The organism is Inquilinus ginsengisoli (genome assembly GCF_050434925.1).
Classification (GTDB): Bacteria; Pseudomonadota; Alphaproteobacteria; order DSM-16000; family Inquilinaceae; genus Inquilinus; species Inquilinus ginsengisoli_B.
This window is the reverse complement of record NZ_JBNDJK010000001.1, coordinates 664,493-719,096: the sequence shown is the minus strand read 5'-3', so window position 1 is coordinate 719,096 and position 54,604 is coordinate 664,493. Positions and strand designations below refer to the sequence as shown.

General features: G+C 68.8%; 56 protein-coding genes (2 of these 56 cut by a window edge). 30 read left to right on the top strand and 26 right to left on the bottom strand.

Features of this window, described 5'->3' with window-relative positions; all coding sequences use genetic code 11:
- The 3 genes from QFZ27_RS03540 to QFZ27_RS03530 all read right to left on the bottom strand — a co-directional run.
- Window positions 1–252 carry the 5' end (the start) of an aromatic amino acid lyase gene (locus QFZ27_RS03540; RefSeq protein WP_429224705.1) on the bottom strand. It extends 1,221 nt beyond the left edge of the window, so the window shows 252 of its 1,473 coding nt (coding positions 1–252); it begins with the start codon at window positions 250–252; the stop codon falls past the left edge of the window.
- Window positions 253–353: 101 nt separating this feature from the next.
- Window positions 354–3,077 (bottom strand): preprotein translocase subunit SecA, encoded by a 2,724-nt coding sequence (secA, locus tag QFZ27_RS03535; protein WP_429224704.1) that lies wholly within the window; start codon window positions 3,075–3,077, stop codon window positions 354–356.
- A gap of 197 nt (window positions 3,078–3,274) precedes the next feature.
- The gene (locus QFZ27_RS03530; protein ID WP_429224703.1) at window positions 3,275–4,585 is read right to left on the bottom strand and encodes an esterase-like activity of phytase family protein; all 1,311 of its coding nucleotides are present in this window, start codon (window positions 4,583–4,585) and stop codon (window positions 3,275–3,277) included.
- 275 nt (window positions 4,586–4,860) lie between these two features.
- Between QFZ27_RS03530 and QFZ27_RS03525 the strand changes: the two genes are divergently transcribed.
- The 8 genes from QFZ27_RS03525 (at window position 4,861) to QFZ27_RS03490 (ending at window position 12,766) form a co-directional block, all read left to right on the top strand.
- Window positions 4,861–5,853, top strand: a complete 993-nt coding sequence (locus tag QFZ27_RS03525; RefSeq protein ID WP_429224702.1) for a peptidylprolyl isomerase — start codon at window positions 4,861–4,863, stop codon at window positions 5,851–5,853.
- A gap of 28 nt (window positions 5,854–5,881) precedes the next feature.
- Window positions 5,882–7,111 (top strand): bifunctional glutamate N-acetyltransferase/amino-acid acetyltransferase ArgJ, encoded by a 1,230-nt coding sequence (argJ, locus tag QFZ27_RS03520; protein ID WP_429224701.1) that lies wholly within the window; start codon window positions 5,882–5,884, stop codon window positions 7,109–7,111.
- A gap of 382 nt (window positions 7,112–7,493) precedes the next feature.
- On the top strand, window positions 7,494–8,054 hold the full coding sequence (locus tag QFZ27_RS03515) for a GNAT family N-acetyltransferase (protein WP_429224700.1): 561 nt from the start codon (window positions 7,494–7,496) through the stop codon (window positions 8,052–8,054).
- The gene (gene mutT / locus QFZ27_RS03510) at window positions 8,044–8,466 is read left to right on the top strand and encodes an 8-oxo-dGTP diphosphatase MutT (RefSeq protein ID WP_429224699.1); all 423 of its coding nucleotides are present in this window, start codon (window positions 8,044–8,046) and stop codon (window positions 8,464–8,466) included. Before QFZ27_RS03515 ends, mutT begins: the two co-directional genes overlap by 11 nt.
- A gap of 230 nt (window positions 8,467–8,696) precedes the next feature.
- Window positions 8,697–9,857 (top strand): epoxide hydrolase family protein, encoded by a 1,161-nt coding sequence (locus QFZ27_RS03505; RefSeq protein ID WP_429224698.1) that lies wholly within the window; start codon window positions 8,697–8,699, stop codon window positions 9,855–9,857.
- 26 nt (window positions 9,858–9,883) lie between these two features.
- Complete coding sequence (locus tag QFZ27_RS03500) at window positions 9,884–10,087, top strand: antitoxin PaaA2 family protein (RefSeq protein ID WP_429224697.1); 204 nt, start codon at window positions 9,884–9,886, stop codon at window positions 10,085–10,087.
- 453 nt (window positions 10,088–10,540) lie between these two features.
- Window positions 10,541–11,338: an MBL fold metallo-hydrolase gene (locus QFZ27_RS03495; protein WP_429224696.1), complete on the top strand. Its 798-nt coding sequence runs from the start codon at window positions 10,541–10,543 to the stop codon at window positions 11,336–11,338.
- Between the two features lie 153 nt (window positions 11,339–11,491).
- Window positions 11,492–12,766, top strand: coding sequence for an adenylate/guanylate cyclase domain-containing protein (locus QFZ27_RS03490; protein WP_429224695.1), 1,275 nt, complete (start codon window positions 11,492–11,494; stop codon window positions 12,764–12,766).
- Window positions 12,767–13,062: 296 nt separating this feature from the next.
- Here QFZ27_RS03490 and QFZ27_RS03485 read toward each other — a convergent pair whose 3' ends face one another.
- Complete coding sequence (locus tag QFZ27_RS03485) at window positions 13,063–13,293, bottom strand: hypothetical protein (protein WP_429224694.1); 231 nt, start codon at window positions 13,291–13,293, stop codon at window positions 13,063–13,065.
- Between the two features lie 289 nt (window positions 13,294–13,582).
- Between QFZ27_RS03485 and QFZ27_RS03480 the strand changes: the two genes are divergently transcribed.
- Window positions 13,583–14,935, top strand: coding sequence for a calcium-binding protein (locus QFZ27_RS03480; protein ID WP_429224693.1), 1,353 nt, complete (start codon window positions 13,583–13,585; stop codon window positions 14,933–14,935).
- Between the two features lie 117 nt (window positions 14,936–15,052).
- Here QFZ27_RS03480 and QFZ27_RS03475 read toward each other — a convergent pair whose 3' ends face one another.
- Window positions 15,053–15,622 (bottom strand): hypothetical protein, encoded by a 570-nt coding sequence (locus tag QFZ27_RS03475; RefSeq protein ID WP_429224692.1) that lies wholly within the window; start codon window positions 15,620–15,622, stop codon window positions 15,053–15,055.
- 310 nt (window positions 15,623–15,932) lie between these two features.
- Between QFZ27_RS03475 and QFZ27_RS03470 the strand changes: the two genes are divergently transcribed.
- Entirely contained in the window at window positions 15,933–16,949 is a 1,017-nt protein-coding gene (locus tag QFZ27_RS03470; RefSeq protein WP_429224691.1) for a homoserine dehydrogenase, read from the top strand.
- Window positions 16,950–17,087: 138 nt separating this feature from the next.
- Window positions 17,088–18,791: a PBSX family phage terminase large subunit gene (locus QFZ27_RS03465; protein ID WP_429224690.1), complete on the top strand. Its 1,704-nt coding sequence runs from the start codon at window positions 17,088–17,090 to the stop codon at window positions 18,789–18,791.
- A 14-nt stretch (window positions 18,792–18,805) separates the two neighbouring features.
- On the opposite strand, the gene QFZ27_RS03460 is transcribed toward QFZ27_RS03465, so the two are convergent.
- The 5 genes from QFZ27_RS03460 to QFZ27_RS03440 are packed head-to-tail and all read right to left on the bottom strand — an operon-like array spanning window position 18,806 to window position 23,338.
- Window positions 18,806–19,762, bottom strand: coding sequence for a branched-chain amino acid ABC transporter permease (locus QFZ27_RS03460; RefSeq protein WP_429224689.1), 957 nt, complete (start codon window positions 19,760–19,762; stop codon window positions 18,806–18,808).
- Between the two features lies 1 nt (window position 19,763).
- On the bottom strand, window positions 19,764–20,651 hold the full coding sequence (locus tag QFZ27_RS03455; RefSeq protein ID WP_429224688.1) for a branched-chain amino acid ABC transporter permease: 888 nt from the start codon (window positions 20,649–20,651) through the stop codon (window positions 19,764–19,766).
- Window positions 20,652–20,666: 15 nt separating this feature from the next.
- A complete protein-coding gene (locus QFZ27_RS03450) occupies window positions 20,667–21,371 on the bottom strand; it encodes an ABC transporter ATP-binding protein (RefSeq protein WP_429224687.1) in 705 nt (234 codons plus the stop codon).
- Window positions 21,364–22,122, bottom strand: a complete 759-nt coding sequence (locus QFZ27_RS03445) for an ABC transporter ATP-binding protein (RefSeq protein ID WP_429224686.1) — start codon at window positions 22,120–22,122, stop codon at window positions 21,364–21,366. Before QFZ27_RS03445 ends, QFZ27_RS03450 begins: the two co-directional genes overlap by 8 nt.
- A gap of 7 nt (window positions 22,123–22,129) precedes the next feature.
- Window positions 22,130–23,338, bottom strand: coding sequence for an ABC transporter substrate-binding protein (locus tag QFZ27_RS03440; protein WP_429224685.1), 1,209 nt, complete (start codon window positions 23,336–23,338; stop codon window positions 22,130–22,132).
- Window positions 23,339–23,481: 143 nt separating this feature from the next.
- On the opposite strand from QFZ27_RS03440, the gene QFZ27_RS03435 reads away from it, so the two are divergent.
- Entirely contained in the window at window positions 23,482–24,072 is a 591-nt protein-coding gene (locus QFZ27_RS03435; protein ID WP_429224684.1) for a hypothetical protein, read from the top strand.
- A 30-nt stretch (window positions 24,073–24,102) separates the two neighbouring features.
- On the opposite strand, the gene QFZ27_RS03430 is transcribed toward QFZ27_RS03435, so the two are convergent.
- From QFZ27_RS03430 to QFZ27_RS03415, 4 genes are all read right to left on the bottom strand, one after another.
- The gene (locus QFZ27_RS03430; RefSeq protein ID WP_429224683.1) at window positions 24,103–25,143 is read right to left on the bottom strand and encodes a DUF2955 domain-containing protein; all 1,041 of its coding nucleotides are present in this window, start codon (window positions 25,141–25,143) and stop codon (window positions 24,103–24,105) included.
- Window positions 25,133–26,257, bottom strand: coding sequence for an HlyD family secretion protein (locus tag QFZ27_RS03425; protein ID WP_429224682.1), 1,125 nt, complete (start codon window positions 26,255–26,257; stop codon window positions 25,133–25,135). Before QFZ27_RS03425 ends, QFZ27_RS03430 begins: the two co-directional genes overlap by 11 nt.
- 48 nt (window positions 26,258–26,305) lie before the next feature.
- Window positions 26,306–27,409 (bottom strand): patatin-like phospholipase family protein, encoded by a 1,104-nt coding sequence (locus QFZ27_RS03420; RefSeq protein ID WP_429224681.1) that lies wholly within the window; start codon window positions 27,407–27,409, stop codon window positions 26,306–26,308.
- Window positions 27,410–27,713: 304 nt separating this feature from the next.
- On the bottom strand, window positions 27,714–27,941 hold the full coding sequence (locus QFZ27_RS03415; RefSeq protein WP_429224680.1) for a hypothetical protein: 228 nt from the start codon (window positions 27,939–27,941) through the stop codon (window positions 27,714–27,716).
- A gap of 312 nt (window positions 27,942–28,253) precedes the next feature.
- Between QFZ27_RS03415 and QFZ27_RS03410 the strand changes: the two genes are divergently transcribed.
- Entirely contained in the window at window positions 28,254–30,080 is a 1,827-nt protein-coding gene (locus QFZ27_RS03410; RefSeq protein WP_429224679.1) for a tetratricopeptide repeat protein, read from the top strand.
- Between the two features lie 237 nt (window positions 30,081–30,317).
- Entirely contained in the window at window positions 30,318–30,962 is a 645-nt protein-coding gene (locus QFZ27_RS03405) for a MarC family protein (protein ID WP_429224678.1), read from the top strand.
- Window positions 30,963–31,324: 362 nt separating this feature from the next.
- Here QFZ27_RS03405 and QFZ27_RS03400 read toward each other — a convergent pair whose 3' ends face one another.
- Window positions 31,325–32,164 (bottom strand): SDR family NAD(P)-dependent oxidoreductase, encoded by an 840-nt coding sequence (locus tag QFZ27_RS03400; RefSeq protein ID WP_429224677.1) that lies wholly within the window; start codon window positions 32,162–32,164, stop codon window positions 31,325–31,327.
- On the bottom strand, window positions 32,164–33,177 hold the full coding sequence (pspF, locus tag QFZ27_RS03395; protein WP_429224676.1) for a phage shock protein operon transcriptional activator: 1,014 nt from the start codon (window positions 33,175–33,177) through the stop codon (window positions 32,164–32,166). The genes QFZ27_RS03400 and pspF overlap by 1 nt, the downstream gene beginning before the upstream one ends.
- 160 nt (window positions 33,178–33,337) lie before the next feature.
- Here pspF and QFZ27_RS03390 point away from each other — a divergent pair, with 160 nt between their 5' ends.
- The 9 genes from QFZ27_RS03390 to otsA all read left to right on the top strand — a co-directional run bounded on the left by QFZ27_RS03390 (window position 33,338) and on the right by otsA (window position 39,566).
- Window positions 33,338–33,502: a hypothetical protein gene (locus tag QFZ27_RS03390; protein ID WP_429224675.1), complete on the top strand. Its 165-nt coding sequence runs from the start codon at window positions 33,338–33,340 to the stop codon at window positions 33,500–33,502.
- Between the two features lie 20 nt (window positions 33,503–33,522).
- Complete coding sequence (pspA, locus tag QFZ27_RS03385) at window positions 33,523–34,191, top strand: phage shock protein PspA (protein WP_429224674.1); 669 nt, start codon at window positions 33,523–33,525, stop codon at window positions 34,189–34,191.
- A gap of 57 nt (window positions 34,192–34,248) precedes the next feature.
- Complete coding sequence (pspB, locus tag QFZ27_RS03380; protein WP_429224673.1) at window positions 34,249–34,482, top strand: envelope stress response membrane protein PspB; 234 nt, start codon at window positions 34,249–34,251, stop codon at window positions 34,480–34,482.
- Window positions 34,479–34,880: an envelope stress response membrane protein PspC gene (pspC, locus tag QFZ27_RS03375; protein ID WP_429224672.1), complete on the top strand. Its 402-nt coding sequence runs from the start codon at window positions 34,479–34,481 to the stop codon at window positions 34,878–34,880. Before pspB ends, pspC begins: the two co-directional genes overlap by 4 nt.
- Window positions 34,881–34,914: 34 nt before the next feature.
- The gene (locus QFZ27_RS03370) at window positions 34,915–35,280 is read left to right on the top strand and encodes a DUF4870 family protein (RefSeq protein WP_429224671.1); all 366 of its coding nucleotides are present in this window, start codon (window positions 34,915–34,917) and stop codon (window positions 35,278–35,280) included.
- Window positions 35,281–35,324: 44 nt separating this feature from the next.
- Window positions 35,325–35,984 (top strand): hypothetical protein, encoded by a 660-nt coding sequence (locus QFZ27_RS03365; RefSeq protein WP_429224670.1) that lies wholly within the window; start codon window positions 35,325–35,327, stop codon window positions 35,982–35,984.
- 74 nt (window positions 35,985–36,058) lie between these two features.
- Complete coding sequence (locus QFZ27_RS03360) at window positions 36,059–37,063, top strand: alpha/beta hydrolase family protein (RefSeq protein WP_429224669.1); 1,005 nt, start codon at window positions 36,059–36,061, stop codon at window positions 37,061–37,063.
- 364 nt (window positions 37,064–37,427) lie between these two features.
- Window positions 37,428–38,180 (top strand): trehalose-phosphatase, encoded by a 753-nt coding sequence (otsB, locus tag QFZ27_RS03355; RefSeq protein WP_429224668.1) that lies wholly within the window; start codon window positions 37,428–37,430, stop codon window positions 38,178–38,180.
- A 15-nt stretch (window positions 38,181–38,195) separates the two neighbouring features.
- Complete coding sequence (gene otsA / locus QFZ27_RS03350; RefSeq protein ID WP_429224667.1) at window positions 38,196–39,566, top strand: alpha,alpha-trehalose-phosphate synthase (UDP-forming); 1,371 nt, start codon at window positions 38,196–38,198, stop codon at window positions 39,564–39,566.
- Here the strand turns inward: otsA and QFZ27_RS03345 are convergent.
- The 5 genes from QFZ27_RS03345 to QFZ27_RS03325 form a co-directional block, all read right to left on the bottom strand.
- Window positions 39,563–40,597 (bottom strand): ABC transporter permease, encoded by a 1,035-nt coding sequence (locus QFZ27_RS03345; RefSeq protein WP_429224666.1) that lies wholly within the window; start codon window positions 40,595–40,597, stop codon window positions 39,563–39,565. The genes otsA and QFZ27_RS03345 overlap by 4 nt on opposite strands.
- 52 nt (window positions 40,598–40,649) lie before the next feature.
- A complete protein-coding gene (locus QFZ27_RS03340; protein ID WP_429224665.1) occupies window positions 40,650–41,693 on the bottom strand; it encodes a sugar ABC transporter substrate-binding protein in 1,044 nt (347 codons plus the stop codon).
- 28 nt (window positions 41,694–41,721) lie between these two features.
- Window positions 41,722–42,504 carry an ATP-binding cassette domain-containing protein gene (locus tag QFZ27_RS03335; protein WP_429224664.1) on the bottom strand — a complete coding sequence of 261 codons (783 nt, stop codon included), beginning with the start codon at window positions 42,502–42,504 and terminating at the stop codon, window positions 41,722–41,724.
- Window positions 42,501–43,733 (bottom strand): ROK family transcriptional regulator, encoded by a 1,233-nt coding sequence (locus tag QFZ27_RS03330; RefSeq protein WP_429224663.1) that lies wholly within the window; start codon window positions 43,731–43,733, stop codon window positions 42,501–42,503. Before QFZ27_RS03330 ends, QFZ27_RS03335 begins: the two co-directional genes overlap by 4 nt.
- Before the next feature lie 105 nt (window positions 43,734–43,838).
- Entirely contained in the window at window positions 43,839–44,123 is a 285-nt protein-coding gene (locus tag QFZ27_RS03325) for a DUF1127 domain-containing protein (protein ID WP_429224662.1), read from the bottom strand.
- Window positions 44,124–44,243: 120 nt separating this feature from the next.
- Between QFZ27_RS03325 and QFZ27_RS03320 the strand changes: the two genes are divergently transcribed.
- Complete coding sequence (locus tag QFZ27_RS03320; protein ID WP_429224661.1) at window positions 44,244–45,764, top strand: winged helix-turn-helix domain-containing tetratricopeptide repeat protein; 1,521 nt, start codon at window positions 44,244–44,246, stop codon at window positions 45,762–45,764.
- A 25-nt stretch (window positions 45,765–45,789) separates the two neighbouring features.
- Here the strand turns inward: QFZ27_RS03320 and QFZ27_RS03315 are convergent, their stop codons facing one another.
- On the bottom strand, window positions 45,790–46,182 hold the full coding sequence (locus QFZ27_RS03315; RefSeq protein ID WP_429224660.1) for a GFA family protein: 393 nt from the start codon (window positions 46,180–46,182) through the stop codon (window positions 45,790–45,792).
- A gap of 76 nt (window positions 46,183–46,258) precedes the next feature.
- The gene (locus tag QFZ27_RS03310; protein ID WP_429224659.1) at window positions 46,259–48,427 is read right to left on the bottom strand and encodes a malate synthase G; all 2,169 of its coding nucleotides are present in this window, start codon (window positions 48,425–48,427) and stop codon (window positions 46,259–46,261) included.
- A gap of 168 nt (window positions 48,428–48,595) precedes the next feature.
- Between QFZ27_RS03310 and QFZ27_RS03305 the strand changes: the two genes are divergently transcribed.
- Window positions 48,596–49,432 (top strand): IclR family transcriptional regulator, encoded by an 837-nt coding sequence (locus tag QFZ27_RS03305; RefSeq protein WP_429224658.1) that lies wholly within the window; start codon window positions 48,596–48,598, stop codon window positions 49,430–49,432.
- A 7-nt stretch (window positions 49,433–49,439) separates the two neighbouring features.
- Here the strand turns inward: QFZ27_RS03305 and QFZ27_RS03300 are convergent, their stop codons facing one another.
- Window positions 49,440–49,649: a cold-shock protein gene (locus tag QFZ27_RS03300; protein WP_429224657.1), complete on the bottom strand. Its 210-nt coding sequence runs from the start codon at window positions 49,647–49,649 to the stop codon at window positions 49,440–49,442.
- 488 nt (window positions 49,650–50,137) lie between these two features.
- On the opposite strand from QFZ27_RS03300, the gene QFZ27_RS03295 reads away from it, so the two are divergent.
- Genes QFZ27_RS03295 through QFZ27_RS03285 form a run of 3 tightly spaced genes read left to right on the top strand, consistent with a single transcriptional unit; the run spans window position 50,138 to window position 51,668 of the window.
- Window positions 50,138–50,776: a trimeric intracellular cation channel family protein gene (locus QFZ27_RS03295; RefSeq protein WP_429224656.1), complete on the top strand. Its 639-nt coding sequence runs from the start codon at window positions 50,138–50,140 to the stop codon at window positions 50,774–50,776.
- Between the two features lie 40 nt (window positions 50,777–50,816).
- Complete coding sequence (locus QFZ27_RS03290; RefSeq protein ID WP_429224655.1) at window positions 50,817–51,413, top strand: UdgX family uracil-DNA binding protein; 597 nt, start codon at window positions 50,817–50,819, stop codon at window positions 51,411–51,413.
- A gap of 45 nt (window positions 51,414–51,458) precedes the next feature.
- Window positions 51,459–51,668, top strand: coding sequence for a dodecin (locus tag QFZ27_RS03285; RefSeq protein ID WP_429224654.1), 210 nt, complete (start codon window positions 51,459–51,461; stop codon window positions 51,666–51,668).
- A 21-nt stretch (window positions 51,669–51,689) separates the two neighbouring features.
- Here the strand turns inward: QFZ27_RS03285 and pseG are convergent, their stop codons facing one another.
- Complete coding sequence (gene pseG, locus QFZ27_RS03280) at window positions 51,690–52,739, bottom strand: UDP-2,4-diacetamido-2,4,6-trideoxy-beta-L-altropyranose hydrolase (RefSeq protein ID WP_429224653.1); 1,050 nt, start codon at window positions 52,737–52,739, stop codon at window positions 51,690–51,692.
- Window positions 52,723–53,046: a cupin domain-containing protein gene (locus tag QFZ27_RS03275; protein ID WP_429224652.1), complete on the bottom strand. Its 324-nt coding sequence runs from the start codon at window positions 53,044–53,046 to the stop codon at window positions 52,723–52,725. The genes pseG and QFZ27_RS03275 overlap by 17 nt, the downstream gene beginning before the upstream one ends.
- Before the next feature lie 128 nt (window positions 53,047–53,174).
- Between QFZ27_RS03275 and QFZ27_RS03270 the strand changes: the two genes are divergently transcribed.
- Both QFZ27_RS03270 and QFZ27_RS03265 read left to right on the top strand, forming a co-directional pair.
- Entirely contained in the window at window positions 53,175–54,092 is a 918-nt protein-coding gene (locus tag QFZ27_RS03270) for a substrate-binding domain-containing protein (RefSeq protein WP_429224651.1), read from the top strand.
- An 18-nt stretch (window positions 54,093–54,110) separates the two neighbouring features.
- On the top strand, window positions 54,111–54,604 hold the 5' portion of the coding sequence (locus QFZ27_RS03265; protein ID WP_429224650.1) for an ABC transporter permease. The gene runs 451 nt beyond the window's last position; only the first 494 of its 945 coding nucleotides appear in the window; it begins with the start codon at window positions 54,111–54,113; its stop codon lies off the right edge, out of view.

Here is a 54,604-nt window from a genome sequence, read left to right as displayed (position 1 = left end):
GAAGGCCTTGATCCGGGCGTGGCGGTCGCGCTCCTCCGGCCGCAGCCGCCGGTCGGCCAGCTCGCCCATCGCCGTGGTCACGCCGTAGATCACCAGGTCCGGGTCGGTGTCGATCAGCCGCAGGAAGGCGGCGCGGCATTCGGCGATCCGGGCCAGCGCCGCCTCGCTGATGCGGACGCCTTCGCCCTGCCAGGCGACGCGGCGAACCGAGTCCAGGCTGATGTCGGCTCTTCTGGTCAGGGCCAGTGTCATTCGCATCCGCTCCCGTTTCGGCAGCGTCAGCTTGGCAAAAGCAAAGGCCGGCGGCGATGGAGATTCGCCGCCGGCCTTGCCGATCCGAACAGCCGTGGGACTTACGCCACCGAGCCGTGGCAGTGCTTGAACTTCTTGCCCGAGCCGCAGGGGCAGGGGGCGTTGCGCGGGGTGTCGGCCCAATCCGGATTCAGGGCGAAGGCCGCGCTCGCCGCCGCCACCGCGCCGTCGGCGGTGGCCATCGCCGGCTCCGGCGGCACGCCCAGCGCCGGGTCGAAGCGGCTTTCGTGCATCTCGCGCTGCATCGCCGCGCGCTGCTGGGCCTCGACATCCTCCGGCCGGGTGACGCGCAGCTCGACCTGGGCCAGCACCTGGGTGACGTTCTCGCGCAGGCCGGCCAGCATCTGCTCGAACAGGTTGAAGGCCTCGGCCTGGTATTCGCGCAGCGGGTCGCGCTGGGCATAGGCACGCAGGTTGATGCCCTGGCGCAGGTGGTCCAGCGTCAGCAGATGGTCCTTCCAGCTCTGGTCCAGGATCTGCAGCAGCAGGCTCTTCTCAGCCATCTGCATGATCTCGGCGCCGTAGGCCTCGACCTTGGCGGCCATCTTGGCGTCGACCGCCTGCTGGATCCGCTCCTCGATCTCGCGGTCGGCGATGCCCTCTTCCTTGCCCCACTCCTTGACCGGCAGGTCCAGGCCGAAGAGGCGCAGCACCTCCTCGTGCAGCCCGTCAATGTTCCACTTTTCGGCGTAGCTGTTCTCGGGGATGGCGCGGGCGACGATGGCGGCCACCACCTCCTGCCGCATGTCGGTGACCATGGCGGTGGCGTCAGCGGCCTGCATGATCTCGCGCCGCTGCTCGTAGATCACCTTGCGCTGGTCGTTCATCACGTTGTCGAAGCGCAGCAGGTTCTTGCGGATGTCGAAGTTGCGCGCCTCGACCTTCTCCTGCGCCTTCTCCAGCGCCCGGTTGATCCAGGGGTGGATGATCGCCTCGCCCTCCTTCAGGCCGAAGCGGCGCAGGATTCCGTCCAGCCGCTCGGAGGCGAAGATCCGCATCAGGTCGTCTTCCAGCGACAGGAAGAACTTCGATCCGCCTGGGTCGCCCTGGCGGCCGGAGCGGCCGCGCAGCTGGTTGTCGATGCGGCGGCTCTCGTGCCGCTCGGTGCCGACGACGTAGAGGCCGCCGGCCTGCAGCACGATCTCCTTGTTCTTCGCCACCTCGGCCCGGATCTCGGCCTCGCGCTGGTCGCGCGCCGCCGGGTCGTCGATGCCGGCAAGCTCCAGCGCGACCCGCATCTCGACATTGCCGCCGAGCTGGATGTCGGTGCCGCGGCCGGCCATGTTGGTGGCGATGGTCACCGCGCCGGGGCGGCCGGCCTGGGCGACAATATAGGCTTCTTGCTCGTGGAAGCGGGCGTTCAGCACGTTGTGCGGGATCTTCTCGCGCTGCAGCAGCGCCGCCAGCGTCTCCGACTTCTCGATCGACACGGTGCCCACCAGCACCGGCTGCTGCCGGGCGTTGCACTCGCGGATCAGGGTGACGATGGCGTCGTATTTCTCGCGGACGGTGCGGTAGACCTCGTCGTCCTCGTCCTTGCGGATGACCGGGACGTTGGTCGGGATCTCGACCACCTCGAGGCCGTAGATCTCGCCGAACTCGGCGGCCTCGGTCTGCGCCGTGCCGGTCATGCCGGCCAGCTTCGGGTAGAGGCGGAAATAGTTCTGGAAGGTAATCGAGGCGAGGGTCTGGTTCTCGCGCTGGATCTCGACCCGCTCTTTGGCCTCGATTGCTTGATGCAGGCCTTCGGAGTAGCGCCGGCCCTCCATCATGCGGCCGGTGAATTCGTCGATGATGATGACCTTGTCATCCTTGACGATGTAGTCCCGGTCCAGCTGGAACATCACATGCGCGCGCAGTGCTTGAGTGACGTGGTGGACGGCGTTGACGTTGTGGATGTCGTAGAGGTTGTCGCCCTGCAGCAGGCCGGCCTCGATCAGCAGCTGCTCGATCTTGACCTGGCCGGCCTCGGTCAGGGCGACGGTCTTCTGCTTCTCGTCGTGCTCGTAGTCCTCGACCGCGACCAGGCTCGGGATCAGCCGGTCGACCCGCATGTACATCTCCGACGAATCCTGCGCCGGGCCGGAGATGATCAAGGGCGTCCGCGCCTCGTCGATCAGGATCGAATCGACCTCGTCGACGATGGCGAAGTTGAACGGCCGCTGGACCATGTCCTCCAGCCGGAACTTCATGTTGTCGCGCAGGTAGTCGAAGCCGAACTCGTTGTTGGTGCCGTAGGTGATGTCGAAGCCGTAGGCCGTCCGGCGCTCGTCGTCGGTCAGGCCGTGGACGATGCAGCCGACGCTGAGGCCGAGGAAGCGATAGACCCGCCCCATCCACTCGCTGTCGCGCTGGGCCAGGTAGTCGTTGACGGTGACGACGTGCACGCCCTTGCCGCTCAGCGCGTTGAGATAGACGGCCAGGGTGGCGACCAGGGTCTTGCCTTCGCCGGTCTTCATCTCGGCGATCTTGCCCTGGTGCAGCACCAGGCCGCCGACCAGCTGCACGTCGTAATGGCGCTGGCCGAGCACCCGCCTGGCCGCCTCGCGCACCGTGGCGAAGGCCTCCGGCAGCAGCGCGTCGAGCGCCTCGCCCTTGTCCAGCCGGGCGCGGAACTCCTGCGTCTTGGCTTGCAGCTGGTCGTCGCTGAGCGCCTGGAACTGCGGCTCCAGGGCGTTGGTCTCGACCACCGGGCCGGTGATCAGCGTCTTGACGAAACGGTCGTTGGACGAACCGAACAGCTTTCGGGCGAGCGCACCGAACATCGAAACCTCGACTTGGCAGGGAGAGCACGCGGACGCACTCCCCCAGGAATTTGGGGCCGCGCCACGCCGCTTTCAACGCGCAGCCGCAGCCGGACTCCGGCGCTGCCGTCGAAAGCGCCCGGGCCTACGGGCGCGGCACCATAGCCGAAGGTCCTCGCCCTGCCAATCGGATCAACTGACCGGATTAACCGACCGGATCAGCTCGCCGGGTCGGCGGCGATGGCGCTGCCCTTCAGCACCACCGGGCGGGTGGTCTCGCCGGTGATGCCGAAATCGCTGTCGTTGATCATCAGCAGCGACCCGTCGCCGGTCAGGGCCAGGCCCTCGATCTTGACCGGCACCTCAGGATGGTCGGCGCTGTCGAAGCGCAGGATCTTGGTCACCGGCACGATCTTCGCGGCGGCCAGGTCCTTCGACTGCTCCAGGCTCGGCGCGGTCGCCAGCTCGTCCCAGGCGGTGCCGTGGATGTCGGTGGCGCCGGCGAGCGACACCTCGTAGAGCTTGGTGGTGCCGTCGGTCCGTTCCAGCACCAGGAAGCGGTCGGCGCCGAGGCCCATCATCTCGCTGATGCGCGGGCTGTTCTGCTTGTCCGACGGGTCCAGCCGGAAGCTCTGCGGATCGTCGAGCGTGTAGACATATTCGCCGGTGACCGCGAGCGTCGCCGGGTCGAGGGTCCACAGCCGCGCGTTCTTCGAGGCCTTGTAGGCGTCGGCGTCCGGGTTCGCGAGCGGGTTCTGGATGATGGTGGCCAGGCGCTTGTTGTCCGGGGTGATCGCCAGCGATTCCAGGCCGCGGTTGAGGAAGCGCCTGCCCAGCACCGCCGGCAGGCCGCCGTCGACCGGGTAATGCGCGCCCTTGAAGTCGTCCTCGGTGCCCTGCGGCACCACCCGGCGCAGGATCTTGCCGTCGGCCGCGACATGCAGCAGCGACGGGCCGTTCTCCTCCGACACCCAGAAGCTGCCATCGGCCATCGGCACGATCGCTTCGGCGTCGACCGCGTCCGGGTTCTGCTCGAGTTTCTTGCCGGACAGGTCGATCGGCTGCTCGGTCGAGGCATGGGTCAGCGGGTTCAGCAGGCCGTTGACCGGCTTGCCGTCGCCGTCGCGCAGCGGCAGCACGGTGTCGACGGTGAAGGTGCCGCCATCCTGCAGCGTGATCCGGTAGATCGTCGGCGAATAGTCCGGCTGCGGATAGATGCGGGCGCCCTTCAGGTCGCCGCAGATGGTCTTGCCGTCGACGCCGAACACGTCCTTCACGTCGCCGCAGGTGAAGTTGGCGCCGCGGTCGGAGATGGTCCAGAAGGTCATCGCCGGGTCGCCGGCGCGGCGGCCGGCGCCGCTGCCGATGCCGACATTCAGCTCCCGGGTCTTGCCGCCGGGCACCGAGATGCTGCCGAGCGCCAGCTTCGGGTCGGTGCTGGTGTAGCTGGTGATGGTCTCGGCCGCCAGAACGGCCGGCGCGATCGTGATCGACAATGCCAGCGCCGCGGCGAAGGGACGGAACGCCATGAACCTCTCCTTAATTCTTTGTCACGTCGAACCGGCCGGCCGCGGAAGCGGCGCCGGGAAGCCGCCCGTCTTCTAGGATTTGCCGCGTGTCGCGCCCGTGACGACTGGGTGAAGCTTTGATGACAGCGGTCCTTGGTCCGCTTGTGCCCGGTTTCGGCCTGTGCTTTACCTGTCGGCCACGTCGCGCAGCTGGCGCCGCCGCGATCCCATGACCGGATGCCGGCATTCCTCCGCCGAGGCGCCACTCGTCCCACCGTTCTGAAAGGACGCGTTTGATGTCTTCCCTCGCCCTCCGCCTGCTCGCCGGCGCGGCTGCCCTGACGCTCCTGGCCGGTCCGGTCCTGGCCCAGGATGCGACCAAGCCCGCCGAGGCCCCGGCCACGGCAGCTCCCGCCCCGGCCCCCGCGGCTGCCGGCGACCAGGCCGGCAAGCCCGACGATCCGGTCGCGGCCACGGTGAACGGCCAGCCGATCCTGCGCTCCGAGGTGCTGGAGGCGATCAACAGCCTGCCGCAGCAGTACCGCCAGATGCCGGTCGAGATGCTGGTGCCGCTGATGGCCGAGCAGGTGGCGACCGCCCGCCTGGTGGCGCAGAAGGGCGTCGATGCCGGGCTGCAGAACGACCCCGAGGTCAAGGCGCGGCTGGAGACGGCCGAGCGCCGCATCATCCAGGACGTCTGGCTGCAGCGCCAGATCAAGGCCAAGGTCACCGACCAGGCCATCCAGGACGCCTACAAGAAGTACCTGGCCGACAACCCGGCGCAGGACCAGGTCAAGGCCCGCCACATCCTCGTCGACAGCGAGGACAAGGCCAAGGACCTGATCAAGAAGCTGGAGGGCGGCGCCAAGTTCGAGGAGCTGGCCAACGCCAACACCACCGACCCGTCGGGCAAGGAGTCGGGCGGCGACCTCGGCTGGTTCTCCAAGGAGCAGATGGTGCCGGAATTCGCCGACGCCGCCTTCAAGCTGGAGAAGGGCAAGTACACGACCACGCCGGTGAAGAGCCAGTTCGGCTGGCACGTCATCCTGGTCGAGGACAAGCGCACCCTGCCGCAGCCGACACTGGACGAGGTCAAGCCGCAGCTCGAGGAGCAGCTGTCCCAAGCGCTGGTGCCGCAGATCATCGCCGAGGTGAAGCAGGGCGCCCAGATCGTGGTGATGGGCCAGGACGGCAAGCCGCTGCCCCCGCCCAGCACCGACGCCCCGGCCGCCGACCCGTCGGCTCCGGCGCCGGCCGACCCGGCCGCTCCGCCCGCGCCGGCGAAGTAACCGGCGCCACGAGACGGGGGAGGGGACCATGGCCGGAGCATTGCCGCGTTCGCCGCTCGCGCCCGAGCGGCTGCCGAATCTGGCGCCGATCGCCGGCGTGCGGCTGGCCGCCGCCGCCTGCGGGCTGAAGAAGACGGGGGCGCCGGACGTGCTGTTCGTCGCCCTTGACCCCGGCACCAGCGCGGCGGGCGTCTTTACCCGCTCGCGCTGCCCCTCCGCCCCGGTGGACTGGTGCCGCCGGGCGCTGCCCCAGGGCCGCGCCCGGGCGGTGGTGGTGAATGCCGGCAACGCCAACGCCTTCACCGGCCAGGCCGGGGTGAAGACGGTCGCGGCCACGGTGGTGGCGGCGGCGAAGCAGGTCGGCTGCGACTGGGAGGAGGTGTTCGTCGCCTCCACCGGCGTGATCGGCCAGCCGCTGCCGGAGGACCGCGTCGCCAGGCATCTGCCGGACCTCGCCAAGGCCTTGGGCGAAGACTGGGCGGCGGCGGCGGAGGCGATCCGCACCACCGACACCTTCGCCAAGGGCGCGACCCGCACCGCCACCATCGGCGGCACCACGGTCACCCTGACCGGCATCGCCAAGGGCTCGGGCATGATCGCGCCGGACATGGCGACGATGCTGTCCTTCGTGTTCACCGACGCGGCGATCCCGGCGCCGCTGCTGCAGCAGGCCCTTGCCGCGGCGGTGGACCAGTCGTTCAACGCCATCACGGTGGACGGCGACACCTCGACCAGCGACACGCTGATGCTGTTCGCCACCGGCCGGGCCGGCAACCCGGTTCCGGCCGCGGCGGCGGACCTGGCCGAGTTCCAGCGGGCGCTGAACGAGCTGACCGCCGACCTGGCGCGCCAGGTGGCGTGCGACGGCGAGGGCGCGCAGAAGCTGATCACCATCGCCGTGAAGGGCGCGATCTCGGACCGCTCGGCCCGGCGCATCGGCCTGGCCATCGCCAATTCGCCGCTCTTGAAGACCGCGGTGGCGGGCGAGGACGCGAATTGGGGCCGCATCGTCATGGCGGTCGGCAAGTCGGGCGAGCCGGCGGACCGCGACAAGCTCGGCATCGCCATCGGCGGCGTGCAGGTGGCGCGCGACGGCATGGTGGTCGACGGCTATGACGAGGCGCCGGTGGCGGCGCATATGAAGACCCGGTCGATCGAGATCGAGGTCGATATCGGCATCGGCCGCGGCAGCGCCACGGTCTGGACCTGCGACCTCACCCACGGGTATATCTCGATCAATGCGGATTACCGTAGTTAGCCCGGACTGAAGCGGAGCTGGCGCGGACGAACTGAGGTCGGGTCACGCCAGTGCATCGGGGCAGGGGCAGGATATCGAGCATCTTCACATTGCCTCTCCCGCCGGCGAGGCCTTTTCGAACGTGCCAGGGCCCGCTCCCTTCTAGTCCCCCCTCCCCTTGCGGGAGGGGGCCAGGGGGAGGGGTCTGCGCGCGTCCGCGCGCGAATGCGCACACGACCAGCCTGACCGTCAGGTCCGGACCATCAGGGTCCTGGCAGCGCTCGACGGCGAAAACCCCCTCCCCCTACCCCCCTCCCGCGAGGGGAGGGGGGACTCATTGGGTGCGTGCGGCCGACACCGCCGTCAGGCGGCCGCGCCGGCGCGTTTGCGGACCGTCTCGTCCGTGACCGACCTGCCGGAGGATCTGGAGACCGAGCGGCTGCGGCTGCGCCGTCACCGCCCCTCCGATGCCGGCGAGATCACCCATCTGCTGGACGATTGGGAGGTGGTGCGCTGGCTGTCGGACGTGCCCTATCCCTACAGCTTCGCCGATGCCGAGGACTGGATCCGCACCGCGGAGAAGCGCTGGATCGCCGGCCGCGACTACCAGTTCGTGGTGACGCTGCCCGACAGTGGCGCGGTGATCGGCCATATGGGGCTGTCGATCGCCACCAACGGCCGGGTCGGCAGCTTCGGCTACTGGTTCGGCCGGCGCTACTGGGGCCAGGGCTATGCCACCGAGGCGGCGCAGGCGGTGATCGCCTTCGGCTTCCTCGACCTGCGGCTGGAGCGGATCCAGGCCGCCTACCACCCCGACAACGCCCCGTCGGGCCATGTCCTGGTCAAGGCCGGGCTGATGACCGACGGCATCAAGACCATCGAGTTCAAGGCGCTGGGGCAGACGGCGCCCTGCCCGCTCTTCGCCCTCAGCCGCCAGGATTACCTGAAGATCTATGCCGCCTGAACCCTTGCCCTCATTGCCGATGGTGCTGGTCGTCGCCGTCGCCCTGGTCGATGCCGACGGCCGCGTGCTGATCGCGCAGCGGCCCGAGGGCAAGTCGATGGCCGGCCTCTGGGAGTTCCCGGGCGGCAAGGTCGACCCGGGCGAGACGCCGGAGGCGGCGCTGATCCGCGAGCTGCGCGAGGAGCTGGCGATCGACACGGAGGAGAGCTGCCTGGCCCCCTTCACCTTCGCCAGCCACCGCTACGAGCGCTTCCACCTGCTGATGCCGCTGTATCTCTGCCGCCGCTGGCAGGGCACGCCGCAGCCGCTGGAGGGCCAGGCGCTGGCCTGGGTGGCGCCGAACCGGCTGCGCGAGTACCCGATGCCGCCGGCTGATAAGCCGCTGGTGGCGATGCTGAGGGATGTTGTGTAGGCCATAAGGTTCGTATCGGCCCTCGGCAACCGTCATCGCGAGGAGCGCAGCGACGCGGCGATCCAGCGGCTCAATCCCTGGATTGTCGCGCCCAGGCCGAGTGAGCCCATAGGCTCCGGGCAGGCAACGGCTCAATGAGAGTGCCGTCATAACCAGCAATCCGAATTCCCCGTCACCGAATTCCGCATCCAGCCTGTTACGCTGGGATCTCGGCGACAGCGGGATGTGACATGACGGCTCGTCCCTTTCAGATCAGCATCCCGAATGCCGCGATCCGGGATTTGCGCCGCCGACTGGAAACCGGTCGTTGGCCAGCCTCGCTCGATGCAGACGGCTGGGAGGATGGCGCCGGCCTGTCGTTCATGAAGCGGCTCGCCGACCACTGGCTCCATCGCTTTGACTGGCGCATTCAGGAGGAACGGCTCAACCGTCTGCCGAACCAGATGATGACGGTGGACGGGCAAGCCATCCACTTCATCCACCAGCAGGGTGCGGGACCGTCGCCGATGCCTCTCGTCCTGACGCATGGCTGGCCCGGCTCCTTCGTTGAAATGGAGCATCTGATCCCGCTGCTTGCCGATCCCGGCGCGCATGGCGGCGATCCCGCCGATGCCTTCCATGTCGTCGTGCCGTCGTTGCCGGGATATGGCTTTTCGCCGTCGCCCTCGCATGCCGGCGTGAGCTCTCGCCAGATCGCGGTGCTGTGGCACGGCCTGATGGTCGGGCTTGGCTACGCGCGCTTCGGCGCACAAGGAGGCGATATTGGTGCCGGCGTCTCGATGTGGCTGGCCCGGCTGTTTCCCGGCACGCTTTCCGGGATCCATCTGAACTACATTCCCGGCAGCTACCGGCCGCCATCGGATGATACGGCGCTGCCCGTCACCGCCGACGAGCAGACTTTCCTCGACCGCGCATCCGCATGGTCGGCGGTGGAGGGCGCCTATGCCGCGCTCCATGGCACCAAGCCGCAGACCCTGGCATTTTCGCTGACCGATTCTCCGCTAGGGCTCGCCGCCTGGATAACGGAGAAAGTGCGTTCATGGAGCGATTGCGGCGGCGATATCGAGCGCGTCATCTCCATGGACGCGCTGTTGACCGACATTTCCCTGTACTGGTTCGGGGACAGCGTTGCTGCGTCGCTGCGCCTCTACAAGGAGAACCGTCTTCAGCCGCTGGTCTTCGCACCGGGGGAACGGGTCACGCCGCCGCTCGGCATGGCCCTTTTCCCCCGTGAATTGCCGACCCCGCCACGGTCGTGGGCCGAACGTGTATTCGATGTTCGACGCTGGGCATCGATGCCTGCGGGCGGTCATTTCGCGGCCTGGGAGCAACCGCAGCTGCTGGCGGATGAAATCCGCGCCTTCTTCAAGCCGATCAGGGCAACACTCTAGGTCCGCTTCTCCTGCGGTGTGTGCGGATGTTGCTCACCCGGGCCGCGAAGGAGGGAGCCCTGCCGGCCGGGCTGGCGGTCGACCCGGAGACCCATGACGCCTGGGTTCGCGCGAAGGTGCGGGAGGCGCTTGACGATCCTCGGCCGGACATTCCTAATGAGGATGTCGAAGTCAGATTCGCTGCGCGGTGGGCGGAAGCCCGGCGCAGGCCGGCCATCGACAAATCCTGAAACTGCGCTGGCGCCGGCCGCCGAGGCCGATCGCCTCGCCGTACACGGTCACATCGAAGCCGGCGATCCGCGGGCGGCCGAATTCGTCGACCGGCGGATCCCGGCCCGCATTCCGACGCTGCAGTGGCCGTATGCAGTCGCGGTGCAGCCCCATCCGGGCGCTGTCACCGTCGTTCCTAGAGCACTGCTGTCCGGTTCAGACAGATCGCAACCAAAGCGAGCTTAATTTCAGTTCTGCTCAATTTAATTGTCATCCTCGGGCTTGACCCGAGGATCCAGGGGCTTTCAAGAGCCGCTCTCGGTGGCCCCTGGATTGCCGGGTCAAGCCCGGCAATGACAATAAAAGTTGAGAATCGAGGTTCTGTCCACAACCCCAAAAGCTCAACCGGACACTCGTGTCCAACACCGACAATCGAACCGATCCACCATTCGCCTTTGCGACAGGGGGCCCTCATGATCGTGACATCCCACAGCAACACTGTCCTCGCCGGCACGTCCGGAGCGTGGCGCGTCTGGTCGCTCTCGGACGGCCATCTCGACATGCCGGCGACCCTTCTGCACGACCCGCAGGACAACCCGGTGCCGCAGGCTGCGCCGGCCGGGGCGCCGCTTCGCCTGTCCGTCAATTGCTTCGCGCTCGCAGGCCCGGGCGTCGACGGCGTTCTGATCGACAGCGGCGGCGGCGGCTGGGCCCCGACATTGGGCCGTCTCGAGCGGACCATGGCGGAGGCCGGAATCGACCCGGCCTCGATCACGGTCCTGGCGCTCACCCACAGCCATCAGGATCACGTGCACGGGCTTGTGACCCCGGACGGCCGGGTGCTGTTTCCGAACCTGAAGGCGATCGGCATTCCCGAGGCGGCGGTGCAGGGCTTTCTCACCGAGGCGCGGCTGGCGCAATTCGGGCCCCTGCTGAAGCCGATCCGGAACGGCGACCGGGTGGCCGACCGGCTGAGGGCCGTCGCCCTGCCCGGTCATGCTCCCGGTCACACCGGCTACGCCTTCGATACGGGCGAGGACCGTTTCCTGTTCTTCGGCGACGTCGTCCATGTGCCGGCCCTGCAGTTCGGCAATCCCGCGTTCACCTGGGGCTATGACGACGATCAGCCGACCGCACGCGCAACCCGCCTGAAGGTGTTCGACGACACAGCCGAGGCCGGAACGTGGATCGCCGGCGCGCATCTCGGCTGGCCGGGCATCGGCCGCGTGGTGCGTACGGGCGAAGCCTACGGCTATGAGCCGGCAGGGTGATGACCGATGACGAGCCCGGCCGCCGAGACCGATCGTTCGACCAAGGCCCGGCTCGGCCGGCCCGGTTCGCTGCCGTGGCGACCGCGGCCCCGTTTGATGCTACGATGCTGTCTGAAGCTTAACCCATCGCTGCCCGGAAGCGGGGCGCGCGTAATGGCCTTCGAGATTCCAGCCAATGAGGCCGAGCGCCTCATCGCCTTGAGGAGCTACAACCTCCTCGACACGCCGCCGGAATTCGCCTTCGACGAACTGACCGAGCTGGCGGCCCAGATCTGCGGCTGCCCGGTCGCTTTCATCAGCCTGGTCGACGAGACCCGTTCCTGGATGAAATCGAAATACGGCCTTCCGCCCACCTACACCGAGGTGCCCCGCGAGATCAGCATCTGCGCCTCGACCCTGTGCCATGGCGACGTGCTGTACGTGCCAGACCTGACCCAGGATGCGCGCTTCAGCGATAACAGGCTGGTGGTCGGCGAGCCGCACATCCGGTTCTATTGCGGCGTGCCGCTGATCAACCAGCAAGGCTATGCGCTCGGCACCTTCTGCATCGTCGATTTCGCGCCGCACCCGCTCGCTCCCGGTCAGGTGGACGCGCTGCGCCGGCTGGCCCATCAGGCCGTCGCGCAGCTCGAGCTGCGGCGCAGCCTGGGCGAGCTCAACCGGACGATGCAGTCCCTGGAGCGGGCACGTGCCGAGATCGCCGAGGAAAAGGCGAAGTCGGATCGGCTGCTCCTCAACATCCTGCCGGAATCGGTGGCCCAGGAGCTCAAGGACAAGGATCGGGTGACGCCGCGCTACTACGAGTCGATCACCATCGTCTTCACCGATTTCAGCAAGTTCACGTTGCTGGCCGAGAGCATGGAGCCGGCGCAGCTGGTCGACACGCTCGATCAGTATTTCTCGGTGTTCGACGAGATCGTGCGCCGGCACGGGCTGGAGAAGGTCCGGACCATCGGCGATGCTTATATGTGCGCCGGCGGGCTGCCCGAGCCGAACCGCCGGCACCCGGTCGATGCCTGCCTCACGGCGCTGGAGATCCAGCACCGCGTCCTCCGCATGAACCAGGGGCGCCAGCGGCTTCGCCTGCCGCCGTGGGAGATGCGGATCGGCCTGCACAGTGGGCCGGCGGTCGCCGGCGTCGTCGGCCGGCATAAGTTCACCTACGACATCTGGGGTAATTCGGTGAACCTCGCCTCGCGGATGGAGGAGGAGAGCGCTCCCGGCCGGATCAACCTGTCGGAAAGCACCTATCTGAAGGTGCAGCGGTTCTTCGAATTCACGCCGCGCGGGCCGGTCGAGGCCAAGAACAAGGGGCCGCTGCCGATGTTTTTCCTGGACCGGCTCCGCCCCGAATTCGCTGCCGATGCCGAAGGGCACTTGGCCAATGACCGCCTCGACGACGAGTGCCGGCGCCTCTTCGGCGGCTGAAAGCCCGGCGAGAGCTTTGTCACGCTTTCGAGCATGGCCGCTCTGAAACGAAATCGCGGCGCAATGTCATCGAGATCCCCTGGATGGCCACGCCCCTCTGGGCTCGCCATGACGGGTTGGGAACCGGAAACCGGCGCCGGAACGAGGGCAAGACATGCTGATCAACGCAGCGCTGATGGGGCTCGGCAGCTGCACGAGATGGCCGCACGGACCGGGGCGGACCTGAAATGCAGCGCGCCTTTCCGCCGCACGCTATTCGCGCACCGTCACCGTATTTTCCCCAGAGCTCACTCCCGTCAGGAATATTCCGGCGGGTCCTCGATCGTCAGAACTGTCTTGGAGAGGCCGCGCGATTTCGCCTCGCGTTGCAGAGCCGCAGCCAGGAGCGGCGGAATAATGGTGGCTTGAACACGGGAGACCCGAAGCTCGCCGTCCCCCTTGTCATCGCGCCATTCGGCAACGTCCAACGTCCATGTCTCACCTTCGTGCTGCAATACGAAGCGCTTGTCCTGCTTCACCTCACGCATGATATCGCTCCTTTCCTGCCCCGCATCTCACGGCACCGGACGATCAGAGCCCGATGGTTCACGAAAATCCGGACCAATACCAGCGGCCTTTGAGATCGGCTCTTCCTTCCCCGTCATGGCGAGGCGCGCAACGCCATGGCCATGCCAGGGCCGGTGCGAGCGACCCTGTCACGATATCTGCCGATCAGCGCCCCAAGCGCCTCGAATGCCGTCTCCGCTGCGCTTCGTTCCGATTGAAATCGTCACATCAGCCGGGCTACGTCAGGTTCGGAACATGGAGGGGAAGATAATGGCGAACGAAATCTACGGAACCGAGCGCAACGACATCCTTCGCGGAACGGACCAGGCCGACGATATCTGGGGCGAAAAGGGCGACGACCTGCTGTTCGGCGGCGCCGGTGACGATTGGCTGGTCGGTGGTGCCGGGGCGGATCATCTGACCGGCGGCGCGGGCGTTGACGGTATCAGCTACGGCGACAGCAAGGCCGGGGTGATCGTGATCCTGGGCCAATCGGCATCCCATGGCGACGCCGAGGGCGATGTCATCGCCGCCGATATCGAGAAGCTGGCGGGAACGCACCACAACGACCGGCTGAGCGGCGATGACGGCGACAATACGCTGTACGGCCTCGACGGCGACGATGTGCTCAACGGGCATGGCGGCGACGATATACTGTATGCCGATTGGGGAGCCGACACCCTGATGGGCGGTTCCGGCAGCGATTCGCTGGTTGGCGGCACCGGTGACGATGTGCTGCACGGGGATGCCGGAAACGACTGGATCGACGGTAGCGAGGGGCAGGACCGGATCTCGGGGGATGCAGGGCTGGATACCGCCAGCTACTGGCGCAGCAGCGTCGGGGTGAGAGTAGATCTCGCCGCCGGCAGGGGCTTCCTTGGCGACGCCGCCGGGGACCGCCTGGAGTCGATCGAGGCGGTCGACGGGTCCGACTTTGCCGATACGCTGATCGGCAGCACCCGGGCCGACCGCCTCGACGGCCGCGGCGGCGCCGACAATCTGCACGGAGGGGCCGGAGACGACACCCTGATCGGTGGTGCCGGCGCCGACCGGCTGGACGGGGGCTCGGGCATCGACAGCGTCAGCTATGCCAGGGCCACCGGGCCGGTCAAAGCGGATCTGGCGGCCGGCAAGGCCAGCGGCGGCGAGGCCCAGGGCGACCTCCTGGTCTCGATCGAGAACGTCGTCGGCAGCCAGGGCGACGACAGCCTTGTCGGCGACGACCGCGCCAATATGCTGGAAGGCGGGGACGGCGGCGATGTCCTGCGCGGCGGTGCCGGACGGGATATCCTGGCCGGCGGCCAGGGCGGCGATCGCTTCGTGTACACGGCGATCGACGACAGCGGCATCGGCGTCAACGCCGACCGCATCACCGACTTCATCCGCTTCCAGGGTGACAGGATCGACCTGTCGGCCATCGACGCCAATGCCGGCGCGGCCGGCAACCAGGGCTTCTCCTTCATCGGCGCGGGCCTGTATTCCCACCATGCGGGCGAGCTGCGCTTCGCGGTCATCGACGGCGAGACGATCATCGCCGGGGACACCGATGGCGACGGCACATCCGATTTCCAGATCGTGCTGACCCGCGTCATCAGCCTGCAAGCATCGGATTTCGCCCTGTAGGCCCGGTCCGGCCGCTTGCCGTGCGGGGCAGGCGGCCGGCCGCGCCCGGCTTCGGGCCGGTTCGCCTCCCCGGGCCGCCGGAAGGTCAGTGAGTGACCGCACCGACATCGGACGCCGCTATGAATCGGTGCGGCGCCTTCTCATGTCTCTCCATTTCGCATTGCGCTCTGAGATCGTTCTCACGAAATTGATGCTATCGAAGACAAAATTGTCTTCCTCGGGAAACTCGTCCCTGATTTGCGGGACCTCTTGTCCCGCGCGGATGCGGCGGACGATGTTCAGGCCGCGGATGCCGCGCCTCAACTCCGATTCCTTCCAATAGTCGTGGCTGAGGGGATTGGAAAATGTGGACTCTCGCCCGCCGGCTCCCGCCTCGACCAATCTGGAGAAGTGCTCGAATTGCTCGGTGGATGTCCAGATGCCCCATCTCAACACCGACACTCTGACATAGAGATCCAGATCGAGAAGACAGGCTGCCAGGGCGATTCCGATAGTCTCGTCGTAGTATCTCGCGCTTCCCATGAACTCAACGAAAGCGCGTCGACAGTGAGAGATGGAGTCTTCCGCAAGCCGCAGCACGGGAATCCTCAGGCCTTCAACCGGCTCGGCCAATTCGCAGAGATAGTATGCGCCGAGGAGGCGATCGCCGGATTTTTCGGAACGCAGAAGATTGATCAGGGGCTCCAAATCTGTCCCCAGCCGCCATCTGTCTATGAGCCGTCGCCCAGCCGTGTATCTGAAGTCTCGATCGTCTTCTTCATCGTCGGACTGGATTCGGTTCAGGAGCTCAACTGTTGAAAGTTGCGATGGGTCATTTTTCATGTCTCACAATTTCGCCGGTCAGGCGCGTTGTGGTCATAGACGCTTGTCCGATCCCCTATATCATAATCGGCAATTGCGGTGACAGTCTGGATGGCCACGCCCTGCGGGACTCGCCATGACGGGTGGAGACCTGGGAAACTGCGGCCGCGCTTCTGCGCCGGAACGAGGATGAAGAATGTTGGTCAATGCAGCGCTGATGGGGCTCGGCAGCGTCAACCGGAACCTGCTCACGATCCTGGGCCGGAAGGCGGAGGTGCTGCAGCGCGATCACGGCATCGGCTTCCGCATCGTCCTGGTCGCCGACAGCCGGGGCGTGGCGGTCGACCCCGCCGGCTTCGATCCGGCCGGGATCGTCGCCCGCAAGGCGGCCGGGGGCTCGACCGCGGATCTGGCCGGCTATCGCGGCGCGGTTCCGGTGGAGAGCCTGCTGGCCGGCATCGACCTGGTGTTCGAGGCGTCGCCGGTCGACCTTCGGACCGGCGGTCCGGGGCTGGCGCTGACGCGGGCGGCACTGGGGCAGGGCATCTCCGTCGTGCTGGCGAACAAGGGCCCGGTGGTGCTGGCCTTCCGCGAGTTGCACGAGACGGCCGTACGGACCGGGGCGGGGCTGAAATACAGCGCCACGGTCTGCGGCGGGCTCCCGGTCCTCAACATCGGGCGGCGCGACATGATCGCGGGCGAGATCCTGCAGCTGCGCGGCGTGTTCAACGCCACCACCAACTTCATCCTGGATGAGATGGCGGCCGGCGCGGCCTATGGCGATGCGCTGGCCGAGGCCCAGCGCCGCGGCATCGCCGAGGCCGACCCGTCGCTCGACGTCGACGGCTGGGACACGGCCAACAAGCTGCTGATCATCGCCAACAGCCTGCTCGGCGCCGACCTCGCGCTCGCCGACATCGCGGTCACCGGCATCGACGGGGTGACGCCGGAGCGGATCGCGGCCGAGGCAGCGCGCGGCAACGTCATCCGGCTGGTCGCCAGCGCCGAGGCCGGGCGCTATGCGGTGGCGCCGGTCGCCCTGCCCGCCGCCGACTTCCTGGCCCAGTGCAGGGGCTGGGAGATGGCGGTCGAGATGCACACCGACATCTACGGCATCAGCTCCCACAAGCTGTGGGAGCGCGAGCCCACGCCCACGGCCGCGTCGATGCTGCGCGATGCGGTTCATATCTTCACGAGCGCAGAGAGGGGCTGAGCGGCCGGACACCGGGCGATCCTTATGTTCGCTATTTGTTCTTGACGCGAGGCAGCGTCACGTCGCATCATTCAGGCAGAGTCGAAGAGTTGCGCCCGCCCGGCCCCGCCGCGGCGGGCTTTTTCGTGGGAGGGCGGGATGGGTCAGAAGCAGTTGAAGAAGGGCCACTGGCATTTCATCGCGTGTTTTCTCAGCCACGGCGTCGCCGCCCAGGCGGCCCTGGAGGCCGGCTATTCGAAGAAGAACCCCGGGACCATCGGCTGCAGGCTGCTGCACCAGCCGGAGATCCTGGCCGGCTGCCTCATGCAGGCGATCGCAATGCATGCCGAAGGGCAGGGGCCGGATGGGCGGGCGGTGCGCCAGCTGCGCGAGATCGTCCCGGATCGCCTTGGAAAGGGCCTGAACGAGCATGATGTCGCCGGGCTGCCGCCGGTCGAGGAAGCGTTCCGGCAGTTCTGCCTCGCCCTAGGGCTGGACCAACGCAGGATGATGCCGTTGCCCATGCCGGTCCTGACAGGGCCGGCGCCGGACGGAACCAGGGCGGCAGCGGAGGGTGCCGCAGCGGGTGCACCGGCAGCGCCGGCGGCGTTCGTGCCGCGGGTGTCGCCCGCCCCGCCGCGCCGGAAGTTGCCGCGCTGGAAACTGGCTCCCGCCTTGCGGAGCCTCAGGAGGCCGTCGCGCTACAAGGCGCTGCATGGCGGGCGCGGGTCGGGCAAGTCGCATGTCCTCGCCGAGCTGCTGGTGCGGCGCTGCTTCGAGCGGCCGACCCGGGCGGTGTGCATCCGCGAGGTGCAGCGCTCGCTCGACCAGTCGGTCAAGCGGCTGATCGAGGACAAGATCCAGGCGCTGGGCCTCGGCGCCGCCTTCACCGTCCAGGCCGACCGCATCCTCGGGCCGGGAGAGGGCCGGATCATCTTCCAGGGCATGCAGAACCACACGGCGGAGTCGATCAAATCGCTCGAGGGCTATGACATCGCCTGGGTCGAGGAGGCGCAATCGCTGTCCAGGCGCAGCCTCGATCTGCTGCGCCCGACCATCCGCAAGCCGGAGTCGGAGCTGTGGTTCTCCTGGAACCCGACCCGGCCGGACGACCCGGTCGATGCGCTGTTCCGCGCCGGCGCGAAGCCGCCGCGGACCACGCTGATCGAGGTCAACCATACCCATAACCCGCGGTTCCCGAAGGTGCTGAAGGCCGAGATGGAATGGGACCGCGAGCGCGACCCGGACAAGTACCAGCATGTCTGGCTGGGCGGCTATCTGCGCGTCAGCGAGGCGCGGGTGTTCAAGAACTGGAAGGTGGAGGCGTTCGAGACCCCGGCCGATGCCCGGTTCCTGTTCGGCGCCGATTGGGGCTTCGCCCGCGACCCGACGGTGCTGATGCGCTGCCACCTGGCCGGGCGGACGCTGTTCGTCGACCACGAGGCCTATGCCATCGGCTGCGAGATCGACCGCACGCCGGCCCTGTTCGACACGGTGCCGGCGGCGCGCGACTGGCCGATCATCGCCGACGGGTCGCGGCCGGAGACGATCAGCTACCTGCAGCGCTTCGGCTTCCCGCGAATCCGGGCGGCGCAGAAGGGGCCGGGGTCGGTCAAGGAGGGCGTCGAGTTCCTGAAAAGCTGCGACATCCTGGTGCATCCGCGCTGCCGCCACCTGGCCGACGAGCTGGCGCTGTACAGCTACCGCACCGACCCGAAGACCGGCGAGATCCTGGCCGAGCTGGAGGACCGCGAGAACCACGTCATCGACGCGCTGCGCTATGCCCTGGAAGGCCAGCGGAGCGGCAGCACCTACGACTCCAGCATGCGCTGGGTGGGGACCCTGGGGTGGGGATGGCGCTGATGCGCCGGCCGGCCCTACCCCCGCTTCCGCAGCCAGTGGGCGACCTCGCCGACGATGCCGCGGCGGAACAGCAGCACCACCACGACGAAGATGGCGCCGATCACCACCGTCACCGGCAGGGCGGATTCGGCCAGGTAGTTCTCCAGTGTGATCACCAGACCGGCACCGACCACCGGGCCGACCAGGGTGCCGATGCCGCCGAGCAGCGTCATCAGGATCACCTCGCCCGACATCTGCCACTGGATGTCGGTCAGCGAGGCCAGCTGGAACACCAGCGCCTTGGTGCCGCCGGCCAGCCCGACCAGCGCCGCCGACATGACGAAGGCGGTCAGCTTGTAGGCGTCGACCCGGTAGCCGAGCGAGATCGCCCGCGGCTCGTTCTCGCGGATCGCCTTCAGGATCTGGCCGAAGGGCGAGTTGACGATGCGCCAGATGATGAAGAAGCCGAGGCCGAAGATCGCCAGCACGACATAGTAGAAGGTCAGCGAATCCGACAGGTCGAACAGGCCGAACATGCGGCCCTGCGGCACCGACTGGATGCCGTCCTCGCCGCCGGTGAAGGGGGCCTGCAGGGCGACGAAGAACACCATCTGCGACAGCGCCAGGGTGATCATGGCGAAGTAGATGCCCTGGCGGCGGATCGCCAGGAAGCCCATCACCAGCCCCATCGCGGCGGCGGCGGCGGTGCCGGCCAGGATCGCCAGCTCCGGCGGCCAGCCCCAGATCTTCGCCGCGTGGGCGGTGACATAGGCGGCGCCGCCGAAGAAGGCGGCATGGCCGAAGGACAGGAGGCCGACATAGCCGATCAAGAGGTTGAAGGCGCAGGCGAACAGGGCGAAGCACAAGAGCTTCATCAGGAAGACGGGGTAGAGGATGTAGGGCGCGCCGAGGGCCAGGACCACGACCGCCAGGGCGATGGCGATCCTGGTGCCGCTCATGCCGTCCGTCCGGCCCCGATCGACCACCGCCATCTCAGCGCTCCCGCCCGAACAGGCCGGCGGGGCGGACCAGCAGCACCAGCGCCATGATGACGAAGACCACGATGTTCGAGGCCGGCGGGTAGAACACCTTGGTCAGCCCCTCGAAGATGCCGAGCGCGAAGCCGGTGACGATGGCGCCGAGGATCGAGCCCATGCCGCCGATCACCACCACGGCGAAGACGACGATGATCAGGTTCGAGCCCATCAGCGGGCTGACCTGGTAGACCGGCGCCGCCAGCACCCCGGCCAGCCCGGCGAGGCCGACGCCGAAGGCATAGGTCAGGGTGATCATGCGCGGCACGTTGATGCCGAAGGCCTGGACCAGGGTCGGGTTCTCGGTGGCGGCGCGCAGAGTGGCGCCGAGCGGGGTCTTCTCGATCACGAACCAGGTGGCGAAGCAGATCACCACCGAGGCCAGCACCACCCAGCCGCGATAGATCGGCAGCACCATGAAGCCGAGATTGACCGCGCCGGTCAGCATCGCCGGCGGGCTGTAGGGCTGGCCCGAGGTGCCGTACAGGCTGCGGAACAGCCCCTCCAGGATCAGTGTCACGCCGAAGGTCAGGAGGAGGCCGTAGAGCGGGTCGAGCCGATACAGCCGCGACAGGAACAGCTTCTCCAGGATGATGCCGGTGATCGCGACCGCGATCGGCGCCAGCACCAGCGCCGGCCAGTAGCCGATGCCGAGGAAGTTCAGCAGCATCCAGGCGGCGAAGGCGCCCAGCATGTACTGCGCGCCATGGGCGAAGTTGATGACGTTGAGCAGGCCGAAGATGACGGCCAGGCCGAGGCTGAGCAGGGCGTAGAAGGAGCCGTTGATCAGCCCCAGCAGCAGCTGGCCGAACAGCACCTGGGTCGGGATGCCGAGCAGCGGGATCATGGGGCGTGCTCCATCTCAGACCCCGAGCGTTTCATGCAGCAGGTCCATCTTCTCGGCCATCTCGTCGCGCCGGATCTCGGCCACCACCCGGCCGTCCTCCATCAGGTAGTGCCGGTCGGCCAGGGTGCTGGCGAAGCGGAAGTTCTGCTCGACCAGCAGGATGGTCATGCCCTGCGCCTTCAGGGTGCGCAGCACCTCGCCGATGCGCTGCACGATCACCGGCGCCAGCCCTTCGGTCGGCTCGTCCAGCAGCAGCAGGCGCACGCCGGTGCGCAGTACCCGGGCGATCGCCAGCATCTGCTGCTCGCCGCCCGACAGCTTGGTGCCCTGGCTCGACGCCCGCTCGGCCAGGTTCGGGAACAGGCGGTGGATCTCGGCCAGGCTCATGCCGCCTTCCGCCACCTTGGGCGGCAGCGTCATGTTCTCGGCCACCGAGAGCGAGGCGAAGATGCCGCGCTCCTCCGGCACATAGCCGATGCCGGTGCGGGCGATGCGGTGGGGCGGCGTCGCCAGCAGGTCGACAGCACCCATCCGGATGGTGCCCTGGCGCCGGCGCAGGATGCCCATGATGGCGCGCAGGGTCGAGGTCTTGCCGGCGCCGTTGCGGCCCAGGAGGGTCACGGTCTCGCCCGGGAACACGTCGAGGTCGACGCCGTGCAGCACATGGCTCTCGCCGTAATAGCCCTGCAGCCCGCGGACATGCAGCAGGGGGTCAGACATGCTCCGACCCCATATAGGCCTCGCGCACCCGCGGGTCGGCCGAGACCTCGGCGTAGCTGCCCTCGGCCAGGATCTCGCCGCGCTGCAGCACCGTGACCCGGTGGCACAGATCGGCGACGACCGACAGGTTGTGCTCGACCATCAGCACGGTGCGGTCGGCCCCGACCTTGCGGATCAGGTCGGCGATGCGGCCGATCTCCTCATGCCCCATCCCGGCCATCGGCTCGTCCAGCAGCAGCATCGGCGGGTCGAGCGCCAGGGTGGTGGCGATCTCCAGCGCCCGCTTGCGGCCATAGGACAGGTCGACCGCGGCGGTGCGGGCGAATTCGGTCAGATTGACGGCCTCGATCAGGTCCAGGGCGCGCTGGTCCAGCCGGCGCAGCACCCGGTCCGAGCGCCAGAACTGGCGCGCCAAGCCCTCCGGCCGCTGCAGCGCCACCCGGACGTTCTCCAAGACCGTCAGATGCGGGAACACGGCCGAGATCTGGAACGACCGCACCAGGCCGCGCCGTGCCACCTCGGCCGGCTTCAGCCGGGTGATGTCCTGGCCGCGGAAGGCGATGCGGCCGGCGGTCGGCTGGTGGAACTTGGTCAGCAGGTTGAAGACGGTGGTCTTGCCGGCGCCGTTCGGGCCGATCAGGGCGTGGATCGTGCCCTCGCGCACGCTGAGGTCCACGCCCTTGACGGCGAGGAAGCCGCGGAAGGCCTTGGTCAGGCCCTCCGCCACCAGGATCGGCTGGGAACCCGTCATCAGCCGGCTATTTCTTCGCCGTCAGCGGGCAGCCGCTCTCCTGCGGGTTCAGGAAGGCCTGGTCGCCCGGGATGGTGGCCAGCAGCTTGTAGTAGTCCCAGGGCTTGCTGCTCTCCGACGGTGCCTTGACCTGGAACAGGTACATGTCGTGCACCATGCGGCCGTCCGGCTGGACCTTGCCGTTCTTGGCGAAGACGTCGTCGACCGGCAACTCCTTCAGCTTGGCGGCGACCTTCTCGCCGTCATCGGTGCCGGCGGCCTGCACCGCCTTCAGATACTGCAGCACCGAGGAGTATTCCGAGGCCTGGACCGAGTTCGGCATGCGCTTGGTGCGCTCGAAGAAGCGCTGGGCGAAGGCCCGGCTCTCGTCGTTGCGGTCCCAGTAGAAATCCTCGGTCAGCACCAGGCCCTGCGACGCCTCGAGGCCGAGGCCGTGCACCTCGGCCAGGGTGAACAAGAGGCCGGCCAGCTTCTGGCCGCCGGCGACGATGCCGAACTCCGCCGCCTGCTTGATCGCATTGGCGGTGTCCAGGCCGGCATTGGCCAGGCCGACCACCTTGGCGCCGGAGGCCTGGGCCTGCAGCAGGAAGGAGGAGAAGTCGGTGGTGTTCAGCGGGTGCCGCACGCTGCCCAGCACCTTGCCGCCCTTGGAGGTGACGAACTTGGCTGTCTGCTCCTCCAGCGAATAGCCGAAGGCGTAGTCGGCGGTCAGGAAGAACCAGCTGTCGCCGCCCTGGTCGACCAGCGCGCCGCCGGTGCCGACCGCCAGCGCATGGGTGTCGAAGGCCCAGTGGAAGCCGGTGGTGCTGCAGGCCTTGCCGGTCAGGTCCGCGGTCACGGCGCCGGAGGTGATGGTGACCTTGTGCTTCTCGGCCGCCAGCGCCTGCACCGCGAGGGCGACGGAGGAGGTGGTCAGCTCGCTGATCATGTCGACGCCGTCGACGTCGAACCACTGCCGGGCGATGTTCGAGCCGATGTCGGGCTTGTTCTGGTGGTCGGCGGAGACGATCTCGATCGGGGCGTCCAGCACCTTGCCGCCGAAATCCTCGACCGCCATCTTCGCGGCCTCGACAGACCATTTGCCGCCGTAATCGGCATAGACGCCGGACTGGTCGTTCAGGACGCCGATCTTGACCACGTTGCCCGAGACCTGGGCCGCAGCCGGCAGGGCGAAGCCCGCGACCAGCAGCCCGACAGCAACAGCGTTCCGCTTCATGATGCCTCCCCGAGGACGATGCATTCGCAACGAATTTTAAGATTTCGGGGCACCCTGCCTGAGTCGGGGCCGGCGGTGCAATCGCGTTTTCGCAGTGCGGGAGGAAATCCGGTACTGTTTTCCCGTTCGAGCGGAGGACTCCGATGCGAAACACCCTGATCGGCCTGGCCATTCTCGCCGGATTCGGCCCGGCGGCGGCCGCCGAGGTCTCCAGCGCCTACACCGAGCTCGACTTCGGGCGGGATTGCGCGGTGGTGGCCGCGGCCGGCCCGGATGACGGCGACTGGCAGGACCTGGTGTGCAGCGGCTGGCGCGGCTATCCGGTGCTGCTGTCGATCGCCGACCTGCGGTCTTCGGCCTTCTACGGCTTCCCGCCCGCCGGCGACCGGCCGTTCGAGACCTTCGCCGCCTTCAACGACGTCGGCCCCCGGATCGAATGGCGGGTCGAGATCGAGGGTGACCGCAGCACGCCCTTCGCCACGATCCATCGCTGGACCGTCGGCGGGGCGGAGGGGCAGCGGACCGATGTGCTGGTGGTTGCCAAGGTCGGTCAGCTGGCGGCGCGCCAAGGCTGCACCGTCGGCCTGGTCACGGCCAGCGGCAATCCCAGAGCCAACGACGCGGCGCGCAAGCTGGCCGACGACCGGGCGCGGCAGTTCAATTGCGGCACGGACAAGCCGGTCGAGATCGGCCGCCCGCCCAGCTTCGGCGGGGCGGGGATCGGCCGGAACTGACGGTGCCATCCGCAGCGGGGGTGTGTATTTTCACTCGGCCCGGGATCGACGCTCGTTGAGCCGACGGGGTGGCCACAACAAGGCCGTCAGGCAGAAGGTGCACGCGATGGCGAACAGCACCAGGCCGATGCGGGTGGTGAAACTTTCCGGCGTGCTGGCCGGCAGCGGCGAGACGCCCAGGCCGAACAGGATCAGAAAGGTCGTCAGTGCGCCGGCATGGACCTTCCCGGCCTTCGGATCCGCCGCCGCCCGCCCGCCGAACAGCAGCGCGACGATGAGGACCGTCAGGAAGAGGAACGGCAGGGTCGGGCGCAGCTCGACGAAGGCGTAGGCAACCGACGCGACGATGCCGCCGAGGAGATTGACGACCATCAGCCCGAAGGCGGCGCGCCCGCTGGTCGCGAGGTCGAGCTGGCCCAGCAGCGAAGCCACGGTGATCGGCACGACGATGGCCGTGGAAAAGCGGCTGTCGACCAGGCAGAGGGTGACCATGGCGAGCAAGATTGCGGCATTGACCGAGGCCCGATGGACGGCCCGGTCGAGGCCGGGCGCGGCAGGCGGCTGAAGGTCCTCGCCACCCGGATCGGGAAACACCGCATGGGCGAGCCAGGTGAGGACGACGCCCCCTAGGGCGCCCTTGAACAGGATCAGAACGATGCCTTGGTCCAGATCCGTCTGCAGGATGCCGAGCATCGGCACCATCACGGCGATGACGATGATGAGGAAGGGTGCCGCCCCGCCCTTGCCCTGCGCCTGCAGAAGGAAGCAGGCGAAATAGATCAGGCCGAGCAGGGAGAGCAGCACGGCCGGCCGGTCGCCGAAAAGCCCCGTCAGCCAGACCAGGGCCTCGCCGACGATGAGGATCAGCACGATCATGCCGATCGCCCGCTTCACTCCGGGCGGGCGCGGCCCGGCAACGAGGAACTGCGCAGCGAACATCGGGCCGAGGAAGGGCAGGATCTCGCCGTTGGCGACCGCCACGGTGAAGCCGACGGACACCGCAGAGGCGATGCGCAGGCCCTGCCGTTTCGCCCGCAGGCCCGGTCGGACGGGTGCTGCGTCAGCTGACATAGGTCAGCGCCGAGATCAGCCGGATCCAGACATGGCCGACGGCGTTCATCACCGGGTTCCCGCCGGTGTAGATCACGACATTGACCTGCGAGCCGTAACGGATGCCGCGTGGCGGCGGGTCCTTGAAGACGAGCCGGACGGGAAAGCGCTGCGGCTCGCGCACCCAGCCGCTCTGGTTGCGGATGCTCGGCAGGCCGGTGGAGGGATCGACGCCGCCCTGGGACACGCCCCAGCCGACGCTCTCGACGCGCATGGCGAAGACCGTGCCGGGCAGCGAATCCAGCACCACCTCCGCCTCGTCGCCGGGCGCCACATGTTCGAGGCTGTTCTCCTTGTAGGCGGCCGCCACCCAGATCGTGCCGGCGTCGATGAAGGTCAGCGCCGCCTGGCCGGTGCCGACCACCTGGCCGACGCCGAGCTGGAGATTGGTGACGACGCCGTCGGACGGGGCGAGGACGGTGGTGTTCAGCAGGTTGAGGCGGGCCCGCTCGAGCGCGGCCAGGGCTTCCTTGAACTGCGGATTGTCGTTGCCCTGCGGCCCGAGCTCCTCACGCGCCTTGGCCAGGTCGGCTTCCGCGCCGGTGACGGTGGCGTCCGAGACGCCGAGCGCCGCATTGGCTTCGTCGAGCTTGGCGCGGGCATAGACGCCGCGTTCGACCAGGGTCCTGGCGCGCTCCGCCTGCGCCCGCACATTCTGGCGATCGGCCTGCGCCTTCACCAGCCTGGCCTGGGCGGATTCCACTGCCTGGGTCGACGCGCCGAGGGTCTGGCCAATGCGTTCGAGCCGCGCCTCCGCCTCGGACACCGTGATCTCATAGGGCTGCGGATCGATGCGGAACAGCACCTGCCCGGCGGTCACCCGCGCATTGTCGGTGACGCCGACCTCGAGCACCCGGCCACCAACCTCGGACGCCATCCGCACCACATAGGCCTGAACCACGGCCTGCGAGGAAGAGGGCGTCAGCCGCTCCATCGCCACCGACAGCGCGAACAGCAGGATGGCGATCACCATGACGATGAGCGCGGTACGCCGCAGTGGATTCTTCGGCGGCCGTTGCGCTGGTGCCGGCTCGACGGGATCCGGGGTGTCCGGGGAAGCTCTGTCGCTGGTCATCACATCCCCCGATCGCTCACTGTTGCCGGCCGCGAGTGCTCGCACACGTCAGAATCCCGGCGGCCGGGGCTGCCACGGATATCCCTGGGCGCCAAGCTTGTAGCCAAGCTCGAACAGCGCGCGCATGTAGGTCTGGTCGAAGGGCGTCTTGAGCTTCACGTCGAAGCTGGACGGGATATAGGCGAGGTGGAAGCCGACCCCGTCGCGCTGGCTGACCGTGTAGATCCGGTAAAGATCGCCGACTCCCTGGGTCTGGATCAGCGACGAGATGGCGCGGCCGGCGATGCTCAGCGTGCTGCGCTTGACGTCGGCCCAATCGGCATCGAGGCGGGCGTTGCGGATGACGTAGACATCGCGCCGGCGCACGATGCCCTCCTTCCTGGCAACTTCGCCGATCTTCAGCGACGGCGGGTAGATGAAGACCTGGGCGCTGGCGCCGCCGTCGACATGCATTTCCTGGTAGGGCTGCCCGTCCGCCATGACATCGATCATGACCGGCGGAAAGGCCCCGGGGATGGCGGCGGAGGCGACGAGGATGCTGCGGACCAGTTCCAGCGCCCCGGGGTCACCGCTCGCCGCGATCTTGCCGATGTTCCAGATCACGCCGCGCTGCGCGTCCAGATCCGTGGTTCCGATCAGCAGGAGGCGGCCCTTTTCATGCTCGCGGGCGATCGCGGCGAGCAGGTCGGCGGTCATGTATTTGGCGATGGTGCGGCGCAGCGGCGCCGTGTCGGCCATGGCGTCGTTGGTCACGGCGGCGAGAAAGCCGCGCGCTTCCAGCACTTCGGCCGCGGTGATCGAGGTGTAGATCGCGGTCAGCCTGTCGTCATAGGCCGGGCCGAGAAAGGCGAAGGGTGCGGTCAGCGCCCCGGTGCTGACCCCGGTCACCACCTTGAATTCGGGGCGCGTTCCGGTCTTGGTCCAGCCGACCAGAAGGCCGGCGCCGAATGCGCCGTCCTCACCGCCGCCCGACACGGCCAGATAGCTCGCCGGCGGCAGCGGTCCCTTGTGGCCCGAGGCCGCGAGAGCGACGCGTTCGCGTTCGACGGAGACCAGCGCGTCGGCCTCGAGCGTGCCGAGGTGATTGGGCGGATAGTAGCGGATCCCCTGCATCGAGCCGATGGTCGCGTTGAGCTCGTGATGCTCCGGCACGGCAGCCAGCCGGGTCGGAGGGGAGCAGGCGGACGCAAGCAGAGCGACGGCCAGGACGATGAGCCGCGGAAGATCACGGCGCGCCGGCGGTCGGATCGCGCAGTGCTGAGACCGGACGCGCGCGATGCCAGCGGATGAGATCATAACCAGCCTCCATTCGGCATTGGGGGCGAGCGGTGTCTCCGGTCCGCCGCGACGACCGGTGAAGCTGCGCCACGATCAGACGCCTTTGCCAACGGCTTCGCGCGATGTACCGTGGTGCATTGGGATCGATATCTCGGCGATCCGAATAATTGCGTACTCGTCATCTCACTTTGTTCAGGGCCGTCGCGATATCCACTTCCAGGTCTTCTATAAGCGTGCGGTATTCATGAACGATCTTATCGTCCGTCGGACGCCTGGCGGTGAGGGTGTCCAGGGTCTCCACCGCCAATTGATGATCCTCGCAGAGCGAGCGGAACGTCTCGCTCTGCTCGACCAGGCGGCCGATCAGATCTGCATGATCCGGAAATCGCTCGATGGCCTTCTTCATGCATCGGCAGCCCTCACATCGGCCGCCACCGCTGTCTGCGGTCGCTTCATGGCCGAGCCGATCGCCTGCTGCCTCGATCAGGATCGAGTGGGAACCGGGCGAGGGGGAGTAATTTACGGTATAAAACGAGGTATCGCCGCAGGGAGGCGGCCACATCATGGACGCGTCGCTCGATCGACGCTCCGGCGCGGCAACTGAGAGTCGGCCCAACGAGGTCGAACGGAGCGACAGAACCGGACCTGCAAAAGGACCGCGATTCCCGAAGAAAGGGCGCGCGGTCACTGTCGGGCATGTCGCCACGGCCGCCGCCCTATGGGGGGCGCCGTGATGCCGGATACGTCGTCACCAGTCCTGCCGGCCGCAGCGATCCGCGAGGCGCTCGAACGCATTTTCGCCAGCGCGGATTTCGACGCCTCCGAGCGGAATCGCCGCTTTCTCCGCCATGTCGTCGAGGAGACGCTCGCCGGGCGGGCCGACCGCATCAAGGGCTACAGTGTCGCCATGGCGGTCTTCGACCGCGATGCCAGCTTCGACCCGCAGCTCGACCCGATCGTTCGGATCGAGGCCGGCCGGCTGCGTCGTTCGCTGGACCACTATTATCTCACCGGCGGTCAGGCCGACGCGATCCGCGTCATCATCCCGAAGGGCGGCTATGTTCCGACCTTCACCGCGAGGAGCTCGGCGGATCCGGTGATCGACGACCCCGGCGTGTCACCAGACATGCTGCCGCCGGATCCGCCGCGTCCAGCCGATGGTGCCTCGATTGTCCCGCCCCCCGCTCCCCTGCAGGGCAGGCTCGGCCGGCTGGGCCGGTGGCTGCCATGGCATGGCATTCTGATCCTGGTCGCAATCCTCGCGCTGTTTGCCGTCTGGCGCCTGGGGGCACTCCAGCAGTCCCCCGATGGCCAGGCCGAGACGACCAGGCGGCAAGGCCCGGCGGTGGTCGTGGCGGCGCTGGAGGAAAGCGATGCCGAAGCCACCCGGCTCCATCTCGGGCCCGGTCTGACCCGCGAAATCATCGCGGCGCTCAGCCGCCATAAGAATCTCTTCGTGTTCGGCACGGACACCAGCCTCCAGCCCGTTCCGGGCAGCGCCGACGCCCTCGCGCGGCGGCTGTCGGCCGATTACCTGCTGTCGGGGAGCGTCAGCACGACGCCCGACCGCATCCGGCTGCTGGTCTCGCTGGTCGACGCGAAGAAAGGCCGCCACCTCTGGTCGCAATCCTATGAGAGCCCGCTGGTTCCTGCCCGGATCGTGGACACCCAGGCGGAGATCGCGCGACGCGTCGTCGACAGCTTGGCGCAGCCCTACGGCGCCATCTACGACGACAGGATCACCGGGTTGACCGGTGGGGTGCCGGAGCAGTTCAGCTCCTATGAGTGCGTCCTGCTCTTCTATGCCTATTGGCGTCGGACGGAGAGCGCGCTCTATCCGTCCGTGCGCGCCTGCCTGGAACGGACGATCGTCGACGACCCGGGCTACGCCGACGCCTGGGCCGCGCTGGCCTTGGTCTATGCCGATCAGGTGCGGTTCGGCATGCAGCCGGGTGCGATCGGTCCCGATCCGCTCGGACGCGCACTGCCGTTGGCGCAGCGCGCCGTCATGCTGGCGCCCGATGCGCCGCTCGGCTACCAGGCGCAGCATCTCGTGTTCTGGCTGAGGCACGATGTCGAGCAGAGCTTCGCGGCTGCCCGCGCCGGCCTGGAGCGCAGCCCGGGCAATGCTGAGCTCCTGGCCGATCTCGGCGGCCGTCTGTGCCTGAGAGGACGGTTCGACGAGGGCCTGCCGCTGCTGACCGAAGCCTTCGCCCGCAACCCGGGCCAGCTCACGATCTACCGCCTCGGCTTCTTTCTCGCGCACTATATGGGCGGGCGATATGAGGACGCGTTGACCGAGGCCTCGAGGATCGACCAGCGGGACAATCGGTTCACGCACATTGTCCATGCGATCGCCTATGCCCAGCTTGGCCGGAAGAACGAAGCGGCTGCCGAGCTTGACCTGCTGCTGCAGCTCAATCCCGACTACGGAAACCAGGTCGTGACCGACCTGCAGGACCGCAACATGTCTCCCGAGATCGTCCGGGCCGTGGTCGACGGGCTGCGCAAGGCCGGGCTTAGTGTGCCGAACGCGGGGATCTAGCGGCTCCCACCGACCTGTCGGCCCGCGCTCGTGGCTGATGGGCCGGAGCGACCCTGCAACAGTAAATTACCCTCGGATACCTGTCCGGGCACCGCTGGCATCCGCATCCTCTCGGCTGAAGTCGATGAATGTGGCCAGGACTGGTCGTGGTCGATGCCGACAATCTCGGCCTCGCACCGGTCGACCAGGCCGCCGCGTGGCGTGGAACCATCAGACCAGCGGGAAAGCGACCCTCCAATGGATCTTTCGGTCATCAATGTCGAGGTCGCGCTGACGCTGCTGCTGCTCCTGCTCATCGGGATGGGGCCCAAGATCGCGTTGGTGCCGTTCCTCGAGAAGACCCGGCATTTCGATGCGGAGACTCAGCGGGCGGTGGGCCGGCGAATGGTGGCAACGGCGGTCGTGACTGCAATCGTCCTGTTCGCCACCGGCGCGCTCCTCATGCGTCTCCTCCACATCACCGGCGGCGCTGTTGCGATCGGCGGCGCGATCATCCTGGCGATCCTCGCCATCAACATGGTGTCCGGGCCGGGCAAGAAGGTCGAGGTCGAGACCGAAGGCCAGCAAGACCCGAAGCAGCTCGCGGTCTACCCGCTTGCGGTCCCCTATCTACTGAACCCGGTGGGCATCACGATCCTCATCGTTGCGTCCGGTGAGGTCGTCTCCATCGCCAGCGCCGCGCTCGTGCTCGGGCTCGTCCTGCTGGTCGGCGCGTTCGACTACCTCGTCTTCGCCAACATCGACAAGGTGTCGAAGCGCCTGAATCCCACCGGCCTGGTCATCTCTGAAGTCGTGTTCGGGATCCTGCTGACCGCGGTTGCCGTCCAGCTGATGGTGTTCGGGCTGGGCTCACTCGGGATCATTGCGGCGGTCAAGCACTAGGTATGACGCCTCCGATTGTCCGGGGCACGAGGACGGTCGTGTGCAGCAGGTTGGGGCGCGCGCGCAAAGGCCCGCCAAGTGCCTGAAGCGGGGAGAAGAAGAGACCGCACGCAGGGCCGTGACACCCGCTGATGTCATACCAACCCTCATTGACGAGGACTCATGATCCTCACCGTCATGGCGAGCCCCGCAGGGGCGTGGCCATCCAGGTTGGCGGGGCCTGCTCCGACGGCGGGACTGGATGGCCACGCTTCGCTCTTGAAGAAGTTAAAACTTTCTTTCCATTCCGGGGCCGCGCAGCGGCGTGAGATGCTCGCCATGACGAGGAAGGGCCGGAGAGTCGGCCTCGATAGGGCTTGGTATCAGTTGATGCCGCGGCTGGTGGCGGCGATCATCAGGCGGTCGAACAGGGCGGCCGGGATCAGCCGCTTCACCCAGAACACCAGCTTGGAATCGGTGCCCAGGCGCAGCCGGGCCGGCATCCGGCGGGACTCGGCCAGGCGCAGCAATCGGTCCGCCGTGTGGCCGCCGATCTCGGCGGCCCGCTCCGGCGGTACCTCGCCCAGTGCCGCCCGGCGGCGCATCGCCCGGTCGTATTTGCTGCGATAGGGCGAGTCCGCCGCCGGCATCGGATGGTCCAGCCGGGCGTTGAAGCCGGTATTGTGGCGCCCGGGCTCGACCGCGCAGACCTGCACGCCATGCGGCGCCAGCTCGAGCCGCAGCGCCTCGCTGAAGCCGGACACGCCGTGCTTGCTGGCGGTGTAGATCGTCATGAACGGCGTGCCGATGAAGCCGAGGACCGAGGAGATGTTGATCACCCGGCCGCGGCTGCGTCGCAGTGCCGGCAGCAGGTCGCGGGTCAACAGGATCGGGGCCTCGAGATTGGTCGCGATCTGGCGCCGGATCTGGTCGTCGTCCAGCGCCTCGAGCGGGCCATACAGGCCGTAGCCGGCATTGTTGATCAGGCAGTCCAGGAGGCCACCGGCCTCGGCGACCGCGGCCGCTGCCGCCGCCCTTTGCGCCGGGTCGGTGACGTCGAGCGGCAGCACGGTGACCCCCGGAATGGCGGCCAGAGCCGCGGCCTCCGGCCGGTCCGCCGATCCGCGCAGCGTCGCCAGCACCGACCAGCCGGCGGCGGCGAAGCGCTTCGCGGCAGCGAAGCCGAAGCCGGAACTGCAGCCGGTGATCAGCACGGTCTTCATCAATCGTCTCCCCCCGATCGTGCCGAGATACCATGCTTCCGCAGCAGGTGTCGCAGCTGGTCGTAGCCGAGGCCGAGCGCGGTGGCGGCGCGGCCCTGGTGCCCGCCATGGGCCTGCAGCGCGGCTTCCAGCCAGCGTTTCTCCACCGCCATGATCTCGGCGCGGAAATCGTAGGGCAGGGCCGGGGTCGCGGCGGCGGGGCCGGGGGCCTCGGTTCCGGTCTGCAGCGCTTTCGGCCGCCAGGGCGAGGCGAAGGGGTCCAGCACGATCTCCGCCACTTGCTCATCCGGCGGGGTGCGGTAGACCGCGCGCTCGACCGCATTCTTCAGCTCGCGGATATTGCCGGGCCAGGGATGGCCTGCCAGTGCCGCCATCGCCGCCGGCGCGAATCCCGGAAAGCCCGGACGGTCCAGCGCATGCGCCATCGCCTGCCCGAAATGGCCGGCCAGCAGCGGGATGTCCTCCGGCCGGGCGCGCAGCGGCGGCATGGTCAGCACGTCGAAGGCCAGCCGGTCCAAGAGGTCGCCGCGGAACCGCCCGGCCGCAACCTCGCCCGGCAGGTCGACATTGGTGGCGGCGACGACGCGGACGTCGACCGTCATGGTCTGGGTGCCGCCGACCCGCTCGATCTCGCCGTATTCGATCACCCGCAGCAGCTTCTCCTGCACCCGCAGGCCGGCATTGGCCAGCTCGTCCAGGAACAGGGTGCCGCCGTCGGCGCGCTCGAATCGGCCGACATGGCGCCGGACCGCGCCGGTGAAGGCGCCGGCCTCATGGCCGAACAGCTCGCTCTCCAGCAGCTCTGGCGACAGGGCTGCGCAATCCAGCTTGACGAAGGGCCGGTCCCAGCGCGGGGACAGGAAGTGCAGCCGCGCCGCGATCAGCTCCTTGCCCGTGCCGCGCTCGCCGATCACCAGCACCGGCCGGTCCAGTGGCGCCGCGGCTGACACCCGGTCCAGCAGGTCGGCGAAGGCGGGCGCCTCGCCCAGCAGATGCGGCAGACCGTCGGTCATGGAGTCCGGCTCGGTGGAATTTCCCGAAGAATTGGAAATTTTCGCCGGAGGATCAAGGGGTGATTCCAGCGAAGCGGCGGAATTCTGCCGGATTCGGTCTTGGCACGGGCTTTGCAACCCAGGGGATGACCCGAACGCATCGGGGCTTGAGGAGGACGAAATGAGCTACGGCTTCGACCCGACCGGCACCCGCACCCGGCGCAGCGCCGGGACCGCCGACTGGCGCCGCACGGGCGAGCGCCTGCTGGCCTGGATCACCAGCCGGCCGACCGAGAACTGGGTGTTCTTCGGCGCCGGCGTGCTGATCGCTTCCCTGTTCCTGTAGGATTAAAAGAGGACCGTGTGATGGGTATCTTTTCCCGCCTTGGCGACATCATCAATTCCAACCTCAATTCCATGCTCGACCGCGCCGAGGATCCCGAGAAGATCGTCCGGCTGATCGTGCAGGAGATGGAGGACACGCTGGTCGAGGTGCGCGCCGCGGCCGCCCGCTCGATCGCCGAGAAGAAGGACATCCTGCGCAAGGGTGACCAGCTCGAGGCGGCGCAGGCCGAATGGCAGCGCAAGGCCGAGCTGGCAGTCGAGAAGGGCCGCGAGGACCTGGCCAAGGGCGCGCTGGTGGCCAAGGCCCAGGCCGCGACCGCGGCCGAGCTGCTGCGCCGCGAGCTGGAGATGATCGAGACCGCGCTGGCCAAGACCAACGAGGATCTCGGCCGGCTCGAGGCCAAGCTGACCGAGGCCAAGAACAAGCAGAAATCCTTCGCCATCCGGCACGACGCGGCGCGCGACCAGATCCGCATCCGTACCCAGCTGCATGACGGCCGGATCGACGAGGCGCTGTCCCGCTACGAGCAGATCGAGCGCAAGATCGACACGCTGGAGGGCCAGGTCGAATCTTTCGATCTCGGCCGGCGCAAGACGCTGCAGGACGAGTTCGCGGATCTCGAGGCCGAGAGCGGCGTCGAGAAGGAGCTGCAGGCGATCAAGGCCCGCCTCGGCCGCACCGGCGGCTGATCGGTTTCGTCAAACCGGCCCGGCGGGGAACGCCGGGCCGCAGCCGCAAGGACGGACATGTTTCACGCCTTCTTCTTCGTCCCGGTCATCATCTTCCTGGTGATCGTGGCGCCGATCTGGCTGGTGCTGCACTACGTCACCCGCTGGCGCGCGTCCCGGACGCTGTCGCGCGAGGATGAGCGCATGCTGGTCGACCTGTGGGAAAGCGCCAAGCGCATGGAGCACAGGATCGTGACGCTCGAGAAGATCCTCGACGCCGAGGCGCCGCAGTGGCGGAGGCCGGCGCCATGAGCGGCCGCTTCGCCGAATCGCCGAACCCGCATCGCATCTACCGCGATCCGGACAATGGGGTGTTCCTCGGCGTCTGCGCCGGGATCGCCGCCTATTTCGGCGTCTCGCCCGGCAAGGTCCGCGTCGGCGCCGTGGTCCTGGGCCTGGTCTTCTTCCCGCACATCCTGATCGCCTATCTGGCGGCGGCGGTGTTCCTGAAGCGCCGGCCGCGGCTGCTGTACCGCAGCCCGGACGAGGAGGTGTTCTGGCGCTCGGTCTCGGTCCAGCCGGCCGACACCTTCTCCGCCATCCGCCACAACTTCCGCGAGCTGGAGCAGCGCCTGGCCGGGATGGAGCGCTACGTCACCTCCAGCGAATTCAAGCTGAACCGGGACTTCCGCGACCTCGAAGGTCGTTGAGTCTCGGCCCCACACTCGAAGAAAGGAGCCAGCAATGGCCGCCTCCTACCGACCGGATTACGACATCGTCTCGCCGCGCGGCGCGCGCGGCAGCCTGGGCACGGTCGGCCATGTCGTCTACGCGATCTACGCCGTCTCGCTGTTCACCGCCCTGCCGATGCTGATCGGCGTGGTCATCGCCTATCTGGCGCGCGGCGAGGCCCGCGGCACCGTCGGCTGGGACCACCTCACCTGGGCGATCCGCACCTTCTGGGCGTTCCTGCTGCTCGGCCTCCTGTTCGGCGCCCTGACCTGGGTGCTGATCGGCTGGCCGCTCCTGGGCCTGCTGTGGCTGTGGACCGCCTACCGCATCTTCCGCGGCTGGATGGCCGTCGCCGGCGGCACGCCGCTGTACCGCTGAAACCCGGCCGCGCCTGAAGGCCGGCCGATCGAGGAGGGATCGTGATGGGTTCGTTGCAGACCTTGGCCTTCCTGGCGGGACTGGGCACCGCCGATCCCTCCGTGGCGGATCTGGCTGCGCCGGTCGACCTGTCGGGGGTCGACACGGTGGTGGTGACCGGCGGCGGCCTGTCCGTCGCCGCCACCACGGACCCCAGCCGGCCGCTGCTGGCGACGCTGGATGAGGCCGAGGAGTGCGCGGCGGCCTTGCGGGTCGAGGGCGGGGTCCTGACCGTCGATGTGCGCAAGCAATCCTCGGTCTGGCCACGCGACTGCCGACCGGAACTGTCGCTCAACCTTCGGCCCGGCGCCGATCTCTCCCTGCGGCCGGCCGCGGTCTCGGCCACGCTGAACGGCCGCTTCGGCGCCGTCACGGTCGAGGCCAAGGCGGCCGAGCTGTCGCTGGCCGGCCAGGCCCGCACGCTCGACCTCTCGGCCAAGGCGCTGCAGGCGACCCTGCGCGCCGACGACCCCGGCCAGGCCATCCGCATCCAGGCCGACGCCGCCGACCTCGACCTCGGCTTCCGCCGCGGCACCCCGGTCAGCTGGGGCATCGACGCCCGGGTGTCCATGGTCGACAGCACCATCCCCGCCGCCGCCGGCCACCCGCCGCTGGTGTCGATCAAGGGCGAGTTCGTCCGCGCCCGCATCGGCTACGCCGACTGACTTCGGCGCCCGCCGCCGACCTTCCGAAAATTCGTGCTTGCGACGCCGTGCCCGACGGGCGCGAAGGGGGAGCCATGAGAATTCTGGCCACGATGCTGGCGGCGGTGCTCCTGCTCGCTGCGGGACAAGCGAGGGCGGTCGGGTTCCAGAGCGCGACGGCGCCGGACCCGGCGGACCGGCCGCTCGCCATCGGCATCTGGTACCCCAGCGACGCGGCGGTGCCGGATCAGCCGAACACCCCGGTCCGCCAGGCGCTGGCGCTGGACGGCGCGGTCTCGGGCGACCGACTGCCGCTGGTCGTCATCTCCCATGGCAGCGGCGGCTGGCTCGGCAGCCATGCCGGCCTGGCCAAGGCCCTGGCCGAGGCCGGCTTCGTGGTGGTCGCTGTCACCCACACCGGCAACAACTACCGGGACGACAGCTATCCGGCGGCGCGCAAGCTCGTCGACCGGCCGCGCCACATCAGCCGGGTGCTCGACTACATGCTGGCCGACTGGCCGGGGCACGATCGGCTCGACTCTTCGCGGATCGGCGTCTTCGGCTTCTCGTTCGGCGGCTTCACCGCCCTCGTGGCGATCGGCGGCACGCCCGACCTGGAGCTGCTGGTCGGGCATTGCCGGGCACATCCTGAGGAGCGGTCCTGCCTCGACGGAAAGGAGAGCAATTCGGACGCCGCCTGGGCGCCCGCGCGTCCGGCCCCGGTCTGGGTTCATGACCCACGCATCCGGGCCGCGGTGATCGCGGCGCCGGGCCTGGGTTTTGCGTTCGACAAGGCGGGGCTGGCCTCCGTGACCGTGCCGATCCAGTTGTGGAACGGGATCGAGGACGACAGGGTGCCTGTGGCCACCAACGCGGAGGTGGTCCGCCAAGCCCTGCCGACCCCGCCCGACTTCCACCTGGTCGACGGGGCCGGCCATTTCGCCTTCCTGCAGCCGTGCCCGCCGAAGCTCAAGGAGCTTGAACCCGAGACCTGGGCGATGGTTTGCGTCGATGCCCCCGGCTTCGATCGGCCCGCCTTCCACCGGCAGCTCAACGGAGACATCGCGGCATTCTTTCGCGCGCAGCTCGGCAGCGACTGAAGGTGGTTTCGGGCGGGGTCGCATCGGCTGCGTCGGCCGATACGGGCTCCGTTCTCACCGATCCCGAACCGTCATCGCGAGCCCCGAAGGGGCGTGGGGCGATCCAGGGGCCGGTGCGAGCCGCCCCTGGATTGCTTCGCTGCGCTCGCAATGACGATGACGGGCGCCGGGATGTCGGTGCCTTGCCGGCCCAAGCCAAAAATCGCCTCCCTTCCCTTGCAAGTGCCGATCATCGTCCCTAAAACAGAAAGCAGACGCATCGATCCGCCGGCGAGATCCGGCGGCTCTTGCATCTGTTGTCGTGTCCGGCTTCGTTCCGGATCGGCAATCTTTACGGAAAATTGACATGGAGATCTCGGGGCGCATGACACCGCAGGCCATCGACTCGACTGCCTTCGCCGACAGTATTTCCGGCATGGCTCTGTTCTTCGACGTTGATGGCTGTCTGATCGACTTGGCGGAGCGGCCCGAGGATGTGGTGGTGCCGGCCGGCCTGATCGGCAATCTCGAGCGGCTCTCCGCCCGGGTCGGTGGCGCGCTGGCCCTGGTCTCCGGCCGCGCCATCGCAGATCTCGACCGGCTGTTCGCGCCATTGTCCCTGCCTGTCGCCGGCCAGCACGGGCTGGAATGGCGCGCGACGCCGACGGGACCGGTCGAGCGCGTCCCGGTCGACCGCGCGGTGCTCGACCGGCTGGCCACGGCGCTGGCGGAATTCGCCATCGGGAAGCCAGGCCTGCGGGTCGAGCCCAAGGGTGCCGCGGTGGCGATCCATTACCGCCAGGCGCCCGCCCTCGGCCCGGAGGTCATCGCCTTGGCCGACACGTTGCTGGCCGGAACCCTGGGCTGGCACGCGCTGTCCGGCAAGATGGTGGTCGAGCTCAAGCCCGACGGCGTCGATAAGGGCGCGGCGGTGGAGCGCTTCCTGGCGCAGGCTCCCTTCACCGGCCGCACGCCGCTGGCGGCGGGCGACGACGTCACCGACGAGGATGCCTTCGCCGCGGTGCTGCGGCATGACGGCATCGCGTTGCAGGTCGGCGACAGGGAACCGACCGTGGCGAACCGGCGTTTGCCTGATCCTGCGGCGATGCGCGCCTGGATCGCGCACGCCTCCCGCTGACGAAAAGGGAACGGCATGGGCCGCCTGATCGTGGTCTCGAACAGAATCGCCCCGGTCGAGGAGGGCAAGGCGCCGCAGGGCGGCCTCGCCGTCGCCGTGCTCGCGGCGCTGAAGGAGACCGGGGGCGTCTGGCTGGGCTGGAGCGGCAAGCTGGCGGAGGATGCATCGCCGCAGCCGAAGCTGAAGCGCGCCGGGCCGCTGACCTATGCCATGCTCGACCTGACGCCGAAGGAGTTCGACCTCTACTACAACGGCCACGCCAATTCGACGCTGTGGCCGGTGTTCCACTACCGCAGCCAGCTGGTGCACTACACCCGCGCGGCGGAGGACGGGTACAGGCGGGTCAACGCCCAGTTCGCCGACGCGCTGATGCCGCTGCTGCGCCCGGGCGACCGGATCTGGGTGCATGACTACCAGCTGATCCCGCTCGGCCGGGCGCTGCGCGACCGCGGGGTGACGGCGCCGATCGGCTTCTTCCTGCATACGCCGTTCCCGACGCCCGAGGTGCTGCGCACCCTGCCGACATACCAGGAGCTGCTGCGCGACCTCGCCGCCTATGACGTGGTCGGGCTGCACACCGCGCGCGACCGCGACGCCCTGCTCGCCGCCTGGCACCGCAGCTGGCGCGAGACCACCGACGGGCGGGTCGAGATCGACGGCCGCCGGATCGTGGTCGAGGCCTTCCCGATCTCGATCGAGACCGAGGAGATCGCGACCGACGCCCCCGCCGCCTGGAACATGCGCTCGGCGCACCGGCTGCGCGACAGCCTGGTCGGGCGCGACCTGATCATCGGCGTCGACCGGCTGGACTACTCCAAAGGCCTGCCGCGCCGCTTCGAGGCGTTCCGCACCCTGCTGGAGCGCTGGCCGGACCGGCGCGGCCGGGTCAGCTACATGCAGATCGCGCCGCCGACCCGCAGCGACGTCGCCGAGTACCAGGAGATCCGGCACCAGCTGGAAAGCCTGGCCGGGTCGGTCAACGGCGAGTTCGCCGACATCGACTGGGTGCCGCTGCGCTATCTGAACAAGAGCGTGCCGCGCAAGACGCTGCTGGGCTTCTACCGCTCGGCCAGCGTCGGGCTGGTGACGCCGATGCGCGACGGCATGAACCTGGTCGCCAAGGAGTATGTCGCGGCCCAGGACCCGGAGGATCCGGGCGTGCTGGTACTGTCGGAATTCGCCGGCGCGGCGGAGGAGCTGGATGCGGCGCTGATCGTCAATCCGTTCGATGTCGAAGGCGTGGCCGAGGCGCTGGAGCGGGCCCTGATCATGCCGGTGGAGGAGCGGCGCGAGCGCCACGCTTCGATGATGCGGGTGCTGCGCGCCAACGACATCGGCCATTGGCGCCGCCGGTTCATGGCGGCGCTGGAAGGGGCGGCGGCCTAGAGGTAGCGCTTCCGGATCGAGGTCTTCAGCGTGTCCAGCAGCACCGCAACCAGCACCAGGACGCCCTGGATCACCTGGGTGTAGTGCGGCGGCATGCCCATGACGTTGATCGCGGTCTGGATCGCGGCCAGCAGCAGCACGCCGGCGAACACGCCGGACAGGCCGCCGACGCCGCCCTTCAGGCTGACGCCGCCGATCACGACCGCGGCGAAGGTCTGGAACAGCATGCCGAAGCCGAGATTGGCGGTGGCACCGGCGGTGCGGGCGGCCAGCAGCCAGCCGGCGAAGGCGGCGAGGCCGCCGGCCAGGACGAAGGCGATCATCACCAGCCGGTCGACCTTGATCCCGGCGCGGAACGGCGCCTGCGGATTGCCGCCGATCATCGTCAGGTGCCGGCCGAACGGCGTCTTCCGCAGGATGAAGCCGAAGACGACGAACACCGCGATCAGGATCAGGCCCGGCACCGGGATGCCGAAGAGATTGCTGGTCGAGACCGCGCGGATCTCGGCGGGCAGGCCGAACACCGACCGGCCGCCGGAGGACGCCACCACCGCGCCGCGCAGGGCGATGAAGCCGGCCAGGGTGACGATGAAGGCGTTGATCTTGAACCGCACCACCAGCACGGCGTTGACCAGCCCGACCACGCAGCCGACCAGGATCGCGCCGACCAGCGTGACCGGCACCACCAGCCAGGGCGGGTCCAGCGTCCAGCCCAGCCCGGCGCCGGCAGTGCCGAACAGCAGGGCCGTGATCATCGCCGCCAGCGCCATGGTCGATTCGATCGACAGGTCCATCTGCCCGGCGATGATCACCAGCGACAGCCCGACCGCGAGGACGCCGACGAAGGTCGACTGCTCCAGGATGTTGGTGAAGATCCCGGTCTGGAAGAAGCCCGGGATGGCGAGCGAGAAGATCGCCAGCACCACCAGCAGGATCAGCCAGACCAGGTTGTCGAGCACCGGCTCGATCCAGGCGCGGCCGCGCCGGCCGGCGGTCGGGGAAGCGGGCTGGGCCACGGTGCGGTCCATCATCGGTCCTCAGGCAGGGTAGCGGACGGGGCCGTGGCCGGCCCCGTCCTATGCGTCACTTCACCGGCTGCACCGGCGTGGCCGGCGGCTTCAGGTTGCCCCAGAAGCTCGGCTCGTCGACATTGGCCTTGGTGATCGCGGCCCCCGGGATCTTCAGGTTCGGCCCCCAGGATTCGATCGTCAGCTCGGATTTCAGCCCCAACACGTCATAGGTGCCGGGCTTCAGCTCCTCCTTGGCCACGATCTTGTCGATGAACATCGCCAGCCCGTAGGCCTGGGCGTAGAGCGGCTGCTCCACCTCGACCTGCTCCCAGCCCTTGCGGATCAGGTCCAGGCCGACCGGCGCGCCGTTCGAGCTGACCAGCATGACGTCGCCCGGCTTCTTGCCCTTGGCCTCCAGGATGGCGGCCACCGGCACCGCCAGATGCGCGGCGTGGACGAAGATCAGGTCGATGTCCGGGTTGGTCAGCAGCTGGTCCGACGCGATGTTGCCGGCGTTGGTCGCCTCCCATTGCAGGGCGGCCTGGGTGATGATCTTGACGTCCGGGAAGGCCTTCATCTTGTCCTCGAAGCCCTTCTGGATGTCGAGGGTGTAGCTGTCGCCCGGGTCGCCCAGGATCTGCAGCACCTTGCCCTTCACCGACCCGTGGCGTGCCTTCAGCAGGCCCTGGACCTGGTCGGCGGCGATCTCGCCGATCTCTACCGTGCCGGCGACCGAGGTCAGGTCGAAGGCGGTGCTCTTGATCTGCCGGTCGAACACCAGCACCGGGATGCCGGCGGCGCGCGCCCGCTCCACCCCCGGCACCACCGAATCGAAATCGACCGCGGCCAGCACGATCGCCTTCGGCTTCAGCTTGATCACGTCGTCGATCTGGTTCAACTGCAGGTCGGTGCGGTTCTGGGCGTCCAGCGACACTGTCTCGTAGCCGACCTGCTTCATCGTGCTGGTGATCACCGCCACCGACTCGGTCTGGAACTCGTCCAGCAGCGTCGGCACCAGGTAGTAGATCTTGCCCTTATCCTGGGCGAAGGCGCCGCCTACCGCCAATGTCGCGAGGGCGATCGCGGCCGCCCCCAGGGTCCGTCTCGCAATCCGCATGATCTTGCCTCCTCTCCTGTTGAGCTTCTCAGGCGACGCGTTGGCTCACGTCGCCGGTGATCATCCGCACCACCTCTTCGGGGCTGCTCGCGGCTGTCGCCACGTCGCCGGTGATCCGGCCGTGGCGCAGCACCACGATCCGGTCTGCCACCTGGAAGGCATGCGTCATGTTGTGGGTGATCAGGATCACGGCGACGCCCTGGGCGCGTACCCGCGCGATCATCTCCAGCCCACGCCGCGTCTGCTCGACGCCGAGCGCCGCGAAGGGCTCGTCCAGCATCACCATCTTGCCGCCCCAATGGACGAAGCGGCTCAGCTCGATCGCCTGGCGCTGGCCGCCGGACAGGTGCTCGACATTGGTGCGGACCGACGGGATGCGGGTGCCGGCGGCGCTCAGGGCCTGCTCGGTGATCGCCTGCATCTCGCGCTCGCGCAGCACCGGCACGCCCAGGATCTTCCGGGTCAGCTCGCGGCCCATGAAGAAATTGGCGACGACGTCGACATTCATGCACAGCGACAGGTCCTGATAGACCGTCTCGATGCCGCGCGCCTTGGAGTCGGCCGGGCTGGTGAAGCGGCATTCCTCGCCGTCGAACACCACCCGGCCCGCGGTCGGCTGCAGCCCGCCGGAGATGATCTTGACCAGGGTCGACTTGCCGGCACCGTTGTCGCCCAGCAGGGCCAGCACCTCGCCGGCGTGGACGCTGAAGCTGGCATCGGTCAGGGCGGTGATCGCGCCGAAGCGCATCTGGATGTGCTCCAGCCGCAGCAGCTCGCGGCCTGAAGTCGCGGTTTGGGCGGTGTCGGTCATGCCCTTGTCTCCGTGGCGATGGCGGACTTGCCGTGCGTGGGCGGCGGGGCCGGCTCGGCCTCGGCGAAGAGCAGGCCGGAGCGCGGCGACAGCAGGCCCGAGATGGCCAGCACCGCCGCCCCGACCAGCGCGTTGTCGGCGCCGATCGCGGACAAGGCGAGGCGCGGATGGCTGCGGTCCGTGCGTCGGCTGACCGAGGGCAGCAGCGGCTCCAGCCGTGCGACGAGCCGGTGCAGGATCGGCTCCGGCATCTCCCCGCCCAGCACGACGCAGGCGGGGTCCAGCAGGTTCTCGATGGCGCAGACGGCGCGCCGCAGCGGCGGCACCGCCGCCCCGATCCAGGCGTCGACGGCGGGGTGGTCCGCGGCCGCCGGATCGGCCGGGTCCAGCGCCACCCCGGCCTCGGCCAGCGCAGTGCGCAGGGCATGCACCGAGACATAGGTCTCGAGGCAGCCCTCGTTGCCGCAGCTGCAGGCGCGGCCGCCCGGCACGATCGGCATATGGCCGAACTCGCCGGCATTGCCCCAGGCACCCTGATGCACCTGGCCGTCGACGACGAGGCCGCCGCCCAGGCCGAAGCCGAAATGGATGTAGAAGACGTCGCGCAGGCTGCGGCCCAGCCCGAACATCGCCTCGCTCAGCGCCGCGGCCGGGGCGTCGCCGCCGACGAAGGCAGGCAGGCCGGTCAGTGCCTGCAGCCGATCCTCCACCGCCACGCCGGCCCAACCGGCCAGGGTGGTGGGGCCGACGAAGCTCATCGCCTCGACGTCGAACGGCCCGGGCATGGCCAGGCCGACGCCCAGCACCCGGCCCGGCGCCGCTTTACGCAGCCGCGCCACCATCGCCGCCATCGCCGGCAGCGCCGTGTCGGGGGTGGCGGCGGACAAGGCCGTCTGGGTCTGGTCGCGCACGGCGCCGGTCAGGTCCAGCAGCAGGCCGCGCAGGCGGTCATGCATCAGCTGCAGCCCGACGGCGAAGCCGCCATCCGGGTCGATCGCCAGCTCGATCGCCGGCTGGCCCGGCCGCTTCGGCGTCTCGCGCCGGGCGGTCAGCAGGCCCATCTCCTCGAACTCGCGGATGATGTTGCCGATGGTCTGGGGGCTCAGCGCCACCAGCCGCGCAATCTCGGCGCGCGAGATCGGCCCGTGCAGGCGCACCGCCTCCAGCACGATGCGCCGGTTGTACGGCCGTCCGAGATCCTGGTTCGTGCCTTTGAGCCGCGTTGCCATGCAGCCTCCCGACCGGAAGCGTGATCCCGGCCGGGGAATTCGTCAAATGGTTTTATGAATTATACCATGGCCGCCGATGCCGGGCGTGCGAACCAGAGTCGGCAGCTATCCGGCGTCTTCGCGGCATTCGTCTTGTTCCTGCCAGAAGGGCTTGGCGATTTCTGCCTCGACCTGCTGCCGCGTCAGACCGATGTCGTCGATCAAATGGGGATTTGCCTTCGACATCTGCCGAAAGGCCCGGCGAACGCGGATCCGCTCGCGCCAGGTCGCGATCAGGCTCCGCAGGGCCGCCAGGCCGCGATGCCGACGCGACATTTCCGCCGGTCCCTCGAGCGTTCCCGGCCACGCTGCCTGATGCGGGGCCGACCAAAGCGTGGGAGTATCGTTCATGACATCCTCTATGGGTTGAAGGTCCGGGGCCCTCGACCTGAAAGAGGATGAAGTCTGCAGAATGCGAACGGCGCCGTACTTAAGCTCGCCCAAATAGTTCCTAAAACTTCCAAATGGGCTATGGATGCGCCTATGCAGGGATCGCGCTTTGCCTTCGGTCCGTTCGTGCTGGATTCAGGCGCGGGAACGCTCCTTCGGAACGATGCTCCCGTTGCCGTTGGCACCCGCGGGCTGATGCTGCTTGCGGCGCTGGTCGGACGGTCCGGCGAAATCCTGGGCAAGGCCGAGTTGATGGATGCGGCGTGGCCGGGCACGGCTGTCGAGGAAGGCAACCTCACCGTCCAGATCGCGCAGCTGCGGAAGCTGCTGGGTCCGGCCTCCGGCGGCGGTGAATGGATCGCCACGGTTCCGCGTGTCGGCTACCGCTTCACGGGGGCCGTCGAACAGCTCGGGGATGCGAGGCGAAAACCCCTGCCGCTGCCGGGCAAACCGTCGATCGCCGTGCTGCCCTTCGTCAATGTCGGCAACGATCCCGAGCAGGACTCCTTCGCCGACGGGTTGACCGAGGACCTGATCACCGACCTGTCCAGGATCCCGGGCCTGTTCGTCATCGCCCGCAACTCGGCCTTTGCTTATAAGGGAAAGGCGATGGACGTGCGCGGCATCGCACAGGATCTTGGCGTGCGCTACCTGCTGGAGGGCAGCGCAAGGCGCGCCGCGGGGCGCGTGCGCATCAACGCACAGCTGGTCGACGCGGTGAGTGGCGATCATCTGTGGGCGGAACGCTTCGACCGCAGCCTGGACGATATCTTTGCCGTCCAGGACGAGGTCACCGGCAAGATCGTGGAGGCGTTGCTCGGCCGGCTGGGTGCAACGCCGCCGCGCAACCGGCCGAGAAGCCTCGAGGCCTACGATCTCTGCGTGCGGGCGCGCAAGCTGATGGATGATTCGCCGCAATCGGCGCGGGAAGCGCATCTGATGCTGACGCGCGCGGTCTCGCTCGATCCGGAATACGCCGAGCCCTATCGCTGGCTCGCCATGAACCACTGGATGGGATGGGTGCATTCCGGCGGACCAACCGAAGCGTCCCGCAGCGTTGCCTTGGACCTGGCGCGCAAGGCCGTGGCGATCGACCCCAACGATGCCGGCTGCCGCTGGGTCCTGGCTTACCTGCTGGCCTATGCGCGCTGCTTCGCCGAGGCGGATGCGGAATTCGCCAAGGCGATCGAGCTCGACCCGAACGAGGCCGATGCCTGGGCGGCATTATCCGACATCGCGGTCCTGGCCGGGCGGGTCGAGGAGGGGCTCGAGCACATCCGCAAGGCGTTCCGGCTGAACCCGTTTCCGGCCAGCTGGTACTATCTGACGCTCGGCCAGGCGCAATATGCCGCCGGCGACTACGAAGCCGCGGTCGAGACCCTGCGCCGGGACGAGACGTATCGCACCAGTTCACGCCGCTTCCTGGCGGCAAGCCTTGCCCAGCTGGGCCGGCTCGACGAGGCGCGGGCGGAGGTCGAGCTGTTTCTCGTCGGCAACCCGCAGTTCACGACCCGCCACTGGGCCGCGACGGAGCCGTTCCGCGACGCCGGGACGCTCGAGCATTTCGTCGATGGCTACCGCAAGGCCGGTCTGCCGGAGTGACGCGCCTTCGTACCGTTTGTGCGGCCTACTCCTCGAAGCGGCCCGTGTGGTCACGATCGCGATCGTATCGTCTGGTGAGCGGAAACGGCGGCAACCAGGATTCGCGACGGACGATCCAGCTTTCGTAGGTCGGCATCAGCTGGTCGGGGGCATCCAGGGATCCCAGGTTCACTTCGATTTCGTCCGCGCTGCGCCCGAAAACGGACGAGCCGCAGCGGGGGCAGAAAAACCGCCCGGCATAGTCGCGTGTCTCGCCATCGATCGTCACCGCATCCTGAGGGAAGATCGCGGACGCGTGAAACAGGGCCCCGTGATGCTTGCGGCAGTCGAGACAGTGGCAAAGGCCGACCCGATATGGGCGTCCCGACGCCACGATTCGGACGTTGCCGCACAGGCAGCCGCCGGTGAATCGGTCCATGCCGCGTCTCCTCCAAAATCAAGCGGTCGGAATGGCTAAAGCGAACAGGGACGGGCTTTCCTGCCGCCCTCGCCATTCACCCTGCCGCCTTCGCCTCGCGGCGGCGGCGATGCAGGATCGGCTCGGTGTAGCCGTTGGGCTGGTCCAGGCCCAGCAGCACCAGGTCCAGCGCCGCCTGGAAGGCGATGCTGCGGTCGAAATCCGGCGCCATCGGCCGGTACAGCGGGTCGCCGGCATTCTGGCCGTCGACAACCGCCGCCATGCGCCGCATCGTCTCCCGCACCTGCGCCTCCGTGACCAGCCCGTGCTTCAGCCAGTTGGCGATGTGCTGGGACGAGATGCGCAGGGTGGCGCGGTCCTCCATCAGCCCGACATCGTTGATGTCCGGCACCTTGGAGCAGCCGATGCCCTGGTCGATCCAGCGCACGACATAGCCGAGGATGCCCTGGGCGTTGTTGTCCAGCTCGCGCTGCACCTGCTCCGCCGCCAGGTTGCGGCCGCCCAGCAGCGGCGGGGTCAGGATCGACTCCAGCTTCGCCTCCGGACGGGATTTCAGCTCCTCCTGCCGCGCCGCCACGTCGACCGCGTGGTAATGCGACGCGTGCAGCACTGCGGCGGTCGGCGACGGCACCCAGGCGGTGCTGGCCCCGGCGCGGGGATGGCCGATCTTGGCCTGAAGCATCTCGGCCATGGCGTCGGGCTTGGCCCACATGCCCTTGCCGATCTGCGCCCGGCCCTTCAACCCGGCGGCCAGGCCCTGGTCAACATTGTTGTCCTCATAGGCGGACAGCCAGACGGCGTCCTTGATGTCGCCCTTCGGCAGCACCGGCCCGGCCAGCATGCTGGTGTGGATCTCGTCGCCGGTGCGGTCCAGGAAGCCGGTGTTGATGAAGACCAGGCGGTGCCGCACCGCGCGCATGCACTCCTTGAGGTTGACGGTGGTCCGCCGCTCCTCGTCCATCACGCCGACCTTCAGCGTGTAACGCGGCAGGCCCAGCGCATCCTCGACCCGGCCGAACAGCGTATCGGTCAGCGCCGCCTCGTCCGGCCCGTGCATCTTCGGCTTGACGATGTAGACGCTGCCGGTCCGGCTGTTGCGCGGCCCGTCGGCCTTCTGCAGGTCGTGGATGGCGCAGAACGCGGTGACCAGGGCGTCGAGGAAGCCTTCCGGCACCTCGTTGCCGTCCGGGTCCAGCACCGCGTCGGTGGTCATCAGATGGCCGACATTGCGGACCAGCATGAGACTCCGGCCGGGCAGGGTCAGCGTGCCGCCGCCGACGGTGGTGTAGGACCGGTCGTCGGCCAGCCGGCGGGTCAGGGTCTTGCCGGCCTTGACGAAGGTCTCGGCCAGGTCGCCTTTCATCAGCCCCAGCCAGTTGCGGTAGACCGCGACCTTGTCCTCGGCGTCCACCGCTGCGACCGAATCCTCGCAGTCCTGGATGGTGGTGATCGCCGCCTCCAGCACCACGTCCTTCACCCCCGACGGGTTGTCGGCGCCGATCGGGTGCGACCGGTCGATCTGCAGCTCGACATGCAGGTTGTGGTTGCGGAACAGCAGTCGGCGCGTCCCGTCCTCGCCGGCGTAGCCGACGAACTGCTCCGGATGGGCGAGGGCGGTGGTCGAGCCGTCGGCGAGCACGATCTCCAGCGTCGGACCTGCCAGGCGATATTCCGCGACCTGTCCATGGCTGCCGGCGGCGAGCGGGATCGCGGTGTCCAGGAGCCGCGCGGCCTCGGCGATCACCGCCTGGCCGCGCCGGCGGTTGAAGCCGGCGCCGGGCGCCAGGTCGCCGGTCTGCGGGATGGCGTCGGTGCCGTAGAGCGCGTCGTACAGGCTGCCCCAGCGGGCGTTGGCCGCGTTCAGGGCGAAGCGGCCGTTCATCACCGGCACCACCAGCTGCGGCCCGGCGATGGTCGCGATCTCCGGGTCGACATTCGCGGTGTCGATGGTGAAGTCCGGCCCCTCCTCGCGCAGATAGCCGATGCCGGCCAGGAAGGCGCGGTATTCGGCCGGGTCGAAGCTCCGGCCCCGCCGGTCCTGATGCCAGGCATCGATCTGCTGCTGCAGCCGGTCGCGCTCCGCCAGCAGCGCCCGGTTGACCGGAGCCAGATCGGCCACGATCGCGGCGAAATGGCGCCAGACGGCGTCAGGGTCGACGCCGGTGCCGGGGGCGATCTCCCGCTCGACCAGATCCGCCAGGGACGAGGCCACCTTCAAGGTGTGCCGGGGAACGTAGGAGGTCATGTGCAGCGCCGTGGTTGGAGGGCCATGCTGATCCGGCTAGTGCAACGGCGGCGGCCGGTCCAGCGTGCCGCGCGAAGTTTCCCGCGATGCGGAAACCGCCGCGCAGGTGCTATGTAGCAGTCTACAGCCATCGGTGCGGCAACGTCCCGCCTCAGGTCGGATGGAAGCATGAGAGAGAGGCGAGCGGCGCCGGCCAAGGCGGAAGGCGCCCCCGGGTCGGGTCCAAGGTCGGGCAGCGTGCAGTCGGTGGAGCGGGCGCTGTCGCTGCTCGAGGCCCTGGGCGAGGACGAGGAAGGCACGCGACTGACCGACCTGGCGCTTCGCACCGGCCTGTCGCCCTCAACCGTGCACCGCCTGCTGACCACGCTGGAGCAGCGGCGCTTCGTGCAGTTCGACCCGTCGGATGGGATGTGGCACATGGGCCGGCAGGCCTTCGCCGTCGGTGCGGCCTTCGTCCGCCAGCGCAACTTCGTCGCCCCGGCCCTGCCGTTCCTGCGCCGGCTGCGCGACCAGACGCGGGAGACCGCCAATCTCGGCGTCGCCGACGATGGCGAGATGGTGTGCCTGACCCAGGTCGAAAGCCGCGAGATCATGCGCGCTATCACCCGGGTCGGCGGCCGGGCGCCGATGGTGTCCTCCGGCATGGGCAAGGCGATCCTGTCGACCTATTCCGAGGCCGATGTGGCGGCGCTGGTCGCCCGGCATGGCCTGCCGCGCCTGACGCCGCGGTCGCTGACGGGCACCGCCGCCCTGGCGGCGGAACTCGTCCGGGTGCGGACGCACGGATATGCGGTCGATGACGAGGAGTTCGTCACCGGGTTGCGCTGCGTCGCCGCCGTGGTGCACGACGCGCAGGGCGAGGCGCTGTGCGCGATCTCGGTCTCCGGTCTCGCCACCCGGCTGACCGCGGAGCGGGCGGCGGCGCTGGGGCCACTGCTGCGCGACACCGCGCGGGATCTGACGCGCGCCCTGGGCGGGCGGGCGCCAGACCCCGCTGACGGTTGATCGAAGGTCAGAGGGCCTTCAGGTTCTCGGCCGACGACTTGTTGCGGCGCGGGTCCATCTGCTCTTCATAAGAGACCCGCTGACCCTCGTTCAGGCCGCGCAGCCCGGCGCGCTCGACGGCGGAGATATGGACGAACACGTCCGGCCCGCCGCCTTCCGGCTGGATGAACCCGAAACCCTTGGTGCTGTTGAACCACTTCACGGTGCCGATCGGCATCGCTTGCCTCCCACGATAGATGGCGCCGCGCCACAGCGCGCGACGCGTCAGTCGGTCCCCGCGAAGGCAACGATCCATGACCGCGGATGCGGTCGGCCGGCCATCCGAACCGGAGTGACGGCCCATGATGGAGCGGGTTTCGCCGTCATGGCAAGAAGATGATGCGATGGTCTCGGCATCCGGTCCCGGTGCTCGGGGCCGCCGCTCGCGCTCCGATGGTCCGGCCGCAGGGGCCGGATCATGCAGGGACCTTCATCATCGATGCGCCATGAATTGCCTGAAGCGGACGAGTTCTGCGCAGGTACGGAGCGGCTCGGATGAGAATTTATGGATGGTCGGCCAAGTCTGTCCGATGTCCGGCGCTGCCGGGCCGAGGGACCGCCGGATCTCCTCGCAGACCGTCGATCGACGCCTTGAACCCGCCGAGGAAGCGTTCGACGATGTATCCGTGGGCAGGGGCGGCCGGGCCGGGATCGCAGGGGGTGGGAATGCAGGGGCAGATCGGGCTCTGGCTGGACTGGGTCGGCGTGGCCGTCTTCGCGCTGACCGGTGCGCTGGTCGCGGCGCGCCGCCAGGCCGATCCGGTCGGCTTCATCATCCTGGCCACCGCCACCGGAATCGGCGGCGGCACCCTGCGCGACCTGCTGCTCGGCATCGGGCCGGTGTTCTGGATCGCCGATCCAGTCGACCTGGTGATCTGCGTCGTCGTGGCCCTGACTGCGTTCTTCGGCCATCCGACCTTTCCGGTCCGGGCCGGCGACGGCAGGCGGCGGCGGGTGATCGTCTGGGCCGATGCGGTCGGCATGGCGCTGTTCGCGGTCACCGGGGCCGAACGGGCGATGGATGCCGGGGCGCCGGCGGTCTCGGCGATCGTGCTCGGCGCCATGACCGCGACCTTCGGCGGCATCATCCGCGACGTCATCATCGGCCAGGTCACGCTGATCGTCAGCGGCGAGATCTACGTCACCGCCGCGGTGCTGGGCGCCACGGTCTATGTGGTTGTGCGGGCGATCTCCGGCGACGCGCTGCTGGCGGCCTGTGTCGGCGCGGCGGCCGCCTTCGGCCTGCGGGCGCTGGCGCTCGGCCTCGGCTGGTCGCTGCCGCGCTTTCCGTCGGACACCGGCTGAGCGCCCGGAACCGGCGCTCAGCCGCGGCCGTTCCCCAGGCATGGAATCCTTGGAGTCGGTGGCAGCGGAGGCACGCGGCTGCACTCGCTGCCCGCTGTACAAGGCGGCGACGCAGACAGTGTTCGGCGAAGGCCCGGCGGAGGCGCTGGTGGTCTTCGTCGGCGAGCAGCCGGGAGACCAGGAGGACCAACAGGGCCGGCCCTTCGTCGGCCCGGCCGGGCGGATGTTCGACAAGGCCCTGGACGAGGCCGGCATCCCGCGCGACCGCGCCTACATCACCAATGCGGTCAAGCACTTCAAATTCGCGCCGCGCGGCAAGCGCCGCCTGCACAAGCGCCCGAACGCCTTCGAGATCGACCGCTGCAAATGGTGGCTCGACCGCGAGCTGGCCCTGATCCGGCCGCGCCTGACCGTGGCCCTCGGCGCCACCGCGGCGCGGGCCCTGACGGGGCGGCCCCTGGCGATCGGCAAGACCCGCGGCCGGCTGTTCGACCTGGCGCCGGAGCTGCCGGGCCTCGTCACGGTGCATCCGTCATCGCTGCTGCGGGTGCCGGACCCCGAGGCGCGACGGCTGGCCTATGCCGCCTTCCTGAAGGATTTGGTGGTGGTCGCCGATGCGCTCACACTTCCACGGTGAACCGGCGGCAGTCCCGTCCGCCCGGACTGAAGGAGGAGATCGACCATGGGCCATACCTACGCCATCACCGAGCTCGCCGGCTCGTCCGAGACGGGCCTCGAGGATGCGATCCAGGGCGCCGTCGCCACTGCGTCGAAGACCCTGCGCAACCTGGACTGGTTCGAGGTGAAGGAGATCCGAGGCCAACTCAAGGACGGCAAGGTGGCGCATTACCAGGTCGTGCTGCGCCTCGGCTTCCGCTACGACGAGAAATAGCGCTCGTTTTCGGAGGGGCTGTCAGACCAGCCCCTCCAGCAGCACGGCCGCCACCCGTCCGGCGCCCAGCCCGTCGCACAGTGCGGCGGAGGCTCGGGACAGGCGGCGCAGTTCGTCCGTGTCGTCGAGGAAGGCAGCGATCGCGGCCCGCAGTTCGGCGTCGTCCAGCGCCGCTGCATCGCCGGCGAGCGCGACGCATCCGGAGGCGGCCAGGGCCTGCGCCGTCGGCCGCTGGTTGTCGGCCAGGGTGACGGCCAGCGTCGGCAGGCCGAGGCAGCAGCGCTCCCACGAGCTGCTGCCCATCGCCCCGATCGCCGCGTCGGCCTCAAGCATCGCCCGCGCCATGTCCTCGAGCCCGACATGGCAGCGGAAGCGCGGATCGGCGCCGGCGATCGACCGCACCCGGTCGATGCTGGACGCGACCGGACCCAGCACCACCTCGGCGCGGGCGAAATCCGGGATGCGCGCCAGGGCGGCGCAGACCCGGCCGGTGATGCCGCCGACATCGGTCAGGCCGAGCGAGACCAGGATCGTCTGCGGCGGCCCTGCATCCCGGCGTCGCTCCAGCGCCGCCGGCCGCAGCGCGGGAAAAGCCGGGCGCAGCAGGGCGTGGTCAAGGCCGATCAGCCGCCGGCAGCCGGGCGGCAGCAGCCCGTCATAGCCGGCCGGCTCAGTGCCGAAATTCTGGTTCAGCAGCAGGTCGCAATGGTGCGGCGCCGCGGCCAGGTCGTCGATCACCAGCACGCGGCGCGCGGCGGCGGCAAAGGCTCGCTCCTCCGGCGCCGTCCAGCGGTAAAGGTCGCAGACCGCCGCGTCGGCCCCGCTTGGCCAGGCCGCGCGGATCGCCGCCACGGCCGCCTCGGGGCTTGGCTCGACCACGCGGCAGGCAATGCCCACCAGGGCCGGCAGCACGGACGCAGCCTCGCCGTTCACCAGGAACAGGCACTCCGCGCCGCGATCGGCCAGGGCCCGGGCCAGGGTCAGGCATCGCATCGCATGGCCGCCGCCAATCGCGCCCGAGGCCTCCAGCCGGAAGGCTACGCGGGGGCCCCTCTCAGACCGTCCAGCCATCGAGCGCGCCCGGCCGCTTGATCTCGATCTCGACGAAGGCGATCGGATGCGGCGAGCCGTTCATCACGTCGTGGCGGATGCCGGCGGGGCGCATATAGGCCTGGCCCTCGGCCAGCGGCACTGCGGTCTCGCTCTCGCCATTGTGGATGCGCAGCGTGCCGGCGCGCAGCATGATGACGAAATAGGGGAAGCCGTGCTGGTGCCAGCCGGTCGCGGCGCCGGGCTCGAAGTCCCAGCGCGTGATCCGGACGGTGTCGTCATCCTGCTGCACGGTCGGCGTCGCCCGCGGCGCGTCGTGGAAGGCCATGGTTTTCTCTGCTCCGACTCACTTGGTGCCCACAGTGCGGGCTGGGGTGGCCGCGGGCAAGCGGGAGGCGCATCGTTGTCAGCCCCGGGCGGAGGGGCTAGACAGGCGGAAACCAGGAGGGGCGGACGATGCGGGGATGGATGGGGGCGCTCGCCCTGGCGGTCATGACGGCAGCGGCCGGTCCTGCCGCGGCCCAGACGGTGTCGGTGCTGACGCCCTATCTCTCCGCCGTCGCCACCGGCGAGATGGTCGAGACCTTCAAGGCCGATGCCGAGAGGCACGGCTGGACCGTCTCGGTGGTCGACACCGCCGGTGATTTCGGCGCCCTGGCCAGCCGGGTCGAGGATGTGGTCAATGCCCGCACCGGCGCCATCGTGCTGGTCTCGATCAACCCGGCGCAGATCCAGGACCAGGTCGGCAAGGCCGCGGCCGCCGGCATCCCGGTCTTCGCCATCGACGGGGCGACCGGGCCGGGCGTGACGCTGAACGTGACCTCGGACAACCACGCCCTCGGCAAGACCATGACCGACCACCTGTTCGGCCGGCTGGGCGGCAAGGGCACGATCGTCCGCTTCTTCCATTCGGCCCATCCCGGCGTGCACCAGCGCGAGATCGCGCTGGACGAGGCGCTGCAGGCGGCGCCGGGCATCCGCCAGGTGGCCGACCACTATGTCCAGGTGCCGGGCCAGATCGACGACAGCCGCAACGCGATGGAGGCGATGCTGGCCGCCAACCCGGCGCCGGGCGCGATCGGCGCCGTCTGGGCGGCCTGGGACGAACCCGGCATCGGCGCCCTGCTGGCGCTGCAGGCGGCCGGGCGCAGCGACGTCGTCATCGCCGGCATCGACGGCAACCCGCAGGCGGTGGAGCTGATCCGGCAATGCACGCCCTTCATCGCCACGGTGCGGCAGAACTTCGCCGAGATGGCGACGATCACCGCCGGGCAGATGGCCAAGGTCTTCGCCGGCGGCAAGCCGGATGCGGCCGAGCTCTATGCCCCCGGCACGCTGATCACGCGCGAGACCCTGGGCGTGACCTGCCCGTGAGCCTCCGGAGTGTACGCCGTGGCGGCTGAGGCGCGGCTGGTCGAGCGCTTCGGCACGCCGGCGGCGCTGGCCGCGATCGTGCTCGGCTTCGCTCTGGCGCGGCCGGACGCCTTCGCCACCGCCGCCAACCTGCTCAACGTCACCCAGCAGATGGCGATCCTGGCGATCGCCGCCGCCGCCGCGACCTTCGTCATGGTGATCGGCGAATTCGATCTGTCGGTCGGCTTCGTCGCCTCGCTGGCTGGCGTGCTCGTGGTCAAGCTGCTGGCCGCCGGTATCGGGCCGGGCGCGGCGATCCTGCTGACGCTCCTGGCCTGCGGCCTGGTCGGCGCGCTCAACGGGCTGGTGGTGTACGGCCTCCGGGCGCCGTCCTTCATCGCCACGCTGGCGCTCGGCACCATCGCCTCGGGCGCCGCCTACTGGCTGTCCGGCGGCGCCAGCCTGTTCCAGGGCATCCCGCCGGGCTTCACTGCGCTGGCCCGGGCCGCGACCGGCCCGGTGCCGGTGCTGAC

Bases quoted from the DNA above. Each gene is read 5' to 3' on its own strand.
- secA (WP_429224704.1), bottom strand. From the start codon at position 3,077: ATGTTCGGTGCGCTCGCCCGAAAGCTGTTCGGTTCGTCCAACGACCGT.
- QFZ27_RS03530 (WP_429224703.1), bottom strand. From the start codon at position 4,585: ATGGCGTTCCGTCCCTTCGCCGCGGCGCTGGCATTGTCGATCACGATC.
- QFZ27_RS03525 (WP_429224702.1), top strand. From the start codon at position 4,861: ATGTCTTCCCTCGCCCTCCGCCTGCTCGCCGGCGCGGCTGCCCTGACG.
- argJ (WP_429224701.1), top strand. From the start codon at position 5,882: ATGGCCGGAGCATTGCCGCGTTCGCCGCTCGCGCCCGAGCGGCTGCCG.
- mutT (WP_429224699.1), top strand. From the start codon at position 8,044: ATGCCGCCTGAACCCTTGCCCTCATTGCCGATGGTGCTGGTCGTCGCC.
- QFZ27_RS03505 (WP_429224698.1), top strand. From the start codon at position 8,697: ATGACGGCTCGTCCCTTTCAGATCAGCATCCCGAATGCCGCGATCCGG.
- QFZ27_RS03500 (WP_429224697.1), top strand. From the start codon at position 9,884: ATGTTGCTCACCCGGGCCGCGAAGGAGGGAGCCCTGCCGGCCGGGCTG.
- QFZ27_RS03495 (WP_429224696.1), top strand. From the start codon at position 10,541: ATGATCGTGACATCCCACAGCAACACTGTCCTCGCCGGCACGTCCGGA.
- QFZ27_RS03490 (WP_429224695.1), top strand. From the start codon at position 11,492: ATGGCCTTCGAGATTCCAGCCAATGAGGCCGAGCGCCTCATCGCCTTG.
- QFZ27_RS03485 (WP_429224694.1), bottom strand. From the start codon at position 13,293: ATGCGTGAGGTGAAGCAGGACAAGCGCTTCGTATTGCAGCACGAAGGT.
- QFZ27_RS03480 (WP_429224693.1), top strand. From the start codon at position 13,583: ATGGCGAACGAAATCTACGGAACCGAGCGCAACGACATCCTTCGCGGA.
- QFZ27_RS03470 (WP_429224691.1), top strand. From the start codon at position 15,933: ATGTTGGTCAATGCAGCGCTGATGGGGCTCGGCAGCGTCAACCGGAAC.
- QFZ27_RS03465 (WP_429224690.1), top strand. From the start codon at position 17,088: ATGGGTCAGAAGCAGTTGAAGAAGGGCCACTGGCATTTCATCGCGTGT.
- QFZ27_RS03460 (WP_429224689.1), bottom strand. From the start codon at position 19,762: ATGGCGGTGGTCGATCGGGGCCGGACGGACGGCATGAGCGGCACCAGG.
- QFZ27_RS03455 (WP_429224688.1), bottom strand. From the start codon at position 20,651: ATGATCCCGCTGCTCGGCATCCCGACCCAGGTGCTGTTCGGCCAGCTG.
- QFZ27_RS03450 (WP_429224687.1), bottom strand. From the start codon at position 21,371: ATGTCTGACCCCCTGCTGCATGTCCGCGGGCTGCAGGGCTATTACGGC.
- QFZ27_RS03445 (WP_429224686.1), bottom strand. From the start codon at position 22,122: ATGACGGGTTCCCAGCCGATCCTGGTGGCGGAGGGCCTGACCAAGGCC.
- QFZ27_RS03440 (WP_429224685.1), bottom strand. From the start codon at position 23,338: ATGAAGCGGAACGCTGTTGCTGTCGGGCTGCTGGTCGCGGGCTTCGCC.
- QFZ27_RS03435 (WP_429224684.1), top strand. From the start codon at position 23,482: ATGCGAAACACCCTGATCGGCCTGGCCATTCTCGCCGGATTCGGCCCG.
- QFZ27_RS03430 (WP_429224683.1), bottom strand. From the start codon at position 25,143: ATGTCAGCTGACGCAGCACCCGTCCGACCGGGCCTGCGGGCGAAACGG.
- QFZ27_RS03425 (WP_429224682.1), bottom strand. From the start codon at position 26,257: ATGACCAGCGACAGAGCTTCCCCGGACACCCCGGATCCCGTCGAGCCG.
- QFZ27_RS03415 (WP_429224680.1), bottom strand. From the start codon at position 27,941: ATGAAGAAGGCCATCGAGCGATTTCCGGATCATGCAGATCTGATCGGC.
- QFZ27_RS03410 (WP_429224679.1), top strand. From the start codon at position 28,254: ATGGGGGGCGCCGTGATGCCGGATACGTCGTCACCAGTCCTGCCGGCC.
- QFZ27_RS03405 (WP_429224678.1), top strand. From the start codon at position 30,318: ATGGATCTTTCGGTCATCAATGTCGAGGTCGCGCTGACGCTGCTGCTG.
- QFZ27_RS03400 (WP_429224677.1), bottom strand. From the start codon at position 32,164: ATGAAGACCGTGCTGATCACCGGCTGCAGTTCCGGCTTCGGCTTCGCT.
- pspF (WP_429224676.1), bottom strand. From the start codon at position 33,177: ATGACCGACGGTCTGCCGCATCTGCTGGGCGAGGCGCCCGCCTTCGCC.
- QFZ27_RS03390 (WP_429224675.1), top strand. From the start codon at position 33,338: ATGAGCTACGGCTTCGACCCGACCGGCACCCGCACCCGGCGCAGCGCC.
- pspA (WP_429224674.1), top strand. From the start codon at position 33,523: ATGGGTATCTTTTCCCGCCTTGGCGACATCATCAATTCCAACCTCAAT.
- pspB (WP_429224673.1), top strand. From the start codon at position 34,249: ATGTTTCACGCCTTCTTCTTCGTCCCGGTCATCATCTTCCTGGTGATC.
- pspC (WP_429224672.1), top strand. From the start codon at position 34,479: ATGAGCGGCCGCTTCGCCGAATCGCCGAACCCGCATCGCATCTACCGC.
- QFZ27_RS03370 (WP_429224671.1), top strand. From the start codon at position 34,915: ATGGCCGCCTCCTACCGACCGGATTACGACATCGTCTCGCCGCGCGGC.
- QFZ27_RS03365 (WP_429224670.1), top strand. From the start codon at position 35,325: ATGGGTTCGTTGCAGACCTTGGCCTTCCTGGCGGGACTGGGCACCGCC.
- QFZ27_RS03360 (WP_429224669.1), top strand. From the start codon at position 36,059: ATGAGAATTCTGGCCACGATGCTGGCGGCGGTGCTCCTGCTCGCTGCG.
- otsB (WP_429224668.1), top strand. From the start codon at position 37,428: ATGACACCGCAGGCCATCGACTCGACTGCCTTCGCCGACAGTATTTCC.
- otsA (WP_429224667.1), top strand. From the start codon at position 38,196: ATGGGCCGCCTGATCGTGGTCTCGAACAGAATCGCCCCGGTCGAGGAG.
- QFZ27_RS03345 (WP_429224666.1), bottom strand. From the start codon at position 40,597: ATGATGGACCGCACCGTGGCCCAGCCCGCTTCCCCGACCGCCGGCCGG.
- QFZ27_RS03340 (WP_429224665.1), bottom strand. From the start codon at position 41,693: ATGCGGATTGCGAGACGGACCCTGGGGGCGGCCGCGATCGCCCTCGCG.
- QFZ27_RS03335 (WP_429224664.1), bottom strand. From the start codon at position 42,504: ATGACCGACACCGCCCAAACCGCGACTTCAGGCCGCGAGCTGCTGCGG.
- QFZ27_RS03330 (WP_429224663.1), bottom strand. From the start codon at position 43,733: ATGGCAACGCGGCTCAAAGGCACGAACCAGGATCTCGGACGGCCGTAC.
- QFZ27_RS03325 (WP_429224662.1), bottom strand. From the start codon at position 44,123: ATGAACGATACTCCCACGCTTTGGTCGGCCCCGCATCAGGCAGCGTGG.
- QFZ27_RS03320 (WP_429224661.1), top strand. From the start codon at position 44,244: ATGGATGCGCCTATGCAGGGATCGCGCTTTGCCTTCGGTCCGTTCGTG.
- QFZ27_RS03315 (WP_429224660.1), bottom strand. From the start codon at position 46,182: ATGGACCGATTCACCGGCGGCTGCCTGTGCGGCAACGTCCGAATCGTG.
- QFZ27_RS03310 (WP_429224659.1), bottom strand. From the start codon at position 48,427: ATGACCTCCTACGTTCCCCGGCACACCTTGAAGGTGGCCTCGTCCCTG.
- QFZ27_RS03305 (WP_429224658.1), top strand. From the start codon at position 48,596: ATGAGAGAGAGGCGAGCGGCGCCGGCCAAGGCGGAAGGCGCCCCCGGG.
- QFZ27_RS03300 (WP_429224657.1), bottom strand. From the start codon at position 49,649: ATGCCGATCGGCACCGTGAAGTGGTTCAACAGCACCAAGGGTTTCGGG.
- QFZ27_RS03295 (WP_429224656.1), top strand. From the start codon at position 50,138: ATGCAGGGGCAGATCGGGCTCTGGCTGGACTGGGTCGGCGTGGCCGTC.
- QFZ27_RS03290 (WP_429224655.1), top strand. From the start codon at position 50,817: ATGGAATCCTTGGAGTCGGTGGCAGCGGAGGCACGCGGCTGCACTCGC.
- QFZ27_RS03285 (WP_429224654.1), top strand. From the start codon at position 51,459: ATGGGCCATACCTACGCCATCACCGAGCTCGCCGGCTCGTCCGAGACG.
- pseG (WP_429224653.1), bottom strand. From the start codon at position 52,739: ATGGCTGGACGGTCTGAGAGGGGCCCCCGCGTAGCCTTCCGGCTGGAG.
- QFZ27_RS03275 (WP_429224652.1), bottom strand. From the start codon at position 53,046: ATGGCCTTCCACGACGCGCCGCGGGCGACGCCGACCGTGCAGCAGGAT.
- QFZ27_RS03270 (WP_429224651.1), top strand. From the start codon at position 53,175: ATGCGGGGATGGATGGGGGCGCTCGCCCTGGCGGTCATGACGGCAGCG.